The organism is Corallococcus sp. AB018, assembly GCF_003986945.1.
Lineage (GTDB): Bacteria > Myxococcota > Myxococcia > Myxococcales > Myxococcaceae > Corallococcus > Corallococcus exiguus.
In genome coordinates this window covers 1-52,740 of record NZ_RAWR01000037.1, presented here as the reverse complement: position 1 = coordinate 52,740, position 52,740 = coordinate 1, and the positions used below count along the sequence as shown (strand labels likewise).

The window sequence follows — 52,740 nt, the reverse complement described above, 5'->3', positions numbered from 1 at the left end:
GATGCGAGATGCGCCCGCGACCCGCGCCGCCATGATGGCCGCGAGGCCGACGGAGCCCGCCCCGAAGACGGCGAGCTGCTGCCCCCGCTGGAGCCGGAACGCCTCCAGCACCGCCCCCGCCCCCGTCTGGAACCCACAGCCCAGCGGGGCAATCCGCTCGAGCGGCACCGAGGCGTCCACCTTCACCGCGTTGTGCTGATGCGCCAGCACGTGCGTGGCGAACGACGACTGATGGAAGAAGCTCGAGCGGACGGGCTCGCCGCGCCACCGCATGGGGAACGAGCCATCCGGCCGCGAGCCGGAGAAGTTCCCCGCGTAGCCCCGCTCGCAGTACGGGAAGTGTCCGCCCGCGCACGTGCGGCAGCCACGGCACGAGAAGTAGCTGAGCACCACCGCGTCGCCAGGCTGGAAGCCCGTCACGCCCTCCCCCACCGCCTCCACCACGCCCGCGCCCTCGTGGCCCAGCACCGCGGGCAACGGGAAGCGGCCCGCTCCCGCCCGGTACGTGAGGTCGGTGTGGCAGATGCCGCTCGCCGCCACCCGCACGCGCAGCTCGCCCTCCCGAGGCGCATCGAGTTCGACGTCGTCGATGACGAAGGGACCACCCACTTCCCGCAGCAGCGCGGCTCGCACTGGAAGACCCATGGCCGCATACTATTGGCACTTCGCCAATAAAGTCACATCCCCCCGGCCTTTCGGGGCCGCACGTGCCTTTCCGGGTCAGGTCCGGGCTGCTTCCAGCTTGCGCCCGTGCAGGCCGCTGGCCGCGCCCGTGTCCAGCCACAGCTCCACGTCGCGGTGGAGCTGGAGGAACGACGCGGGCCACCGGGGCGTGAGCGGGCCGTGCACCATCGCCGTCACCGCCGCGGCCTTGTTCACACCGAACGCGAGCACCACCACCTTGCGCGCCTGGAGCACCGCCGCCATGCCCAGCGTCAGCGCCGCCATGGGCACCTTGGACGGATCATCCCCGAACGCCATCACGTGAGACAGCCGCGTCTCCCGCGACAGGCGCGCGCGGTGGCTCGTCGCCGTCAGCACCTCGCCGGGCTCGTTGAACGCGATGTGCCCGTTGGGCCCCACGCCCAGCAGCAACAGGTCCAGCCCCCCGGCCGCCGCGAGCGCCGCGTCATAGCGCGCGCATTCCGCCTCCGCGTCCGGCGCGCACCCGTCGAGGAAGTGGATCCGCTCCGTTGACAGATTCACATACCGGAACAGGTGCCGGTCCATGTACGCGCGGAAGCTGCCTGCGTCCTCGGGTGGCAGCCCCAGGAACTCGTCCACGTTGAACGTCGTCGCTCGCGACAGGTCCAGCGCCCCCTGGGCCGCCAGCTCCACCAGGTTCCGGTACACGTTGAGCGGCGAGCGCCCCGTGACGAGCCCCAGCACCAGCTCCGGCGTGTGGCGCACCGCCTCGGCGATCCGCGCCGCGCAGGTGGTGGCCGCCTCCTGCTCCGTCTGGAACACCCGTAGGTCCATGTGTTGGCCAGCATATGCCGGCCTCCCCGCCCCGGTCGCCGGCCCCTCAGCCGCCCGGTGCGTGGCGCCGCGCGGCAAGGCCACACGCTTCCGGGAATGACACATGAGCGCCGCGGACGATTGACAAGCCCGGTCCCCCGCACGCCCGGGGACCGGGGAAGGTTTCCCACGGGCACTCCGTGCAATCCGTCCTCACGCGCGGAGGCCGGGTCGCGCTAGAACCGGATCCATGAAAGTCGCCGTGCTCACCGGCGGGGGTGATTGCCCCGGCCTCAATGCGGTCATCCGCGCCATTGTCCGCCGTGCCAGCGAGCACGGCTTCGAGATGATGGGCCTGCGTGATGGATGGAAGGGCCTGCTGGACGACAACCACTTCCGCCTCACGCGGGAGACCACCTCCGGCATCCTCCACCGGGGTGGCACCATCCTGGGCACCTCGCGCGTCAACCCGTTCAAGGTGGAGAACGGCCTGGAGCGCGTGAAGCGCTCCATGGAGCGCAATGGCATCCACGCCGTCATCGCCATTGGCGGCGAGGGCACCCTGTCCGCCGCCACGCGCATGTCCCAGGAGGGCCTGCGCATCGTCGGCGTGCCAAAAACAATCGACAACGACCTCAACGGCACGGACTTCACGTTCGGCTTCGACACCGCGGTCCACATCGCGACGGAGGCCGTGGACCGGCTGCACTCCACCGCGGAGTCGCACAAGCGCGTCATCGTCTGCGAGGTGATGGGCCGTCACGTCGGGTGGATCGCCACCTACGCGGGCATCGCCGGCGGCGCGGACGTCATCCTCGTCCCGGAGATTCCCGCGGACCTGGAGGCCGTCGCGCAGCACCTCCAGCGCCGTCACGCGGGCGGGCGCACCTTCTCCATCGTGGTGGTGGCGGAAGGCACGCGCATCAAGATGTCCGCGGAGCAGAACGAGCAGCTCGTCACGACCGGCTCCCTGGACGAAGCAGGCCGTCCGCGCCTGGGCGGCGTGGGCAACATCGTCGCGGCGGAGATTGAACGCCGCACCGGCTTCGAGACGCGCGTCTCCGTGCTGGGCCACATCCAGCGCGGCGGCGCCCCCACGGCGCACGACCGGGTGCTCGCCACCCGGTTCGGCGTGCATGCGTGCGACATGGTGGCCCGGGGCGAGTTCGGCAAGATGGCCGCCCTGCGCGGCAACGAAATCGTCAGCGAGCAACTGGCCGAAGCCACCCGCGAGCTCAAGCGCGTGCCCAAGGAGTTCTTCGAAGTCGCGCAGGTTTTCTTCGGCTGACATTGACGTCATGCGCCATGCCTGCCCCCACCGGGAGTGGCAGGCATGACGCCGCGCATCCGGTAGCATCCGGCCCTTCCCCCTCTCCCGAAGGGATGGTGCCGATGCTCACCGGTCGCATGATGGACTTCCCGCTCACCCTGACGCACTTCCTGGAGCGGGCTCGCTCCTATTACGCCGCGCAGGAGATCGTCAGCCGCAGGCCGGACAAGTCCCTGCACCGCTACACGTACGCGGACTTCCACCGGCGTGTCTGCCAATTGGCGAACGCGCTCACGCGGCTGGGAGTGAAGCCTGGGGACCGCGTGGCGTCGCTGAGCTGGAACCACCACCAGCACCTGGAGGTGTACTTCGGGGTGCCGGCGATGGGCGCGGTGATGCACACGCTCAACCTGCGGCTGCACCCCAACGACCTGGGCTACATCGCGCGCCACGCCGAGGACACGGTGGTGGTGGTGGACCGCTCGCTGCTGCCGCTGGTGGAGAAGTTCGAGAAGGCCGCCGGCAGCATCAAGCACGTCATCGTCATCCCGGATGACGGGCCGGTGCCGGAGGGGCGGCTGGACTACGAGAAGCTGCTCGCGGCGGAGTCGCCCACGTTCGAGTTCCCGCGCCTGGATGAGAACAGCGCGGCGATGCTCTGCTACACGTCCGGCACGACGGGCAACCCGAAGGGCGTGCTCTTCAGCCACCGCTCCATCGTGTTGCACTCGCTGGTGTGCTGCATGCCGGAGGTGCTGGGGCTGAGGGAGTCCGACACGGTGCTGGCGGTGGTGCCCATGTTCCACGCGGCGGCGTGGGGCCTGCCGTTCGACGCGCTGCTCACGGGAGCGAAGCAGGTGCTGCCCGGGCCGCACCTCGACCCCCAGTCGCTCCTGGAGCTGATGCAGAACGAGAAGGTCACGGTGGCGGGCGGCGTGCCCACCATCTGGCTGGGCATCCTGGCGCAGCTGGACCGCGAGCCGGGCAAGTGGGACCTGGGCCGGATGCGGCACATGGTGATTGGCGGCTCCGCGGCGCCGCCGGCGCTGATTGACGGGTTCCGCAAGCGCCACGGGCAGAACGTGCTGCACGCGTGGGGCATGACGGAGATGAACCCGGTGGGCACGCTCGCGCGGCTCAAGGGGGACCTGCACACGGCGTCGCCGGAGACGCAGCTGGATGCGTACGCGTCGCAGGGCTACTCGGTGCCGTTCGTGGAGACGCGCCACGTGAGCGACACGGGGGAGATCCTCCCCTGGGACGGCAAGGCCATGGGCGAGCTGGAGGTGCGCGGGCCCATGGTGGCGGCGTCCTACTACGGGGACGAGGGCAAGGACCGGTTCACGAAGGACGGGTGGTTCAAGACGGGCGACGTGGTGACCATCGACCCGGCGGGCTACCTGCACATCACCGACCGCAGCAAGGACGTCATCAAGTCCGGCGGCGAGTGGATCAGCTCCGTGGCGCTGGAGAACGCGCTGATGGCGCATCCGTCCGTGCTGGAGGCGGCGGTGTTCGCGGGGCGGCATCCGAAGTGGGACGAGCGGCCGCTGGCGGCGGTGGTGTTCAAGTCGGGCCAGGAGGCGACGAAGGCGGAGCTGACGGCGCACCTGGAGAAGCAGTTCGCGAAGTGGTGGCTGCCGGATGACATCCTCTTCGTGACCCAGATTCCGCGCACGTCGACGGGGAAGTTCCTGAAGATGAAGTTGCGGGAGGATTACGGCGACCACCTGATGAAGGCGTCTGTCGCGTCCTGAAGTGGTTGGAAGGACCGCCGGGCAGCTGACACTGGGAGTCCGTGGCTCGCGCTAGGGCGGGGCTGGGGGTAACGTGGGGGCGTGATGCCCTCTGTCCAACAGCTCCGCCCGTTCGCCTACGCGCCCGTCCAGGCGTTTCTGCAAGCCTCCGGACCGGTGGTGCTGATCCAACAGCCGCCGGAGCCGGTGTTCCAGCAGGTGGCGTTGCGGTTGGCGGAGGCGCGCACGGTGGGGATGGCGCACCGCTCACGGCTGGTGGACCGGCTGCTGGTGATGCTCCAGGCGTTCGACTCGCTGGAGGTCCACTTCCTGGGGCCGGAGCAGGACGGGCAGGAGCTGCGGGTGGGGCGGATGGAGGGGTGCACGCTGATGGTGCACGACCCCTCCGTGTCGAAGCATCACGCGGTGCTGCGCTGGCACGCGACGCAGGGGACGTGCTCGGTGAAAGACCTGGCGTCCATGAACGGCACCTGGCTGAACGCCGCGGAGCTGGGCGAGGGCGAGGAGCGGATGCTCACGGACGGGGACGCGCTGGCCTTCGGGGATGCGCAGTTCCTGTACCTGCGCGCGGAGACACTGCACTCGCACCTGCGGCTCGCGAGCCCGGGCGGGGGGATGTGACTACTCGGCGGGAAGTTCGCGGTAGTGCACGTCGCTGGGGCCCAGGCGTTGTAGGACTTCGACGAAGCGCTCGCTGACGACGCGAGGGTTGGCCCCTTCGATGCCGAAGACGTCGATCCCTTCCGGAATGGAGGAGCGCAGCAGCCAGCGCTTCGGAGGCAGGGAGAACGACTCGGGCTTGCCGCAGAGCTCACACGCGGGCGTCTTCCATTCACCGATGCAGTCGGGATGCAGCCGGGCGAGGGGCCGGGCTTCCAGCTCGTAGAGCGCGGGCATCGTGCTCCGGCGGGACCGGAGTTCCATCCGGACCGCGATGATGCCCCGCAGGCCTTCGGCCTTGAGCAGGTCCACCGCGTCCTCGCGGAGGAGCAGCCGCCATGCGGGCCAGCAGGTGATCGGACCGAACCTGCCTCTTGCCGTTCCGACCATGGGCCCGAACGAGCCCCCTGCTCTCACGGGAAGCTCGGGAGGAACAAAGGGGCGAATGAGCGCCACCAGCCGGCTGTACTCCGCGACGGACATGGGCCCCTTGGACTCGGCCAGCACCGGTTCCTGCACAGCGGAGAGGTCCACGGATGGAAAGGCATCCATCCATGCCCAGGGGCCGAACCTGGGACAGTCAACGCCGGACAGGTGCCATCGGTGCTCTGCCCGGTACTCACCGCTCCACTGCGGTTCCACACCGTCAGGCGGGCCACGAACTTCGAAATAGCGCATGGCTCAATCCTCGAAGGGCACGGGCAGCAGGTCGACCTGCTGCCAATACGTCATCGGAAGACCAAAGAGTTCATATTTTCGAATCATCCATGCGGCGTGCTCGAAATGATCCGGGATGTCAGCCTCGGCCCCTTGACGTTCGATGAAGGTATTCCAATCTCGATTCCAGGGTCCGCCCAACGCGCCACGATGGATGCGTGCGTGAACTTCCGCATCGATCATCAAGACGTACTTGTGGATCTCAATACCCTTGTCCTCGAAGTGCTTCTTGAACGCCTGCGGGAAGATGTGGTGCCGCTCCTTCGGCCGCTTCGCCCACTCCTGTCGCGCCTTCTCGCGGCGAAGCTGGCTGGGCAGTTTCTCCCGCCGGTGCCAGCGGAACACCATGACGGGCACGGCATCGCCCGGCAGGCCCTGCGCACTTCCCCACGTCCGCTGCGGTCCGCTTCCGGGCGCCACGAAGATGGGCGCCACCGGCATGGCCCCTCGCGTCCGCACGATGCGGTCCGGTGCCAGGTCCTCGCACCGGAACAGCGCGCAGACGTCGTCCTCGCAAACTTGAGTGAGGCACTGGTCCTCGTCGCTGGCTTCGCACTCCCGCGACGACTCTGCCCAGCCCTCTTGGGGCGAGGACACTGGCGCTGATGCGCACCCCGCCAGCAAGACAACCCAAAGCCACAACCACGCGCGCATTCCGCCTCCGCTCCTCGCTCCTCTGCTTCTTGCCCGCTTACTCCACGTTCTTCAGCTGGAAGCCCAGCGGGCCGAGGCGCGGCACTCGCACCTGAGGCTCGCGAGCCCGGGTGGAGGGATGTGACTACTCGGCGGGCAGCTCCTGGTAGCGCACGTCACTGGGGCCCAGGCGCTGCACGGTTTCGACGAAGCGTTCGCTGACGACGCGCGGGTTGGCCCCTTCGATGCCGAAGACATCGATCCCTTCCGGAATGGAGGAGCGCAGCAGCCAGCGCTTCGGAGGCAGGTCGAACGACTCGGGCTTGCCGCAGATGGCGCAGGCGGGCGTCTTCCACTCACCGATGCAGTCGGGATGCAGCTTCGCCAATGGCCGGGCTTCCAGTTCGTAGAGCGCGGGCATCGTGCTCCGGCGGGACTTGAGCTCCATCCGGACCGCGATGACGCCTTTCAGGCCTTCAGCCTTGAGTAACTCGACCGCGTCCTCGCGGAGGACCACCACCCACGAAGGCCAGCAGGTCACAGGGCCGAACTTGCCTTGGGCGGTTCCGACCATGGGCCCGAACGTACAACCCGCGTAGAGGGGAAGCTCGGGGGGAACGAAGGGGCGCACGAGCGCAGTCAATCGTTTGTATTCAGGGAGGGACATGGGTCCCTTCCACTCAGAGAGCGCGGGCTCCGCGACCTCGGACAAATCCACCGAGGGGAAGGCATCCATCCCCGCCCACGGACCGAACCTGGGACACTCGACCCCGGAGATGTGCCATCGGTGGCGAGCCCGGTACGAACCCGTCCAGTGCCCTGCTTCATCGCCCTTCAGGCTCTCGACCGAAAAGTAGCGCATGGCTCAGTCCTCGGCTGGAAGCGGCAGGAGATCCACCTGCTGCCAGTACGTCATCGTCAGTCCAAAGAGTCCGTACTTCTGAATCATCAGGGAGGCATGCTCAAAGTATTCGGGTATCTGGGCTCCGTCGCGCCGCCGCTGGATGAACGCATCCCAATCCCGGTTCCATGGCCCCCCTCGCTCGCCCCGATGGATGCGTGCATGCACTTCCGCATCGATGGCGATGACGTATTGGTGGATGTTGATCCCTTTTTCCTCGAAGTGATCCTTGAACGCCTGCGGGAAGATGTGGTGCCGCTCCTTCGGTCGCTTCGCCCACTCCTGTTGCGCCTTCTCGCGGCGAAGCTCGCTGGGGAGCTTCTCTCGGGGACGCCAGCGGAAGACCATGACGGGCACCGCGTCGCCCGGCAGGCCCTGCGCACTTCCCCATGTTCGCTGCGGCCCGCTTCCGGGCGCCACGAAGATGGGTGCCACCGGCATGGCTCCCCGCGTCCGCACGATGCGCTTTGGTGCCAGGTCCTCGCACCGGAACAGCGCGCAGACGTCGTCCTCGCAGACTTGCGTGAGGCACTGATCCTCGTCGCTGGCCTCGCACTCCCGTGACGACTCGTTCGAGGGTAAGGGCCCGGGTGCGGATGCACACCCCAGCAGCATCACCAGCCACAGCCACCCGACGCGGACGCCGGCCCCGGAGATTCTTCTCATTTTCCTGTTATTCCACGTTCACTCCCGTGGAGCCCAGGAGGCGAGCAACCCGGTCACGGGGCACAGCGCGCTGTCAGGCGAGCCGTTATCCTCGGGGTTCCTCACACCGAGAGCGCGCACACCATGGGAAGGCTGTTGGTCCTGCTGTTCGTCTACCTGGGCGCGTACCTCGTGCTGCGCAGGCTGTTGCCCGTCGTCACCCGAGGCTGGCGCCATGGCGTGCTGTTGGGCCTCTCTGTCTTCGCGTTCGCGGCGTGGACCGTGCCCGCTGTCACGGGCTACGGCCTGCACCACACGCCTCCGGCACTCGTGCCGGTGAAGCTGTTCGCCGTGGTGTGGAGCATCGCCGCGCTGCTGGTGATGCTGATGGGCCCGCCGTTCCTCATCCTCAAGCTGCGCGCCGAACGCCGCCAGCAGGCCGCGCCTCCCGGCGTGAACATGGAGCGCCGCAACCTCCTGGTGAAGGCCGGACAGGCCATGCCCGTCCTCGCCATCGGAGCCAGCGGCGTGGGCGTCGTGGGTGGCAGCCTGGGCTTCACCGTTCGTGAGGTGGAGGTGAAGCTGCGCGGCCTCCCCGCCGCGCTCGACGGCTTCCGCATCGGGCAGATCACCGACGTGCACGTGGGCCCCTTCATCTCCCCCGAGTACCTGCGCGGCGCCGTGGAGGTGATGAACGCCGCGGGCGTGGACCTCCAGGTGATGACCGGTGACCTCATCGACGACGTGAACCAGGTCGACGAGACAATGGCCGCCCTCGCCTCCACGACGGCCCGCCACGGCATGCTCGCGGTGCTCGGCAACCACGAACACTGGCGCGGGCTCGATGAAGTCCTGGGCGGATATGAGCAGTTGGCCCAGCGTGGCGCGCCGGTCCGGCTGCTCGTGGATGAAGCCCACGTGCTGGAGCACGGCGGCCAGCGCGTGCGCGTGGTGGGCGTGGACTTCCCCATGTCCGGCGCCAGCCGCACGGGGAAAGACCGCCGCTGGCAGCGCTCCGCGGAGACGGCCTTCAAAGACGGGAACCCGGACGACGTGGTGCTCTGCCTCTCCCACCACCCGGACTTCTTCCCCTACGCCGCCGAGCGCGGCGCCCGCCTCACGCTCGCGGGCCACACCCACGGCGGACAGGTGGCCTTCCTGGGGATTCCCCTGTTCGGCTTCGCCTTCAAGCACATGCTGGGCCGCTACCGCTTCAAGGACAGCCACCTCTACGTCTCCGGCGGCACGGGGCACTGGCTCCCCTTCCGCATCGGCGTCCCGCCCGAGGTCACACTGCTCACGCTGCGCAGCGCCTGATCCCTCTCTGTCGAGGTAACAAGCGTTACAGCCATTCAGGGCGGTACGACATCCCTCTGAGGAGGGATGCCCAAGGTCCAGGCTTCCTCCTACCCTCCGGTGCTTCATCGCCCGCACTGGGGGGAAGCGACCATGTCGGAAGAGGTCACCCGATTCGGCAAGCTCGAGGAGCTTGCCTGGCAGGTCTACCGGGTCCGCACGGGCTCCAGCAGCTACACGGTCGGCGTCTACGAGTACGAAGGGCGCCGCTTCGCGGTCATGCGTGGCCAATCCAAGAACCTTGGAGGCCATGTCGACCTGAGGGATTCCGACCCGAAGGTGGAGGGGCGTTCGCTCTTCGAGGTTCCCCCTTCGGAGTGGGTGGGAAAGAGCCTGGAGATTGGCACCGCGACCACGTCGCGCGTCGTCGAGGTTCAGCGGGAGCGGGACTCCGACATCCTCACGAACATCACCCGGATCCAGGTGCTGGCACCGGCCGCCCCCGCGCCCACGGTCAAGAAGGCACAGGCCGCTCCCGAGCCCCAATACGAGGAGCCGCCCTATCCGGAGAACTGCGTCCAGGATGTCCGGTTCGCGGCGTACCTTCTGCGCAAGGTCTACAACCAGCAGCGGTTGATCGAGGACCTGGAGCAACGCCCGGAACAGTTCGACCGGTTCAAGGTCGCCCTCGCGGATGCCGCCCTCATGATGAAGGCCATTGGCCAGAAGCTCGGATAGGGACCGCCATGACCATCAAAGCCCATTTCGCCATGACCCGTGCCACGCCCGATGATCAGGATCGGAGCTGGTCCATGTGGAGCGGATGGAAGGCACGTCACTGGCCGACCTTCGTCCTCCGCCCCGGACTTCACTTCTACGGCTACGACAAGAAGCTGAAACGCTTCACCACGCTCCTCAAGGTGACTCGCGGCAGGGCGTTCGAGTACGAGAACAAGCGTCAGTTCACCCACACGGTGAAACGACTGATTGAGGTCGACACCCATGACAATTCTGGATGGTTGAAAGCCATGCAGCCCTCGGGGTTCGGTGTGGCCTTCAATTACGAACTGGTCGCCAGGGTCGACATCGCGTTCCCCGGAAGCCGCTTCCCTCACCTCGGCTGGTACAAGATGCCGACGAAAGCGGCTCATGCGGCATTGCTGGATGACCCAGGTGGCCATGAAGAAGGTGGGAAGCAGTATCGGACACACCTGACCTACGAGCGGAGCGCCCGGCTGCGCGCGGAAGCGAAGTCCCACTGGAGGAACAGGCGGGGCCGGATCACCTGTCACGTGTGCGGGTTCGACTTCGTCGAGCGCTACGGTGCGCTCGGTGAGGACTTCATCGAGATGCACCATGAGGTCCCGGTCTCGGAAGGGAAACGGGTGAACTCCGTGGAGTCACTCATCCCCCTGTGCGCCAACTGCCACCGGATGATTCATCGGAATCCGCAGGAGCTTCTCAGCATCCAAGCGCTTCGGCTCCTGATCCAGAAGCCCGCATCGACGAAACGCTAAAGTCAGGGCCGCGCGGACGCCTCCAGCAGCCGCAGCGGCGTATCCCGTCCCATGGCGATGAAGGGCGCCCAGTAGTGCGGATGGGGCTGCGCCCTTCGCAGCTCCCGCATCGCTTCACGCAGCGCCGTGGCCAGGCCCTCGCCGCCGAGCAGGTGGCGATAGTAGGTCTCCATCAACGTACGCGTCGTCGCGTCGTCCACCTTCCAGAGACTCATCACCACCGTCTCCGCGCCCGCCACCAGGAAGGCCCGGCGCAGGCCGTAGACGCCCTGGCCCCGCCGGACCGCGCCCCGGCCCGTGTCACAGGCGGACAGGACCACCAGCTGCGTGCCCCACAGGTCCAGGCCCGCCAGCTCCAGCGCCGTCACCAGCGCGCTGTCGGAAGCATTCTTCTCCGTCTCCCCCGCGAGCAGCAGGCCGGAGCGCAGCAGCGGATCCGGCGGGCGCGCGGCCTGAGGATCCTCGCCCAGCGCTCCGAAGGTCGCGACGGCTCGCGCGTTCTCCGGCGCGGCGGCGTCCTCCAGGAAGAAGCCGTGGGTCGCCAGGTGGAGGATGCCCGGCGTGCTCAGGTGCAGCAGCCGCTCCTTGGTCGCCTTCGGTCCCAGGAACAGCTGCGCCTGCGGGAACAGGCGCTGGATGGCCTCCGCCTCCTCGCGCGAGCCCGGCAACGGAACCGGTGCCCAGTCCCTCGCCACCAGGTCCTCGCGCCGCAGCGAAGGCGAACGCTCCGCCACCACGGACGCGCCTCCCGCGGGGAGCGGGGACGCCTGGAGCCCCGTGTTGAACGCGGGATCCGCCAGCACCACCACCGAGGACGCCGGCCTCCGCTGCTGGGGCCGGGGCAGCAGATCCTTCCCGGAGGTGACGTAGGTGAAGTCGTAGCTGTCCACCAGGTACCGCCGGCCGTCGTGCAGCGCCGCGAAGGGCACCAGCGCCAGCTGACCATCCGGTGAGAGGAAGAGGCGGCGGGCCTTCCCCAACAGCGGGAGCAGCGGCTGGAACGCGAGCCGGTAGAGCGCGTGGGCGGAGTCCTCGAAGGCCGCGTCCCGGCGGGCCAGCGCGTCACGCAGACTGGAGGCCGCGGCTTCGATGGGCGCCGCGGGCCCCAGGTCCAACGCGCGGATGTTCCCGTCGGGCAGCAGCACCAACGCCAGACAGCGGAGCTGGGCCGTGCCCGTTCCCAGCACGAGGGGACGGTCCTCGTAGGTGATGAACTCCACGAGCGCGCCATCACCCGGCAGGGCTCCCGCGACGCGGTCGACGATGTCATCCGGCGCGGGCAGCGCGGCCAACGCGCGCAGCGGCGCGGAACGGCTGGCGAGCGTCGCCTCCAACGCATCGCCCTGCTCGGTCAGCGCCGTGAGCTGTCGCTGATAGGAGGACGGCGTGAGCGCTCCGGGCCCGTGGAGCGAGAGACTGGCCAGCTGGGTTCGCAGCTTGCGCAGCTGCTCGAAGGTGCCGCGCTCCTCCGCGCCCAGGCTCCGGTAGACCGCTCGGGAGATGTCCGCCGTCTCCTCCACGGAGCGGCCCTTGAGCAGCAGCGCGGCGCTCAATGCCAGACGCCGGACGTTGGCGGAGTCCGGGTGCGCTCGCACGAGCGCGTAGAGCTGCTCCTCGTCCGCGCGCAGGTGCTGGAGGAAGCTGGCCAACCGGGCCTCGGAGAACTCGAGCGCCTCGCGACGCAGGCGCTGCTCGGAGACTCCGAAGGCGCGCGTGAACAAGGGCACCGCGTCGTCCAGGCGGTGCTGCGCCAGACGCAGGAGCGCCAGGTTGTTGAGCGACGCAGCGAGGTCCGGATGATTCCGGCCCAGCACGGCTTCACGAATCGCCAGCGCGCGCTCGTAGAGCGGCTCCGCCTGGCTGTACTTCCCCTGGTCCCGGTAGAGCGTGGCCAGGTTGTTGAGCGACCCCGCGACGTCCGGATGCCTCTTGCCGAGCACCTCCTCCCAGATGGCCAGCGCGCGCGCGTAGAGCGGCTCCGCCTGGCTGTACTTCCCCTGCTTCCGGTACAGCGTGGCCAGGTTGTTGAGCGACGCCGCGACGTGCGGATGGTGCGTTCCGAACGCCTTCTCCCAGAGGGCCAGCGCCCGCGCGTAGAGCGGCTCCGCCTGGCTGTACTTCCCCTGCGCCTGGTAGAGCGTGGCCAGGTTGTTGAGCGCGGCGGCCAGGTCCGAAGGGCTGCCGTCCGTCGCCGCCTCCCGGATGGCCAGCGCCCGCGCGTAGAGCGGCTCCGCCCGGTCGTACAGCCCCTGGTCCTGATAGAGATTGGCCAGGTTGTTGAGCGAGTCCGCGACCAACGGATGCTTCTTGCCCAGCGCCTCCTCCCGGATGGAGAGCGCGCGCAGGCCCAGCGGCTCCGCCCGGCCGTACTGCCCCTGGTCCTGGTAGAGCGTGGCCAGCGTGTCGAGCGAGTCCGCGACCAGCGGATCCTCCTTGCCCAGCGCCGACTCACGCAGGGCGAGCGCCCGCACGTAGAGCGGCTCCGCCCGGCCATACAGCCCCTGCTCCCGGTAGAGCAGCGCCAGGTTGTTGAGCGAGTCCGCGACGGTGAGGTGGTGCTTGCCGAGCACCGTCTCCCGCAAATCCAACGCGCGCGAGTAGAGCGGCTCCGCGCGGCTGTAGAGCCCCTGCTCCTGGTAGAGATTGGCCAGGTTGTTGAGGGACTCGGCGAAGGCGGACTGGTTCTCGCTGAGGGTCACCTCCTGGCTGGCGAACGCCCCCATGCGGCGGCGCTTGTCCAGGCTGAACAGGTTGTTCGTCCGCCGGGACATCGCGTGCCCATGGTCGTAGAAGCCCCCGGCCTGACGGTCCGTCTCCATGGTGGGGGAGGCGGCGAAGCCGAGCAGCCTGGCCACCGTGACGGCCTTCGCCGCGTCGTCGTTCACCACCGCTTCGCGGATGGCCAGCGCTCGCTCGTGGAGGACACCCGCCCGGGCGAAGTCCCCCTGGAGTCGGTACACCTCCCCCAGCAGGCTCAGGCAGTAGGCCACGTCCGGATGCGCGCCCCCGAGCACGGCCTCCCGCAGCGCCAGGGCGTGCTCACCGGGCGCCACGGCCTCCGCGTACCGGCCCGCCTCGTAGAGCGTCGCGGACTGCTCATAGGCCTGGAGCGCGTCCTTCAGCCGCGGATCCGAGGGTTCCCGCCCCACCGGCATGAGCGAGGCACACCCCAGTGCCATCATCACCATGCACCCGAGAACCCACCGCATGCCGACTCCTCCTGGAGACCGAGGCTGACCTGGCCGCCTCCCCCCTGTCCGACTTAGAGGCAGGGACCCCAGGAATCATGCAGGAACATGTGCGCGGAGCGGCGCCTACTGGCCATACCCCCGGAATTGCTGGAACACGCGCTCCATTTCCGCGTCGTCCAGCACCACGGGCTCGCCCAGTTGGAGCGCGCGCCAATACATGGCCGCCAGCGTCTCCACCTCCACCGCCAGCTTCCAGGCCGCTGCCAGGTCCACGCCCACGGCGACCATTCCGTGGTTGGCCAGCAGACACGCCTTGCGGCCCTCCAGGGCCACCATCATGTGCCGCGCCAGCTCCGGCGTGCCGAAGGTGGCGTACTCGGCGCACCGGATGTCCGTGCCGCCCGCCGCGGACACCATGTAGTGGAAGGCGGGGATGCCCCGGCGCAGGCACGCCAGCGTGGTGCTGAACATGCTGTGCGTGTGCAGCACCGCGCCCACCTCCGGCCGCGCCTGGAGGAGGTCCCGGTGCAGCTGCCACTCGGTGGACGGCTTGCGGTGGCCCTCGTGCGAGCCGTCGAAGCGCATGAGGACCAGGTCCTCCGGCGTCATCGTCTCGTAGTTCATCCCGGACGGCGTGAGGAGGAAGCCGCCCTCCACCCGCTGGCTCAGGTTGCCGGACGTGCCCTGGTTCAGCCCGGAGGTGTTCATCCGCCGCGAGGTGGCCACCATCGCCTCGCGCAGTGCCTGGTGGCCCCCCGCCCCGCTCACTTCGCGGGGCTCCGCCGAGCGCGCCGCTCCGGGAAGAGGGACAGCATCCCCTCCTCCGTCGCGGGACACACGCCGCGCTCCGTGACGAGCGCCGTCACCAGCCGCGCGGGCGTCACGTCGAACGCGTAGTTCGCGGCGGGGCTCCCCGGCGGCGTAATCCTCACCGTGGCGATGTCCCCCGAAGGCAGCCGGCCCGTGACGTCGCTGAGCTCCGTGCCGTCACGCTGCTCGATGGGGATCCCCTTCACGCCGTCCTGGAGGGTCCAGTCGATGGTGGGCGACGGCAGCGCCACGTAGAACGGCACGCCGTTGTCCTTCGCGGCCAGCGCCTTCAGGTACGTGCCTATCTTGTTCGCCACGTCCCCGCGCGCCGTCGTGCGGTCCGTGCCGACGATGCACAGGTCCACTTCCCCGTGCTGCATCAGGTGCCCACCGACGTTGTCCGCGATGACCGTGTGCGGGACGCCGTGCTGTCCCAGCTCCCACGCCGTCAGCACCGCGCCCTGGTTGCGCGGGCGCGTCTCATCCACCCAGACATGCAAGGGCAGGCCCGCGTCGTGCGCCAGGTACATGGGCGCCAGCGCCGTGCCCCAGTCCACCGTGGCCAGCCAGCCAGCGTTGCAGTGCGTGAGCACGTTGAGCCGCCCCTTGCGGCCCTTCTTGTCCCACGCCTCCTGGAACAGCCTCAGCGCGTGCTCGCCGATGGCGCGGTTGATAGCCACGTCCTCGTCGCACAGCGCCGCCGCGTGCCGGTACGCTGCCTCCACGCGCTCCGACGGCTTCAGCGGTGCGAGCACCTGGCGCATCCCATCCAGCGCCCAGTGCAGGTTCACCGCCGTGGGCCGCGTGGCCCGGAGCATGGTCAGCGCCTGCTCCAGCGCGCCGTCGGACGCGTCCTGCCGCATGGCCAGACACACGCCGTACGCCGCCGTGGCGCCGATGAGCGGCGCGCCGCGCACCAACATGCTGCGGATGGCGTGGCCCGCTTCGTCCGCCGTGGACAGCTTCACCTTCACGAACGCGTGCGGCAGGCGCGTCTGGTCGATGACGCCGACGCTCCAGCCGTCGGACTCGACCCAGATGGAGCGCATTGGAACGCCTTGGACTTTCATCGCCGTGTCTTCCTTGTCCGGCCGTTCAGCGCTTGAGGACGCGGCCCGCCACCGCGGAGAGCTTCTCCACCATGGCCGGGTCGCGCGCGTCGGGCGACGTCATGATGGCGTGCTCCAGCGCCGTCTGGCAGCCGGCGTGGCACGGGGTGGAGTGCTGGCTCACGAGCGGCGCGATGTTCTTCACCACCCCGCGCGCCTTGCCCGCGTTGCCCAGCAGCACCGCGATCACCTGATCCACCGTCACCGCGTCGTGGTCCGGATGCCAGCAGTCGAAATCCGTGACCATCGACACGCTCGCGTAGCAGATCTCCGCCTCACGGGCGAGCTTGGCCTCCGGCATGTTGGTCATGCCAATCACATCGCAGCCCCACTGCCGGTACATCTTGCTCTCCGCCAGCGTGGAGAACTGCGGGCCCTCCATCACCAGGTACGTGCCACCGCGCACGACCTTGATGTCCAGGCCCTCGCACGCGGCCATCACCGCGTCGCCCAGGCGCGAGCACGTGGGCTTCGCCATGGACACGTGCGCCACCAGCCCCTGCGAGAAGAAGCTCTTCACGCGCGCGAAGGTGCGGTCCACGAACTGGTCCACCACCACGAAGGTGCCCGGCGGCAAATCCTCCCGCAGGCTGCCCACCGCGGAGACGGAGAGGATGTCCGTCACGCCGCTGCGCTTGAGCGCGTCGATGTTCGCGCGGAAGTTCAGCTCCGACGGCGGAATCTTGTGCCCACGCCCGTGGCGCGGCAGGAACACCACCGGCTGGTCGCCGATGCGCCCGAAGCAGAACTCGTCCGACGTCTCACCGAAGGGCGACGACACCCGGCGCCACGAGACATCCGTCAGGCCGTCAATCTGATACAGGCCGCTGCCGCCGATGATGCCCAGCACGGGCTTGTTGGAACTCGACATGGGGGAGGCTCCGCTCCGGGAAGGCTCGGGATGAGGAATCAATTCAGGACACGTGCGCGAACGGGTCGAGCGACGTGAAGTCGTGGAACACCGGGTGCCCGTGGCCCGGCGGCAGGGCCACCTCGCCCCGGTCCAGGGCTGCGGTGCGCAGGCCGGCTTGCTTCGCCGCGTCCAGCTCCGCCGTGTTGTCGGAGAGGAACAGGATGTCGTTGGGCGGCAGCTCCAGCGCCTGGGCAATCTTCGTGTACGACGCCGCCTCCACCTTGGGTCCGGTGGTGGTGTCGAAGTAGCCGGAGAACACCGGCGTCAGATCCCCCTCCACGCTGTAGCCAAAGATGAGCCTCTGCGCGGCGATGCTGCCGGAGGAATAGACATACAGGCGCATCCCCTTCGCGTGCCATTCACGCAGGGCCCGGGCCGCGTCCGCGTGGACGTGGCCCTTGATTTCGCCGCGCGCGTAGCCCTCCTCCCAGATGAGCCCCTGGAGCGTCTTGAGCGGCGTGGCCTTGCGGTCCACGTTCAACCAGCGCTGGAGCAGCGCGACGGTGCCGACCTCGTCCAGGCCGGGCTCACCCGCGAGCGTGCGGGCGTCGGACAGGCACTGGCGCACGGCGGCCTGCTGCCCGTGCGTGGCGATGTACTCCGCCAGGTGCTTCCGGGCGAAGGGGAAGAGGACGTCCTTCACGAAGGCGATGGAGCTGGTGGTGCCTTCGATGTCCGTGACGACTGCCTTGGGAGCACTCACGGCGCGTACTTGGGGAAGCGCTCGGCGATGGTCTCGCCGGTGAAGTGGCCCACCCAGCCGTCCGGGCGGATGAAGAAGCGGATGGCGGCGAACCGGGGCGCGGCGCCCATGTCGAACCAGTGCTTCATGCCTTCCGGCACGCTGATGAGGTCGCCTCGCGTGCACTCCACCTGGAAGACCTTGTCGCCCGCGTGCAGGTAGAAGCAGCCGCTGCCCTCCACCATGATGCGCGACTCGTCCTCCGTGTGGGCGTGCTCGGAGAGGAACTTCGCGCGGGCGGCCTCCACGTTGGGCGCGTCCGGCTTGATGCGCGCCACGTCCACGGTGTTGTAGCCGTGGGCCTTCATCTCCGCGTCCACCACGTGCTTGTAGGCCGCGAGGACGTCCTCCTGGCCCGCGCCGTCCGGCAGGTCCACGGACGCGTCCACGCGCTCGAAGCGCACGCCCGCGGGCTTCAGCTCGCGACGGATGTCCTCGGGTTCGGTGAAGACGCCCAGCGGCGCCTCCGGCTGGTGGTCGTTGTAGACAATCAGCTTGCTCATCGCCGCACCTTCATCTTCTCGAGTTCGTACGTCAGCAGGTGCTCCAGCGCCACGACGTGGCGGCGGGCCTCGGCCATGCTCCGGCCCCAGGTGTAGAGCCCGTGGCCGGCAATGAGATACGCGACCAGGTCCGTGCGTTTCGCGAGCATCGCGGTCACCTTGTCCGCGAGCCGGGGGATGTCCTGGTCGTTGGGGAAGATGGGGATGGACACCGCCGCCTCGTGCGTGCGCGTGTCGCCCAGGGCCTTGAGCAGCTCGAAGTCCTGGAGCACCAGCTCGCCTTCCGGCAGCCGCAGGTTCGACAGGAGCGCGGCCACCACGGAGTGCGTGTGCAGCACGGCCTGCGCCTCCGGCCGGTCCCTGTACAGCTGCAGGTGCAGGGGCGTCTCCGCGGACGAGCCCTTGGGCGGCGGCGCGTGGATGTCCGCGACCAGGATGTCCGCCTCCACCAGCTCGCCCTTGTCCACGCCGGAGCGGGTGACGGCGGTGGTGCGGGCATCCAGCCTGCGGGAGAAGTTGCCGCTGGTGGCGGGCACGAAGTTGCGCACGCTGAGGAAGCGGCCCACTTCGACGATTTCACGGGCCGCTTCGGACAGGGTCGCGGCAGGGGCCGGGTCGATGCTCATCCATCCCTCGGGGGAGCTTGAGGACGCGATGAAACATCGCGTTGATGACACCGAGCATAATCCGGCGCTCACCGGTAGGCGCAAGGGAACGCAACGCAGGACGTCATGCGTCCTGCCGGGCCGCTCAGCTGCCGTCGAGCGCGAACCTGGCCAGCCGCGCGAGATCCTGCTGACCCTCCCGCTCCAGCACGTCGTTGTGGCCCGCGCCTGGCACGGTCACCACGAGGGCGTGCGGGAAGCGCTGGCCCAGCGTGCGGCCCATGTCCACAGGGACCACTTCGTCCTGCTCGCCATGGATGATGAGGACGGGGATGGGGATGTCCTTGGCCTTGTCGAGCGACTGGTAGCGGTCTCGCATCAGCAGCGACACAGGGAGGAAGGGGATGGTGCGCTGGCCCATGGCGACCATGGACGTGTACGGGGACACCAGCACCATGCGTGCACCGTATCCGCGCCGGGCCATCTCCACGGCGACGCCGGTGCCCAGGCTGCGTCCGCTGAGCACGATGTCCTCTGGCTTCACGCCCTGCTCACGGAGGAACTGGAGCGCGGCCTCCGCGGACGCGTACAGGCCCGCCTCGGACGGACTGCCCGGCGACGCGCCGTAGCCGGGGTACTCGACCGCGAGGAAGCCCAACCCCACGTCCCCGAGCGCCTGACCCAGGCCCTGCTGCCACAGGAGCTGCTCGCCGTTGCCGTGGAAGTGCACCACGGTGCGGGCCCCAGGAGGCGCGGGCAGATAGAAGCGGTCCACGTTGAGGCCTGAGGCCAGCGGCACCACGCCGAAGCCCGGCTGGTCGCGCAGGTTCGCGGGCTCCGTGTGGGGCGCGGGGTAGATGAGGGAGCGCTGCGCGGCGAAGAGGACCGCGCACAGCGCGAGATACAGCATGCCGGTGATAAGGATGAAGGCCATGAGGAGGCGGCGGAGGCGTTGCACGCTGGCACTCCATCACACCGCGCGCTCCCAGGGCGACACGGTTCAGATGAACATCCCGAGGGCGCTGTCCTACCGGTAGCCTGGGAACACCTTCGGACGTTGCGGCCGAACTCCGTCACCACCAGCACCGTCACGGTCTCGCGCCCAGGCCCGCCGCGAAAGCGGCCAGCGCGTTGCGTAGCTCGTCGCGGCGCATTGCGAACATGCCCTGGGTGACATCCTGCATGTTCAAGGCCGAGGACAAGATTGCTCAGTACTCCCAGGTGTCGTTCGCCAGCGGGGCCACGTTCAATGTCCGCCGGACCAGCCTCCACCTGGGCAGGTGCCTGTCCATCAGGGCGGTAAAACGGTCGTCATGATGCCGCACGATCAGGTGCACGAGTTCGTGAACGACAAGGTACTCAATGCACTCCGGCGGCTTCTTCACCAACTCCAGGTTCAGCCAGATGCGGCGGGCTTCAGCGTTGCACGAGCCCCACCGGGTCTTCATCTTCTTGATGCCCCACGCGGCGACCTCTACACCAAGCGCCGACTGCCACTTGTCGACGAGGGGCGGGATGATCTCGCGGAGACGCTCACGATACCAGCGGTGCAGCAACTGCTCACGCCGCCGGGTGTCCCATCCGGGCCGCGTGTGCAGCTCAAGAGTTCTCCGGTTGCGGAGGACGATGTGCCCAGGCCCCTGGGACTCCACGACGTCCAGACGGTAGCGCTGCCCGAGGAAGAAGTGGCTCTCGCCGCCGACCATCTCCCTCTTGGATTCGCGGTCCTGGCGCTCGAAGGCTGCCCGCTGCCGCTTGATCCACCGCAGCTTGCTGATGACGGCCACCCGCACGGCCGCGTCGGAAACCACCAGCGGTACCGCAACCCGGACCCGACCATCCGGAGGGTAGATACCGAGATGCAGATTCTTGATGTCCTTCCGGACGACGGCCACGCGCATGCCGCCCACCGTCAAGGTGTGAGCCTCAGTAGTAGTCATTCTGGTTCTTCACCAACTCCAGGATCCGCTCCACACGAGCGTCCTCCGCCTGGAGGACGGTGCTGATAGCCCTGCGGATCCTGCGCGCCTTGATGACGTTACCGCGCCACCCATCCTGCATGTTCTCCCGGACCGCAACATCGACCTTCAGAGCCAGCTCCTCGTCGTTCCCGAGGTTGTCGTAGAGCGCCCGCCTGGCGGCGGAGTCCAGCGACTTCGGATAGCTGCCTACCTTCGGACCACTCTTCGCTTGGCGGGTGAGCTCGACAATCTTCTCCAAATAATCCTGGTACCCAAGGGCATCCTTCTTGCGCTGCGCAATCAGCGCGTCAAGCAACTCAGACATCTTCTCGTAGTACTTAGGGTTGATGGGCGACTCGTCGATGATGAGCTTGCGGACGTTGTTCTCAATCGTCTCGGCGGCGGCCTTCTCCTTCTTGCGGAGAGGCTCGGGCAGTGCATTCACCGCGTCAACGCCTCTCTCGACAATCAACTGCACTAGCGACAGGTCATCGAACGCAGAGACTGTCTCGCTCTCCTCGGCACGGATGTAGGTATCGATGAGGTGACGCATCGCAGGCTCGTACTGCTTGAGGTCGATGGCATCCCCGCTGTGCAGCTTCACCTGATTGCGCAGGTTCTCATAGAATGTCACCTCGTTCTTTATTGCCGCAGCCTCCTGCTGGGAATAGCCGGCCTCCGGCATCTCGCTCGCGACGTTCGCGTAGGCCCTGATGAGCGCCGATGTGAGCTTGTACAGCGCGAGGCGTTGCGGCTCGTTCGCCTTCAACTGAGCGGCGTTGCCGTGCTCCTTCGAGGAGAAGTAGCGGTAGAAGGCCTCATCGTCACGAGGCGCTTCGACGGGCTCGCAGAGCGCGCGTACGGACTCCAGCGCCTCATCGAGTCGTTCCCTCGCCTTGCCGAGGCGGTCTTCGAGCAACCCGGCCACATCCTCCTTGTCGTACCCGTCGAACGCCCCCGACGTGTAGTCCTCAACCGCACCCTCAAGGCGCTTGAACAGGTCCTTGTAGTCGACGATGTACCCGAACTCCTTGTCATCGCCATCGAGCCTGTTCACGCGGCAGATGGCCTGGAAGAGGCCGTGGTCGCGCATCTGCTTGTCAATGTAGAGGAACGTCGCGGGAGGCGCGTCGAAGCCGGTGAGCAGTTTGTCCACGACGATGAGCAGCTTCAGTTGCCCGGGCTCGTCGATGAACTTCTTCTTCACCGCCTTCTCGAACGCCTCGACGTTCTTCACGGCTGCTTCTGGAGGCTCGTTGAACCACTCCGCGAGCATCTGGCGGTAAATGGCGTACTTCTCGAGGGCATCAGTGGCGCCTTCGCCACTCTCCTCCCCTTTGATGTCCGCGGTCCTTGGCGTGTACGAGGTGACGATGGCGCACTTGCCCGCGAGCGGCGTCTTCGAGAATAGCTCGTGGAACTTGCACGCCTCGAAGATGCTCCCCGCGACCAGCATGGCATTGCCACGGCCGCTCTTGAGGCGGTCCCGCGTCTCCATGTCAAACAAGATGTCCGCGACGATCTTCTGCAGCCGTGACTGGCTTGACAGGACCTTCTGTAACGTGCCCCAGCGCGACTTGAGCTGGGCCTTGGCCAGTGTCGTCAAACCCCGGGTCTTGGACTCAAACCACTGGTCTACTTTCTTCGGCGAGGTGAGGCTCTGGTCGATGTCGCGTGCTTCGTAGCGAAGATCGAGGACCACCCCGTCTTTCACCGCCTCGTCGAACTTGTAAGTGTGGATGTAGCGCCCGAAGATTTCGATACTTTTCTTCTTGTCGGCCTTGAGCAGCGGTGTTCCGGTGAATCCAATGAAGACCGCGCCTGGCAAGATAGTCTTCATAGCGTCGTGCAGGTCACCCGACTGTGTGCGGTGACACTCGTCCACGAAGACGAAGAGGTCACCCTTGGGCTTGAAGCCTTTGGGTAGCGCGCTCTTAATCTCGTCCACGAAACCCTGGATGTCACCGACCTCCTCGCCATCCTCCTTGGCGCCGAACTTGTGGATGAGCGAGCAGAGCAGCCACGGGCTGGTGGTGTTCACTTGGTCGAGGAGGTCCGCTCCCGACTTCGTCCGGTAAATGTTTTCGGCGACGCCTTTGAAGACCTTCTCTATCTGCTCGTCGAGTTCAGTGCGGTCGGTGATGATGAGGACACGCGAGTCCTTCACGTTCTCGCGAATCCACTTGGCCAGCCACACCATGGTGAGGCTCTTCCCCGAGCCCTGCGTGTGCCAGATGATGCCGCCCTCACGTCGTTGCACATGGGCGTGGGCGGCCTTCACGCCGAAGTACTGGTTGTGCCGGCAGAGTTTCTTGGTACCCGCATCGAACACGATAAAGTCGTGAACGAGTTCGAGGAAACGTGCCTTGGAGCAGAGCTGGCGCAGAGCCTTGTCGAGCGGGTTGTCTCCCGGGCCGTCTTCCCTCCAGGTAAGGTAATACTTTTCCTGAGTCTGGATGGTGCCGTAGCGAAGGCCCGCAGTATCGCTGCCTGCCATGACGTACTGCAGGGTTGAGAAGAAGGGCTGGATGAATTCCTTCTTCTGATTGTCGAGGTTCTGGCGGATGCCCTCGGCCACTGAGACGGTGGAACGCTTCAGCTCCAGCACGCCGAGCGCGATGCCGTTCACGTAGAGCACAATATCCGGCCGCTTGCCCTGCGCCTTTGGGTCTGCGGGCTTGACCGTGACCTCCTCGGCGATGGCGAAGCGATTGCGCTCGGGATACTTCCAGTCGATGAGCCAGACCGTCTCGGTGAGCGCACCGGCGTCCGCCTTCACCTTGACGCCATAGCGCAGCAGTTCGTAGACGGCCCGGTTGCGGTCGTAGAGGGAGAGGCTCGTGTCACTCGCGATTCTGATGAATTCGGCGATGGCACGACGCATGAAAACGTCGCCGTCTTCGCGCTCTCCATACCCCTGGTACGCAGAGAGAAAGTGCTCGAGTTGCCCCTCGATGATGTTGCGGTTGTTGCCCTCACTCAGGTCGCCGAGGTATTCGTAGCCAAGCTCATCGCAAAAGAGGTTGACGATGCGGCGCTGGGTCTTCTTCTCAGCTTGCCCGATGGCACTCATACCAAGCGCGTCCGTCCAGTCAGGAGTTCCTGCATCATTCCCTGCTTAAGTAGCCGGGTCTTTTCGCGACGCTGATTGAGCACATCGATCTCTGCATCTATGTCGGAGAGGACGGCAGCTATGGCTTTCTGCTCGTCCTGACGAGGAATCGAAACAGTCAGCGACGCCAGATTGCGAGCACTGATATGCACGACCGCATCGCCTTGACCCATACGAGCTTTCTGCACGACTACAGAAGGCTGATTCAATAGGTATCCAAGGAATTGAGGGTCATGCCCGGAAGGGCTCAAGAGAACGGTATCTCCCCCGACATAGGCCTCTTCGTGACCGAGAAAGGCCACGCACTTTCCGATTTCTTCGGCCGTTTCTCCTGACGCAGCGAATATCAAATCACCTGTCCTGAGGCGACGGCTTCTTTTCGCGACTTCGCGCGAAACAAAGGAATAAAAGGACCGAATCACGTCATTGTGCTGAGTATATATTTCCCCATACCGAACACATGGCATTCCCTCAGTGAGGACCTCGTCCTTCCGGATTCCTTTCCCTTTCGAGAAAGACCCAAGACTTCCAAGCTTCATGGTTTCCCACCGCCCACTGAATTCGGGAAGCCGCGTTCGGCCGGTGAGCAACTGCTGCATCGCTGCTTGCTTGAGGTCGCGCTTCTTGGTGATGAGTCGGTCGAGCGAGCCGAGTAGCGCGTCGACATCAGAGATCGCGGCAGCAATGGCTCTTTGCTCTGACAGTGGTGGCACCGGAACTGGAAAAGATTCCAAGATCGCCCGATCAATCTTGACCATTGAGCTACTTGAGCCACGGGCGGACTCGGAGAAATACTTACGCCCCCGGTGCGAAAGAAGATGGAGGAGTAGGTACTCGGAATTAAGAGAAGAGGAGGGGCGGACCCTCATCATCAAGTCTGGGTAGGCACAAGGCTCGGGTTCTCCTCGGTAAAGACCAGCCAGCCCGACACGTTCGGGAGTATTTGATCGGCTCACTACGATGTCGCCTGGAACCAGAAGATTATCAAGAACCCTGTCGTCATTCAAAGGCGCAGGCTTTACGCCTGCCACATTAAATCCATCCTCCGTTACAGCAGAGAGTGACAGCATCCAAACTCCTGTGGATGCAGTGGGGCAAACTGGGCTGTAGCCGTTGCGAATCGGAGTTCGCAGATGATGACCGAGCATTGAGTCAGACCAGTCGCCCGGCGAACGCTTTCCGTATGACTTGAGTGCCGCGTTCAGCTTCATACTACCCCCAGCTTCTTGAGATGCACCTTGACCCGGTCTGCAAGGACTTCCACCTCGCTGGTGAACTGTGGGAGGCTTGTTGCGTAGCGCTCAGCCAACTCGCGGATACGGGCAGTGAGGGTGTGAGACACGCGCTCAAGCTCGCCTTGCACAGCTGCTTTGAGCGCTGCTAGCCACTTGTCATCAACAACCAGCGTCTTGATCTCGTCCTCGGTCAGCTTGCCGTACCTGATAACAACCTTATTGGTAAGCGCCTCTTGGGCGGCCTTTACCTTTGCACTCACGGTCGTCTCCCTCTCGGCGAGGGCGAGATACTCGGCGAGCAGCTTGCGCTCTTCATTCTCCTCCCGGTCGGGCTTGAGTTCCTTGAGTCGCGCCACGACCGCCGCCTTGGTGATCTTGCCCTTATCGTTCTTTACTTCTTCGAAAAGCCCATCCTCGCCGCTGTTCTCCTCTGCCATCTCGTCCAAAGCCTGGGCGATTGACGCAACCTCGGACTCCAGTTCGTCGATGAAGGCTTGTTCAGCGGCGAAGTAGCGTGCGATCAGAAACGAGGGCGGGAGCAAGTCGGCCTTGAACTTTTGCCTGCCAATGATGAAGTCAGGCTTTTCCTTGCTCTTGCCATCGCCCATCAACTGGGGCCTCGCAGCCTCGCGCCAGCCTTCGCTTACGAGCTGGTACACGTCGTCCTGCATCGCCTCGGCCCAGTAGTCCATCAGGTGCTGGTAGACGTCATAAGCATCCAGCAGCGCCGCCTTCTCGAAAGTAGCCAAGAGGTCCTCAGCGAGTTCTTCGATGAGCACCTTGGGCTTGTCGCTCTTCGCGATTCTACGGAGACAAGCGGCGCTTCTTGCCTGCCACTTCGCGAAGAGCTTGGTCACATGGGTGCTCCACGCCGTGAACTCTGCGTGCTCGAAGATGGTGGTTTTGATGTCCGTGGCAGCCACCTTGAGCCGGCTGTAGCCAGAGCGGTCGGCATTCTTGAATAGGGCGGCGCGAATGCTTGGGAAGACCTGCCAGTAACGCGCAAGGGCATCAAGGTCGCGGTTCGGGATACCGCCCCGCAGGTGAGCGTCGATGTCCTGGATATCCTCGGGCTCGCTGCTATCCATGTAGCGAGAGAGGTTGAGGTTGAAGCCATTCTTCGGTTCGCTGATCTCCGCCAGCGGGACCATGCGCGAGAAGCGGGGAATCTCGACTTGGCGGGTGAAGGCGTCGACGATCTTGTGGATGTCCTGCGCTCGCAACCGGTTCTTGTTGCCGTCCTTGATGAAGCCCCTGGAGGCATCCACCATGAAGATGCCCTTGCGCGTGGCGGCATGTTCCTTGTCGAGCACGAGGATGCATGCAGGGATACCCGTTCCATAGAATAGGTTCGGCGGCAGGCCGATGATGCCCTGGATGTAGCCGCGCTTGACGAACTCACGGCGGATGTCTGACTCGGCGTTGCCACGGAACAGCACGCCATGGGGCAGAATCACGGCGCCCTTTCCCGTGCTCTTGAGGCACGCGAGGACGTGCAGCAGGAAGGCGTAGTCACCGTTTTTCTTCGGGGGCACCCCGAATGCGAAGCGGCCGTAGAGGTCGTTGCCCGGATCGAAGCCGTTGCTCCAGGCCTTGGTCGAGAACGGCGGATTAGCGACGACAAAATCGAAGGTCTTGAGCGTCCCGGTCTTCTCATCCTTGAATTGGGGTGACGAAAGCGCGTTGTCCTGCCGGATATCCCCTGTCGGGCAGTCGTGGAGGATCAGGTTCATCCGCGCCAGCGCTGTGGTGGCATTGTCCATCTCCTGGCCGTACAGGGCTAGGTCGACCCCCCTGGCGCTCTTGGCCTCATTGTGAGCCTTGAGGAGCAACGACCCGGAGCCACAAGTAGGGTCGTGGATGGATTGACCGCGGTGCTTTGCTTCGCCGAGCCCGATGACCTTGGCCATGATGCGCGAGACTTCCGCAGGTGTGTAGAACTGACCTTTGCTCTTGCCACTCTCGGTGGCGAAGTGGCGCATCAGGTATTCGTAGGCATCGCCGAGAAGGTCGTCACCCTCTGCACGGTTCCCGCGGAAGTCGAGGGCGGGGTTGTCGAAGATGGCGATGAGATTGGAGAGGCGGTCGACCATCTCCCGCCCCTTGCCGAGCTTGTCCGCATCGTTCCAGTCCGCGACGTTGATGACGCCCTTCAAGTCGTTGGCGCCAGCAAGCTTGGAGATGATCTTGTTCATCTCCTCTCCGATGTCCTTGCTGCCCTTGAGCGCGACCAAGTCGGCGAAGCTGCCCCCCTTGGGAACGATGAGGTCGTAGTCCTTCTGGCTGGCGGCCTTGTCAGAGACGTACTTTACGAACAGCAGCACGAGGACGTAGTCCTTGTACTGCGACGCGTCCATTCCTCCCCGCAGCTCGTCGCAGGACTTCCAAAGAGAAGAGTAGAGCTCGGACTTCTTGATGGGCATGGAAGAAGGGTCCTCGAAGGAGCCGCCATGAGTGGGCGGCCTAGGAAAGGCTTGCCCGGAGCAACACGGATCCTCACGCTGGTGTCAGGGCGCAGGATGGTAGGGCAGGTGATTTCCGGGGACAACGCGCATGGTGATGCAGTTCACGCCTTCCAGCTTGGCTGAATCTGGTCGGCAAGTGCCCAGCACGCACGGTGCGCAGCCTCTCGTACCCAACTTCTCACGGAGTCGCCGCGTACCGTCCTCGTCTCCGGAACGCGGAACTGGAGTGGCGGCTGAGCGCGGCACTCACGCGCATCGCGGAGCAGGATGTCAGCATTCCGGATGGCGTCGCGCGCGTAGGACGTGGCTAGTCACCTCGCCGCGCCCCTCTCCTCGGAGACGTTGCGCGGCACGAGCGCAGAGGAGCGCTCGAAGGCGACGCGCGCCGGGCCACACTCGCGCTTCTCCTCCGGCGGCGACCGGGGGAGTTCTCCACGAGTTGCTCCGTCAACATGCCCGGCGTGGGGAACGCCTAGAGCTTCGTCTCCAAGCAGGACGGCAGCGCGGCACCGGACGCGGACTGAAGCTGGGCGTCCCCCGTCCACGACCAGCCGCTTCACCTTGGCGAAGCCCCTTGCCGAAGGGCCGTATGCCAGCCTTCGCAGCACGCGCACCGCACGCGCTTCGTCGAAGGGCTCAGGCGCCTGGGGTGCCATGATCTACGACCGCGCAGGCACACGGCCACCAGGGGCCAGACAGGGAGGGCGCGCATGGTGATGCATTCAACCCCGGACGCGCCCGGAAGTTACGAGCCTGCCTTGAAACTCAGTGCAGCATCGCTCCGAAGAGCGACATGCCCAGGTTCACCGCCGACGCGATGACCAGGCCCGCGCCCACCAGACCCGCCGCCGTCAGGGCCATGGGGTTGCGGTCCGCGGCGCGCAGGCCCTTGTGCAGGGTCTTCTTCAGCATCGTGCGCTGGCAGTGCACGTGGATGCGGCCCTCCAGCGCGGCCTGCAGCTGCACCACCATGTCGTCCACGGACTCGAAGCGCTCCTTGGGGTCCTTGCTCATCCCCTTCTTCACGAACCACATCAGCTCCGCGGGCACCGGGCCCTGCGCGCTGTTCTTGTGCATGGACCCCATGTCCAGCGTGCGCTTCTGCACCGCCGTCATGATGTCCGGCACCGACTGGATGCCGTCCAGGTAGTGCGACAGCGACAAGAGCTCGTGGAAGAGGACCGACAGGCTGTAGACGTCGCTGCGCGCGTCCATCGTGTCGTGCTCGCCGCGCGCCTGCTCCGGGGACATGTAGAGCGGCGTGCCCACCACGGAGCCCAGCTCCGTGTGCAGCGGCCGGGCCGAGTGCAGGTCCGTCGGCGTGCCAGCCGGCAGGGCCCTGTCGGAGGCCGCACCCACGCGGCGCGCGAGGCCCCAGTCCAGCACCGTCACCTCGCCGAAGGGGCCCACCATGATGTTCGCGGGCTTGATGTCGCGGTGGATGAAGCCCTTGCCGTGCGCGTACGACACCGCGTGCAGCACGCCCAGGAAGATCTGCACCCGCACCTGGAACGGATAGCGCACCAGCGCGTCCAGCTCCGAGTGGCGCAGCCGGGCGATGATGGACTCCAGCGTCTCGCCCTTCAGGTGCTTCATCAGGAAGTAGTACCGGCCCTGCTCATCCACGCCCACGTCGTGCACGGGCGCGATGTTCGGGTGGTCCAGCATGCCCACCGTGCGGATCTCCTCCACGAAGCGCAGCACGCGGTCCAGGTCCGCGCCCGGAGGCAGCCGCTTGAGCGCGACCTCCCGCTCGATGTCGTGGTCGCGGATGAGCACCACCTCGCCCATGCCGCCCTGCCCCAGCGGGCGCACTTCTTCAAAGCGCTCGCGCTGCAGTGGCACCACGCTGGGCTGCTGGCCCTTCCACTCCACGCGCGGCAGCACCGTGTTGCGCCGTTGGGTCGTGGACCCACCGGGCGCCAGCGTGGGCGCCAGCGCGGCGGCTCCCGAGTTCGGAGAGATGAGCGTGTTTTCCAGGCCGACCGCGAGCGTTTGACTCATGGGACGCCAGGAATAGCAGGCACTCCCCGCGCGCGCCCACATACGCGCAGTCCATGATGCAAACGCGCGAAACTACAAGGCCAGCAGGCGGCCAGGCGTCACCCCGCGGGGGTGAAAGGCACGTCCAGCACCGGCAATTTCGTAGCGCCGGGCAGGTCGTAATGCCACCACTCCATCCGGTTGCGCTGGAAGCCGGCGCCCTCCATGGCCTTGCGCAGCACCTCGCGGTGTTCGCGTGAGGCGGGGGTGCCACCGGTGTAGCCGTGGTGCGCCGCGGGGGTGAAGTCGTCGAAGGGGGTGGGCATCTCCACCTCCGCCCCGTCCTTCGTCACCAGGGTCAGGTCCACCGCCCCACCCCGGTTGTGGTTGGAGCCCTTGCGCGGGTCCGCCACGTAGCCGGGCTTCGGCAAAATCTTCCACATCTCGTACTGCACCGCGCGCGGCCGGTAGCAGTCGAACACCTTCAGCCGGTAGCCCAGGGGGCGCAGCGCGTCCGCGGCCTGCGTCAGGCGCTTCACCGAGTCCGGCAACAACAGACACCGCGCGCCATCCGGATACACCTGCCGCTTGAGGAAGTTGTCCTTCGTCGCGTAGCGCAGGTCCAGCACCAGGTCCGGGATGACGGTGGTCGCGTCCACCAGCTCCACCTTCGGCGCGGCGGGCTTCGGCTTCGCGGCCTTCGCATCCTCTGCGAGAACAGGGGAGCTTCCGAGCAGCGCCAGGGACAGCGTGAGGCCCGCCGCGGCGCGCATCAGCGCACCCCGTCCGTGTACACGGTGGGGTCCGGCACTCCCGCTTCCTGGAAGCCCTTGGCGCGCAGGAGGCAGCTGTCGCAGCGGCCACACGCGCGCCCCTGGGCGTCCGGGTCGTAGCAGGAGTGCGTCATCCCGTAGTCCACGCCCAGCTTCACGCCGGCCTGGATGATCTGCGCCTTGGTGAGGCCGGAGAGCGGCGCGTGCACCTTGAAGGTCGCGCCCTCCACGCCCGCCTTGGTGGCCAGCTGGGCCATGGTCTCGAAGGAGCGGATGAACTCCGGGCGGCAGTCCGGATAGCCGCTGTAGTCCACCGCGTTGACGCCGATGTAGAGGTCCGTGGCGCCCACCACCTCCGCCAGGCCCAGCGCCATGGAGAGGAACAGCGCGTTGCGAGCGGGCACATAGGTGACGGGCACGTCGTGGGACATGTCGTCCTCCGAGCGGTCCTTGGGCACCGGGATGTCGTCCGTGAGGGCGGAGCCGCCCACCTGCCGCAGGTCCACCGTCACCACGCGTACGTCGCGCACGCCCATGATGGCCGCGACCTTCTTCGCCCGCTCCAGCTCCACCGAGTGGCGCTGTCCGTAGGCGATGGACAGGCACACCGGCTCGAAGCCGTCCGCCTTCGCCATCGCCAGGCACGTCGTTGAGTCCAGGCCTCCGGACAGGAGCACCACCGCACGCTTCGCCATTCCATCCTCCACTTCGGGGCGGCGCACGTTACACGACGGGGACAGGCCCCGGGTGTTTCAGTCGATGCGGTCGCCGCTCACCGTGTACACGGTGGTGCAGGTGACCGGGTTGCATTTGCAGCTCGCTCCCTTGCCCGGCAGGAAGATGTCCGTGAGCGAGCCGCACGCGAGCGACACGTCGTAGCCGTTCTCCGTGGGCGCGGGGAGGTCGCCCTCCGGCACGCCGCCGTCCAGGCGCTTGCAGTCGCGGGCCACGTTGCGCGCCTGGCTGTCGCTCAGGAGCATGACGTTCATGGCCTCCTCGATTTCGGAGTCCTCGCAGCCGGTGCCGCACGAGTCGCGGCGCGCGACGGCGCGGTGGGTGGAGGACACGCTCTGGCCGGTGTAGCCCGCGTCGCGCGAGAACCCCTGCACGGTGAAGAAGCCCGTGCCCGCGTCCGTGTCGCGGGAGAAGGTGCCCTCGAAGTAGAAGCTGCCCGCGTCGTCCAGCTGCGCGAAGTCTCGCGCGCCCGCGTCACACGTGGTGCGCGCCGCGTCCAGCTTCGCCTGGAAGCGGAACGTCCCCATCACCTGGTTTCCCGGGTAGACGGGGTCGGAGAAACAGCCCACCGCCACGGCCAGGGCCGCCGCGGGGAAGAGCGCCACTGCCAGTCGCTTCAGGTGCATGAGGCGCTCCAGGTTAGGCGTCCAGCGACGCCAGGGCCAATTGGCGGAAGGCTTCGCTGCGGGACAGCACCGCACCCACATCCACGCTGGCCGGGTCACCGCCGCGCACGTCCGAGTCCAGCCGCGCCAGCACGCGCCCCGCCGCCAGCGTCGCGGGCATCGCGCGCCAGGCCGCCACCGCCGCGTCCTCCCACGTCAGCACCGCGCCGGGACGGGTGAGCTCCACGCCCTCCGAGCCCAGCGCCAGCGCCAGCGCGCACAGCCAGCCCAGCTCCACCGCGCCGAAGCAACCCAGCGCACCCGCGCCCAGCACCAGCGCGTCCGGCGACGTGAGGTACGCCTCCACGCCGCCGCGAGGGTCCACGGACACGCGGACGGCTTCCGCGCCCAGCGACTCGAGCACCGGCTTCAGCGCGACGTGCAGCCGCGCGAGGCTCGACTCCGTCACCGGCACCAGGCCGTCCGGCTCCGGGTGCTGGAAGTCCTGCGCGGGACGCTCCAGCCGGGACACGGGCGCGCGCGGCGCGGGGGCGTCGCTGCCCACGAGCGCGGCGCCGATGCCGTCCGTGCGCTCCGCCTCCGGACGTCCCAGGGCGTGCAGCGCTTCCGCGTACAACGTCCAGCCGTCCACGTCCGGCCACTTCTCACGCAGGAGCGCGGGCCAGAAGCGCACCGCGAGCACCGCGCCGTCCGGGGACGGAGAGAAGCGCTCGGTCACCCAGCGCGTCAGCGCGGGCGTGAGCTGATTCGCGTCCGCGAGCCGCTCCGCCAGGCGCACCGCCGGGCCCACGAGCTGCGCGTCCAGGTAGCCACGGAGGATGACCTCCAGCTCCGCGGGGTCCTGCGTGAGGCGCTCGCGCAGCCGCAGCGCTTCGCCCACCAGGCCGCGCGCTTCCGCGAACTTCACGCGGCGGGCCAGCCGCTCGTCCGTGTCCGGGAGCTGCTCCAGCTGCGAGGCCGCTTCGGCCCAGCGCTGCTGCGCTTCGTAGGCGTCCGCCAGGCGCTCGCGGTACGGCGTCCACGCGTCGGAGCCCGCGAGCTTCGCGAGGGTGTCCGCCAGCGTGAGGAACACCGTGGACTCGCGCGCCTCGTCCACCAGCGCGAGCAGCGACTGCACGGCGGCGAGGCTGTCCGCGTCGTCGGTGAGGGCGGCCTCGAAGGCCTCGCGCGCCTCGGCGGGCTGGGCCAGCGGGCCTTGCAGCAGCTCACCGCGCTCCAGGTGCAGCAGCGCGCGCGACTTCGCGTCCTTCGTGTCCTGGGCGATGAGCGCCAGCGTGCGCTCCGCGGACTCCAGGCGGCCCAGCTCGCGCTCCAGGGTGTAGCGCTCGCGCAGCAGCTCCTCGCGGCGCGCGGGCCAGCCGTCCGCGGCGAAGGCCAGGGACTCCAGCCTCGCGGACTCCGGCAGCGCGCGCACGCGGGCGAGCACCGCTTCGGCCAGGGCTTCCGGCTCCAGGCCCAGCTCCGGCAGCAGGAGCATCAGGCGCGCGCCGAGTCCGGGCTCTCCGCCCAGTTCCTCCAGGGCGCGCAGGCGCGCGAACACCGGGGCCGGACGGGCGCGCAGTACTTCGTCCCGCAGCGCCACGGCGAAGGCGGCGTCACGTTCGTAGGACAGGGCCGCCAGCTCCAGCAGGCCTTCCCACTCCGCGTCCTCGCGCAGTCCGTCCGCCAGCGCGGAGGCGTGAGCGGGGTCCGCGTCCGGCGTCGCGACCAGGGCCCAGAGGGCCACGCGCGTGCGGGGCACGTCGCCCGCCTGCGCGGCCATGGCCAGCGCGTCGGTGTACTCGCCCGCGGCCATGGCGGGCGCGAAGCCCACGTCCAGGGCGCGCGCGAAGGCGCCCAGGCGTGCGAAGCGCTCGGCCAGCTCCGTCGCGGACAGCATGTCCGGCGCGTCGGTGGCGATGCGCTCGACGACCTCCAGCGCCTCGCCCATCTCGCCCGCCTTCTCCCAGAGGCCGGCGGCCTCCAGCAGCAGCGGGGGACGCTCCTCCGGGGCGGCGAGCCGGGCCGCCTGCAACAGCGCGCGGGCCGCCCGGGGTGCGTCTCCGGAGGCGCGGTGCAGGTGCGCGACGAGCAGCGCGGCGCGCAGGTCCGGCTCCGTGGCGACGGCGGCCTTCGCGGCCTTCAACGCGTCTTCCAGCAGCCCCGCCTTCTCGAAGGCACGAGCGGCGGCCACCAGCAGCGACACGCGCTGCTCGCCCGACGAGAGCTCCGCGCGGGCCACGCGCACCTCGGCGCGGCGCGCGTGCGCGTCACCGAGCAGCGGCTCCAGGGCCTCCAGCGCGTCGGCGTAGCCGGCACCGGAAGCGCCCCGAGCCACCACGACCTCCAGCGCGTCGCGAGCGGCCTCCTCGCGGGTCGCGTCCTTCGCCAGCCCCGCGAACTCCAGCCGGAGCACCGCGGACTCGTCCGCGTCGTCCGTGAGCGGAATCAGCCGCTCCAGCGCGGCGAGCAGCTCCGTGGACTCCTTGCGCGCACGCAGGCCGTCCACCAGCGCGCGCAGGGCGGCCGGGTTCTCCGGATCCGCCTCCGCCGCGCGGCGCGTGAGGGCCCAGGCCGTGTCCGCGTCCGACAGCGACTCGTTCGCCACGGACGCGGCGGCGAGCAACAGCTCCGCGGCGCGCGAGCCTCCCGCGGCCTCCGCACCCGCTTCGTAGATGCCCAGCAGGTCGCCGTGGCGGCCCAGGGCACGCAGGCCCTCCACCGCACGGTCGATGACGCCCGCGTCCGCCGGACGCAGCCGGGCCAGGGGCACCAGCGCGTCGATGGCCTCGCGCGGGTCGTCGAAGAGGTCGGCCGCGCGGCGCAGCAGCACCTCTTCCGTCGCCGCGTCCTGGGCCCTGCGCGCCAGTTGCAGCGACGCCCGGTACAGCCCGGGGCCGTTGCCCGTGCGCGAGTGCACCTCCGCGAGCAGCGACAGCGCCTCACCGCCGCGCGCGCCCTCCGGCTCTAGAGACACCACCGCTTCGAAGGCATCCGCCGCGTCGTGGAACGCGCCCGACGCGAGCGACGCATGGCCCAGGCGCAGCCACGTGCGCACGCGCACCGGCACCGGCAGCGAGTCTCCGCCCAGCGCCAGCACCCGGCGGTCATACGGCTGCGCGGCGGCGGGGCCTCCACCCTGGGCGGCCAGCTCGGCGCGCGCGCAGAGGGCGTCCACGTCACCGCCCGCGCGGCCCAGGTAATCGTCGAAGGCCTCCGCGGCCTTGAGCGCTTCGCCCGCGTCCAGCAGGCGCTGGGCCCGCTCACGCAACAGGGGCAGCGCGTCCTCGGGGGTCACGGCCTCCGCGCGCTGGCCCAGCAGGTCCGCCAGCCGGCGCACGTCTCCGGCGGCGCGCTCGCGCACGTGCTGGAAGGCCTCCGCGTTGGCGGGATCCAGCTCGAAGGCGCGGTCCTCGCAGAGGATGGCGCGCTCGCGGGCACCTTCTTCGCGGAAGGCGCTCGCGGCGGCGAGGTAGCTCGCGGCGGCCTCGGCGGGCGTCTGGCGCTCGGCGCGGCGGAGCATCAGCTCGGCCAGGGCCTGACGCTCGCCGCTCTCTTCCAGGAAGGCGCGGTGGCGCGTGAAGACGGGCTCGCGGAACGGATCCGCCTCCAGGAGGATGGCGTCGAACTCGGCGGCGTCCGCGGGGCGGCGCACCTGGTGCAGCAGCTCCGCGGCCTGCGCGGTCAGGTTCAGGTCGTCCGGCTTCGCGGCGCGCGCGGCGATGAGCGCGGCGGCGGCGGCCTCCGGCTTGTTCGCGCGGTCGCGGTAGAGGACCGCGGCCTGGTACAGCAGCGCCGCGTGACGGTCGGCGTCGAGCTCCGACTCCGCGCACTCCTCGTACCAGGCGGCCAGCTCCGCGAGCCGGCCGTCGCGCTCCAGCAGCTCCGCGAGCAGACCTTCGGCTTCCGTGAGCCAGCGGTCCTGGCGCAGGGCCTGGCGCAGGAAGCCCTCCGCCTTCGGCGTGTCCGAGAGCTCGCCCAGGTTCAGGCGGGCCAGGCGCAGCAGCACCGCCGCGCCCTCGCGCGTGCCCGTCATCCGGGGCAGCCCGCGCTCCCACCAGCGCGCCTCGGCGGCCGCGTCGTCGCGGCGCTCGGCCAGGGCCGCGCCCATGCGCGCGGTGTCCAGCTCCGCGGCCAGACCGAAGGCACGCTCCAGCGAGGCCTCCGCCGCGTTCAGGTCCAGCTTCACGTCGCGCAGCAACTCCGCGCGGCGGCGCTCGCAGGCGGCGGCTTCGGCGTTGCGTTCACCCGCGGCGAGCAGGTCACGGGCGTTGGCGAGCGAGCGCAGCGCTTCGTCCGCGCGGCCCATCGACTCCGCGAGCCGGGCCTCCTCGTCGTAGGCCGCGAGCGCGGCGTCCACGTCCCCCGCCTGGAGGCTGAGCGCGGCCACCGGCTGGAGCTCCGCGAGGAGCTCCGACGTGCGGCCCGTCTCGCGGTAGAGGGCGACGAGCCGGCGGCGCAGCGGCAGCGGCTCCTTCGCCATCCGCGCCGCGTGGGACAGCAGCGATGCGGCGATGCCCGCGTCCGCCAGCGCCTCGCGCGCCCGCTCCGCCAGCGACACCAGCCGCGCGACGGTGTCCTCGGACGGCGCCAGCACGCGCGCGTGGGCGACGCGCACATCGAAGGCACCGCGCGGGTCGTCGCGCTCCAGCAGCGCGGAGAGCCGCTCCACGGCGCGCTCGCACAGCGGACGCTCCGTGAGCAGGTACCGGTACGCGGTCACCGCGCGCTTCACATCGCCGGACTGCTCGGCCAGGTCGCCCAGGCGCAGGCTCGTGGCCTCCGCCGCCTCCGGGGCCGCGCGGAAGTCCGCCGCCTGGACCAGGGCCTCCTGCAACGGCAGGGCTTCGCGCACCGCGCCGCGCAGGTAGAGCAGGTCCGCCAGCGTGGCCAGGTCCTCGCCCTTCGCGGGCACCCGCGCATGCGCGCGACGCGCCAGGGCCAGCGCCCGATCCAACTCCTGGGCCTGCCTCGCGTAGGTGACGCCTTCGCGCAGCAGCGCCGCGGCCTCGGCGGCGTCGGCGTCCTCCGCCGCGGCCTCCAGCAGGCCCGCGGCCTCCAGCAGTTCTCCGCGACCGGCCACCAGCGACACCAGCCGGCGGCGCACCGCCGCGTCCGCCGGGGTCAGCCGCAGCGCCTGGCGCAGCGCGGCCTCGGCGGGCGCGCCCTGCCCCAACCGGTCGAGGTAGAGGCTCGCGAGCTCCGAGTACAGGGACGCGGCGGCGGCGGGCGGAGCATGGGGCGCCTCGGCGGCGAGCAACTCCGCGAGCCGGGCCCAGTCCTCCAGGTCGCGCAGCACGCGCTGCAACGCGAGCGTGGCCTCCTCGTGGCGCGGCGCCAGGCCGAGCGCGGCTTCCAGGTCGCGCGCGGAGGCCTCGCGGTCTCCCTGGCCTTCGAGCAGCGCGGCGCGCATCAGGAGCGCTTCCACGCGGCGGGCGATGGGCCCCTGGCGCGCGGCCTCGGCCAGCGCGGCGGCTTCGTCCGAGGGATTGCCGTCGCGGCGTGCCAGCTCGGCGAGCTGGAAGAAGGCATCGCACCGCGCGTCAGCGGGCGGCTCCAGCGAGATGGCGGCACGGAGCGCGTCTCCAGCGGAGGCGCGCTCGTCCTTCTCCAGCAGCACCGTGGCCAGGGCCAGCAGCCGCTCCCGGGCACGGGCGCCCAGGGTGGCATCGGCGGCCACGGCGCGGCGCCACGCATCCAGCTCGGCGGGCGCGTCCGACGCTTCGCGCGCCAGCTCCGCCAGCATCAGCAGCAGCGGCGCGGGCCGGCGCGACAGCTTCGCGGCCTGGGCGCAGTCATCGCGCGCGGGACCCGTGCGGCCGGCGCTCCGGTGCAGCATGGCCCGGCGCGCGAGCAGTTCGGCGCGGGCTTCACCCGACGCCGCGGACACCAGCGTGCCCAGCAGCTCCAGCCGCTCGGACTCTTCTTCCAGCGTGCCCGTGCCGGGCGGAGGCAGCAGCTCCAGCAGCGCCTGCGCCGCCCACGCGTCCTGCGGCTCCTCCGCCAGCAGGCTGCGCAGCGAATCCGCCGAGGCGCTCGCGCGGCCCAGGGCGAGGCACAGCTCGGCCAGCTCGCGGCGGGCCTGACGTCGGGCGTCTCCGGAGAGGCGCGGCCACAGCTCCACCAGCAGGTCCGCCAGGGCCTCGCGGGCGCCGGCCTTGCGGTGCAGCGCGGCCAGCTCCAGCCGCGCGTCCAGGTCCTCCGGCGTGCGCGCGCAGAACTCCGCGAGCAGGCGCCTCGCCGCGTCCGTGCGGTTCGCGCGCACGGCGGCGGTGGCGGCCTTGCGCGTGAGGGCCACGCGCTCCGCTTCGCGCGGGGCATCCACGTCCGCGGGAGGCAGCGCCAGCACCGCCTCGAAGTCCTCCAGCGAGGCGCGGGCATCCGTGGCCAGCCGCAGCTCGCCCCGGCGGATGCGCGCGGGCGCGAACGTCGCGTCGCGCTCCAGCGCCTCGGCGAGGAAGGCCTCTTCGCGGCTCGTGCCGGCGGCCAGCAGCGACGCGCGGAAGAGCAGCTTCGAACCCGCCCGGGCATCCGGCACCAGCGTGGCCCGCCGCGCGTACAGCCGCGCCGCCTCCAGCTTCTCGCCGCGCTCCAGCTCCAGCTCGGCCAGGGCCTCCAGCACCTCCGCGGCGAGCGGTCCCTCGGGGCTCGCCTCCAGCGCGGAGGCCAGGCGCATCAGCGCGGCGGCCTTCTCTCCGCGCTCCAGCAGGGCGCGAGCGCTCTGGAGGAACAGCGGCGCCGCCTCCTCCGCACGGTCCGCGCCGGACAGCGCCTGCGCGCGCGTGGCCCACAGCTCGGCCAGCGCCTGCGTCTCACCGGCCTCCGTGTAGAGGGCCTCCAGCCGAGTGGCGAGCACGTCGTCCAGCCGCCGCAGCGGGAACGCCTGCGCGTACGCGGCGATGGCGCCTTCTCGGTCACCCAGCAGCTCGCACGCGCGGCCCAGCCGGGCGCGCACGTCCGCCAGCTTCTCCGGCGCCGCGGTGCGCGGCAGCGTGGCCAGCAGCGACTCCAGCGCGCGCCGGGCGTGCTCGGGCCGCTCGCAGCGCAGGCTCAGGTCCGCCAGGTCCAGCAGCACCGCCGCGTCCGGAGCCAGCCGCGCTGCCTTCTCCAGCGCCACCAGCGCGTCGCCCACGCGACCCAGCCGCGCCTCCAGCACGCCAGCCAGTTCGCGCAGCGCCGCCGCCGCCAGCCGCTTGTCGCCCTGCGCTTCCGCCACCCGCGCGCGGTCCTCCAGTGCGGTGGCGAGCCCCGCCAGGTCGGAGCGCTTGCGCTGCAACGCGCACAGCTCGCCCAGCGCCGGCAGGTCGTCCGGCTCCGCGCGCAGCACCTCCTGCAACGCGTGCACGGCGAGATCCAGATCGAACGCCAGGTCGCGCGCGGCCACCGCGAGGCGTCGGTACTTCTGCGCCCGCTCCTTCGGCTCCGTCGTCAGCCGCGCCAGCGCCGCGAGGCAGCGGGTGAGCTGCGCGCCGTCTCGGCGGGCCTCGGCCAGCGCGAGCAGCGACTCCAGCGCGGGCCGGTGGTCGCCGTCCGCCTCCAGCGCGAGCGTGAGCAGCCTGTCGGCCTTGTCCGCCAGCTGGAGCTTGCCCCGGTACAGCTCGCCCGCTTCGGCCCACAGCGCGGCGCGGGCCTTCGGTTCTTCCTTCAGCGCGGCGGCCTTCTCCAGCGCCTCGGCCAGCTCCTGCGAGCGGCCGGTGACGCGGAAGTACGGAATCAGCTCATCCAGGGCCACCGCGTCGCGCGGATCCAACGCGAGCGCCGCTTCCAGGTGCTCACGCGCCCGCGCAGGGTCGCCCAGCTTCGTGCGCGACAGCCGAGCCAGCGCGTGGTGACTCTCGTGCGCTGCGTGACGGACGCTCTCCGAACGAGGCGCCGGCCCCGCCAGCTCCAGCGCCTGCTGGTAGCCGCTCAGGGCCTCCTGCAACCGGCCCAGTCCTTCGGCCACGCGCGCGGAGGCGAACAGCGGCTCCGGCTCACCGGGCAGCAGCGACACGGCCTCGCGGTAGCGCAGCAGCGCGTTCTCCGGCTGCTTCAGGCCCTCTTCCCACACCCGGCCCGCGAGCAGGTCCGCCTGTCCCACGCGGTCCAGCTCATGGCGCGCCATGGACACTTCGCGCAGCCGGTCCAGCGCCTTCAGCGCGCGCAGGTGCTCACCGCCACGGTGGCAAAGCTCGCCCAACAGCAGCAGCGCGTCCGGCTGGTCCGGCGACAGACGCAGCGCGGCCTCGCAGTGCAGCCGGGCCCCCGCGATGTCGTCCTCCGTCTGAGCGCACAGCCGCGCCAGATGCACGTGCGCGTCCGCGGCCTCCAACGGATCGCGAGCCAGGGCCGCGAGCCGCCGGTACGCCCGCACCGCGCCAGCCCGGTCGCGCGCCTGATCCGACGCGCGAGCCAGCGCCTTCAACGACGGCAGGTGGTCCGGCTTGAGGCCCAGCAACTCATGCAGTGCCTTCACCGCCACCTGCGGCGCGGTGTCGCGCGAGGAGCGCGCGGCGGCCTCGGCGGCGAAGAACGCAGCGGCCTCTTCCGAGGTCCGTCGAGCCAGCGCGCACAGCGCCAGGTAGCGCTCCGCCGCGCGGGCACCCTCGCCCCGGCGCTCGCGCACCACGGCCTCGCCCCACAGCGCAGCGGGGCTGCGGTCGCGTCGGCGAGACAGCGTGGCCGCCACGTCCAGGGCCAGGTCATGCGCCTGCGGATCCGCGACGAGCAGCGCGAGCAACCGCTCCGCCGCGAACGGGTGCGCGTCCTGCGCGTCCCCGGCCTGGAGGTACGCCTGCCGAGCCTCCGCGAGCCGCCCCTGCGCGACCAGGCCCTCCGCGTCCGCGAAGGCCCGAGCACCCTCCAGCGCCAGCATCAACTCCTCGTCCGGCGCGGCGGGCGGCGGCAGCCCTCCGGCGGCGAAGCGCAGGCGCAGACCGGTGCTGGAGACCTCCGCCGCGGACAGGCGCGCGGTGTCCAGCGTGGGCACCTTGTAGCCCCGGCTCAGCGAGGCCAGCTCGCACAGCGCGGGCAGCACGCGGGTGGAGAAGCCGGTGGCGCCGCGCACCTCCACGTCCGGCAGCAGACCCAGCGCGCCCACGGCCTCCGACAACAAGCCCGGCAGCTGCACCGACGGCGTGGCGGAAAAGCCATACAGCCGCACGTCGTAGACGTAGACGGCCAGCCGGTCCCCGTCCGCGTCGAAGGCGATCTTGAACGTGAACGGCGTGCGCTCCGGCGCCGGCAGCCGGCCCTGGCCCTCCAGGTAGCCGGGGCGGAAGTGCAGCCGCAGCTCCTCGATGCCCACGAGCCGCCCGGCCAGCTCCGCCACCTTGCGCGTGACGAGGTCCGCGTCGACCGTCAGCTCCAGGAAGCCGAAGAGCAGCTTCTTGCGCTGGTAGCGCGTGGCGCCCGCGCTGACGTTGAACGGGAAGCTGACGTCCGGAATCTGGAGCGCGAAGTCGGCGATGCGCAGCCCGGGCTGGACCTCCAATGCCGGAAAGCCCACGAACGCACGCCGATCCAACAGGCGAAGCTCGGGGGCGGCGCCTGAAGCAGGCGCGACGGGCTTGGGGGACTCGCTATCGGTGGCCATCGGAGGAGGCTGGGGAGGCTACCATGACCCCTAAGCCCTGGAATTTTTAGGCAAACCCTCGGTAGGGCGGCAGGCGGCGGGGCATGGCGTACCCAGGCGTTTCCCAGGTGATTCCGTCCAGGAGGAACGTCATGCGCCCAAAGCGGAAGCCGTGCAATATGCCGCGCCGTGCTGGCCCCCGACGCACTGGTCCTCGACGGTCGATTCCGGGTTCTCAAGCCCCTGGGCTCCGGTGGCATGGGTGAGGTGTACCTGGGTGAGCAGGTCTCCCTGGGCCGCAAGGTCGCCATCAAGGTCCTGCACCACGACTTGCACGCCCAGGCCGGCATGGCCGAGCGCTTCAAGCGCGAAGCACGCCTGCTCTCCGCGGTGGAGCACCCGGCGGTGGTGCGCATCGTGGACTTCGGCCAGTCCGGCGACGCCGCGTGCCTCGTCATGGAGTTCGTGGAGGGGCAGAGCCTCTACGACGCGCTCCAGGGCGGCCCGCTGCTCGCCCCCCGCGGGCTGGCGCTGCTCCAGCAGCTGGCGGAAGGGCTGGCCGCCATCCACGACAAGGGCATCATCCACCGCGACCTGAAGCCGGAGAACGTCCTCATCTCCCCGTCCGCGCGCGGGGAACAGGCGCGGCTGCTGGACTTCGGCATCGCTCGGCTGGTGGAGCCCGAGGCGGGCAGCGCGCTCAGCCAGGTGGGCGTGGTGCTGGGCACGCCGGAGTACCTGTCTCCGGAGCAGGCCATGGGCGCGAAGGTGGACACGCGCAGCGACCTGTACTCCTTCGGGGTGCTGGCCTACCGCGTGCTGTCCGGGCGGCTGCCGTTCGACGGGCCTTCGCCGCGCCACTTCCTGTCGCAGCACGCCTCGCACGCGCCGCTGCCGCTGGACCGCGCGGCGCCGCAGCTGTCGCGCTACGTGGGGCTGCTGTCGCTGGTGATGCGGCTGTTGGACAAGGACCCGGCGAAGCGCCCGCAGACGGCGAACGAGCTGGCGGAAGCGCTGGGCCTGGCGCACGCGGCGCTGATGGCGTTCACCCCCAGCCAGGGCACGCCCATCGTCCACGCGAACGCGACGCCCTCCGCCGGCACGTCCGCCTTCGGATTGAACCCGGCGGCACCGGCCGGCCCGAGTTCGGGCACGGCGGCGTTCGGCGTGAATCCCGCGCCCGCGGGCCCGGGCTCCGGCACGTCGGCGTTCGGCGTGGCGCAGGCTGCGCCTCCGGTCACGGCGCCCCCGGTGCAGACCGCGCCGCGCACGGGCACGGCGGCGTTCGGCATGACGGGCCGGCTGACGGGCCCGCTGGGAGCGGTGACGGGCGGCGCGGTGGTGACGAAGGCGCAGAACGTGACGGTGATGCTCACCGACATCCAGGGCTTCACCGACCGGATGAGCCGGCAGACGCACGAGGAGAACGCGCGGATGCTGGACACGCACGACCGGCTGCTGACGCCGCTGGTGCGCGAGCACGACGGAAAGCTGGTGCAGAAGCGCGGAGACGCACTGGTCGCGATCTTCCGGGCCCCCAGCGCCTCCATCCGCTGCGGCATGGCGATGCAGCAGGCGCTGTGGCGCTACAACCAGACGGTGCCGCAAGAGCACCAGCTCCACGTCCGCGTGTGCCTGCACGCGGGCGAGGTGCTGGTGACGAACGACTCGGTGCTCGGCGAGCCGATGGAGGTCGTGAAGGCGGTGGAGCACGTGGCCGCCGCGGACGAGGTGACCTTCACCGAAGCCGTGAACATGGTGCGAAACCGCGCCGAGGCCGCCGCCGAGCCCTGCGGCACCATTCCCCTGCCCGGACGCGATGAGAAGGTGCAGCTGTACCGGGTGACGCGCGCGACGGAGGGCTCGCCGTTCGGCGTGGCGCTGGGCATCCCCGGCTCCGGGGCGAAAGTGTCACCACTGGCTGGGCTGGTCTCGAAGGCACGCGAGGGTGCGGCCCTCTTGCGGCAACGTCCGCTCGTGCAAGCTGGCGTCGCGGGAGCGCTGGTGCTGGTCCTGGCGGGTGCGGCCTGGACGGTGCACGCGAATGATCCGCTGGTGCAGGCGCGTGGGTTGCTGAAGGACGGCAAGCCCAAGGAAGCACTCCAGCGTCTGGACGCGCCAGGCGTGCCAAAGGACGCGGCGACGGCGCGGCTGCGCGCGTTGGCTAAGCACGCGGTGGGCGCGCACAACGAGGAGCACGCCCTCATCCTGGGCCTGGACAAGGCAGGCCGGGAGGCTCCGGAGATGCAGCTCCTGGACGGACTGGCCGAGGACTTCGGGGACAACGAGAAGGACCTCTCCGCGCGCAGGGCCCTGGAGGCGTTGCCCGCCACGACGGTGCGTTCCCAGCTCGAGTCCCTGGCCAAAGGGACTCCCTCGACGAAGCAGTGGGGAGCGCTGCGCTATCTGGACTCGAAGGACAACTCGGGCCTGGACCTGGTGGGGCTCTACTCCACGTCGTTGGAGTCCAGCGACTGCGGCGTGCGCACGAAAGCAGCGTTGCGACTGGCGAGCCTGGGCAACGCGGCCGCCCTGCCCGCCCTCACGCGCGCGGCGGGAAACCCTCCCGGCGGCAAGGCCTGCAACCCGCAGACGTTCAATCGGGCCATTGAAGACCTGAAGAAGAAGTCCGCGCCCTGAGCCCGGCGTGGCTCCGCGGACGCGCGTGTGGCACGCGGGCCACGCGATCCCCGCGAATCCGCTGTGCATCCATCTTGCACTCGCGGCGGGCCTCCCATGCGTTCCCCTTTCTGGAGCCTCATGAATCCACTGCGCTGCGGCCCTCTCCTGCTCCTCCTCACGGCCTGTGCCTCCACGCCCTCCGTGCCTCCTCCCCATTCCCAGGAGGAGTTCGTGCTCGCGAAGGACGTGCGTGTGCGGCGCATGGCGCCTGGCGTGTGGATGCATGTCACGGAAGCGAGCGGGGACTGGGCGGGTGTGACCGCGAACGGGCTCCTCGTGGAGGACGGTGACGCGTCCATCCTCGTCGACACCGGCTGGACGCCCGAGCACTCACAAGCGCTGCTCACCTGGGCCCGCGACACGCTCCACCATCCGGTGCGCGCCGCGGTGGTGACGCACTTCCACCTCGACCGGACTGGCGGCATCCCCACGCTCGACGCGCAGGGCATCCCCGTCCACGCTCGCGAGGACACCGCGCTCCGTGCGGGCAAGCAGGGCAACCCCGTTCCCTCGCGGCGGCTGGCGGATGCGCAGGACTTCGGACCGCTGTCGGTGTTCTTCCCCGGCGCGGGCCACTCGCCCGACAACCTCGTCGTCATGCACCCGGCGTCAGGCATCCTCTATGGCGGCTGCTTCATCAAGGACGCCCACGCCAAGAGCCTGGGCAACCTGGAGGACGCGGACGTCGCCGCGTGGCCGTCGAGTCTCCAGCGCGAGCGTGAGCACTTCCCCAACGCTCGCGTCATCATCCCCGGCCATGAGCAGCCCGGCGGACCGGAGCTGCTCGACCACACCGAAGCCCTGCTGAAGCGCTGAAACACGCGGTGCTTCAGTCGTCCCGGTGCGCGTGGCCCTTCTTCTTGCCACGCCCCGGGCCGTCCCAGTCGTCATCCCAATCGCGGCCCTTGCCCTTCACCTTGTCGTTCACCTTGATGAGGTTGCGCGAGTACGCGTCGTAGTCCAGGTGCAGGTGGCCCTTCTCGCCCCGGCCATCCACGCGGAACTTCACCTTCCACACGTTGTTGCCGGTGAGGTGCGCCTCCTGCAGGTCGCAGCGGTAGCCGCGCGAGCGGCACTGGTCGAACCCGCGCCGCACGGCTTCGTCGTAGTTCATCGCCACGGGGCGTGAGGGCGGTGGCGGCCTCGGATGCGGACGCGAAGGACGCGTCTCCGCCACGATGCAGCCGGACGACAGCAACAGGCTTCCCAGGAGCAGGGGCAGTCTCATGCGAGGGATGACGCCACACCCGCGCATCAATTCAAACGTGCGCGCCGTGCGTCCCCTGCGACTGCCGTGAGACTACAAACCTCCAGGTGAAGCGAACGCGACGAACAGCTCACCCGCGAGGTACGCGCGCATCCCCTTGCTCGCCGGTCGGATGAAGTCGTTAAGCAGCGCACCGGAGTTCAGCTTGTGCACCGTGGGGCGCGCCAGGTTCATGTGGCTGCGCGCCACGCCCTTGCCCCCGCGGTGGATGAACGTCACGGTGCCGTCCGGCGCCACGCTCTCCACGACCGCGATGTGCGTCATGCCGTCGTTGCGCTTGCCGTCGCGGTTGCGGTCGTACGTCTCCTTGAAGAACGCCAGGTCGCCCGGACGCGGGTTCAGCCGGTGCACCGCGCCCGCCGCCTGCGCGCGACGGAAGATGCCCGTCACCGCGTTCTCGCCCGCGAGGAAGCCGTGCGCCACCAGGTCGATGCCGGCCTGCAGGTACGCCAACCGCACCAGCCCCGAACAATCATTGGGCACCGAGCGGTCCAACCGCCGCGCGCCCACCAGCTGCGCCGCGCGCGCCACGATGCCGCGCGCCAGCTTCGACGGCGGCGGCAGCAACTCGTCCCAGAAGCCGCCCGGCCCCTGCGTGGGACCGGTGAAGAGCGCCGCGGCCTCCAGCGCCGCCGCGATGACGCCCGCCTCCTCCGGCACCGGGTGCGGATCCGCCTCCAGCAGCGCAGCCAGTCCCGCGCTGCCCTCCGGCGTCACGAAGGCCAGCGGCGGAGGCGCTTCGGCCTTCACGCCCAGTGCGCCCTCCGCGCCCACCGCTGTACCCCTTGGCGCTTCAACTACGGGGGAGCGGGTGACGGCCGAGACCGGAAGTTCCACCGCCATGCGAGGCGCGGCGTCCGGGACGTGCGCACAACCCACCAGGCAGCCCAGCGACATCAGGATGACGAGCGACGAACGGCGCAGCAGCAACAAGTCCTCCGGGGGTGAAAGCGGGCGCATTCAACCCCGGAATCGTTTTACGTCAAACAGCGATCATCCCTCCCAGGTCGCGAGCAGGTCGCGCACCCGCCCGTACTTCTGGAGCAGGGTGGCGCGGTGGGCGCTGAGCACCACCATGAAACCCACCACGAGCAGGCCCAGCATCGACAGGAACAGGGCGCCGATGCGGTGGTCGCGCATGCCGAAGCGCACCAGGTTGGCGGCCACCGCTGTCACCAGGAACGCCGAGCCCAGGTACACGTAGGAGCGGATCCGCAGCGCGATGCCCGCCCCCACGCCCACCAGGCAGAGGAACACGCACAGGAGCATCGCCCCGCCGTCGTTGAAGAGCAGCGGCTTCCACGCGCCGGCCACGTAGATGCCCGTCACTGCCATGGCGCGCAGCTGCGCGTAGGCGTCCCGCGACAGGCTCTTGCGGAAGACGCGCAGGAGCAGGAGCAGGGAGAGGCCCGCGGGGATGACGTAGTACTGCGGCTCGCCGGAACCGGTGCCCAGCCACACGAGGTACAGCGCCGTGTTGAAGGCGGCGACGGACATCGTCGACGCGAGGCCCCTCTGCTTCGTGAACGCCCCGAGCGCCGCGAAGTGCGCCGCGTAGCCCACGAGCAGCGCCACCGCGATGAACGGCTGGCTCCACGGCACCGTCAACAGGCCCGCCAGCGGGAAGAGCCACGCGCCCGCCACTGCGGGACGGCGGAAGGCCTTGAGGCCCGAGCCCTCGCGCCGCACGAAGAGGTACAGGCCGATGAAGGCCGCGCCGCCCATGATGGACACCAGGCTGTCCGCGGCGTCGGGGCGCGCGTTCAGGCCGATGAAGCGCACGCAGAAGTAGCCCATCGCCACCGCCGCCTGCGCGAGCCACGCCGCGCCTTCGTCCTCCTCGCGCGCCGCGTGGCGCACCAGGGCGAACAGCAGGAACACCAGCCCGCCGCACGCCACCCACGCCTCGCGCGCCGCGCCGCCCGGCAGGCGCACCGCCAGCACCGCGAACAGCACCTCCGTGAGCGCGATGATGGAGAACGCCCGTCCCATGCGCCCGCGCACCGCCTTGCCCGCCACGGACAGCACCAGCGTGGCGAGCAGCGACGTCGCCGCGCCGAAGTACGGGAGGAGGAACTGCGCGCCCCGGCCAGTGGAGTGCGTCGCGCCGTAGTTCAGGAGGAAGGCGTGCACGGCGAAGAGGGACGCCAGCCACCCCACCCACTCGCGGTCGCGGCGGCGCAGCACCACCACCCACGCCGTGGCCCACGCGAAGAACACGCACAGCGGCATGCCCGGGTGCGTAAGCGAACGCAGGCCCGCGAGTGACAGCAGCGCCAGCACCGCGCCACCGTTGTGCAGCGCCGCGCCCACCGCCACGCCGCGCTTGTCCAGCGCGAAGCCGACGACGGCCAGCAGCAGGCCCGTGCCCGCCACCACCGCGGGCGCCCACAGCGGCGGCACGGCGGCGACCAGCACCAGGCCCAGCAGCGCCGTGGCGGCGTTCATCATCAGCCGCTCGCGCGTCACCATCAGCGTCAGCGACGCGACGCCCGCGACCAGCGCCACGGACAGGGGCAGCTCGCCCGGACCAGCGTCCAGCAGCCGCAGGCCCACGAGCAGCGCCACGGTGCCGGCGCCGCCGGCCCACAGCGGCTCGCTCCAGGTGCCCTCGATTCCGGGGGTCAGGCGCGCGGTGACGTTCGTCAGCGTGCGCTGCACGGCGCCGGACTGGCACAGCGCGGACAGCAGCGCGGAGGCCAGACCCACGGCCGCGACGAGCAGGCCGCCTTCCGGACGCCACTGGCCCAGCGAGAAGACGTCCGTCTGGCCCAGCGGCGCGAGCGCGAACACCGCCACCGCCGCCGTGAGCAACCAGCGCTGCGACAGCAGGAACGCGGACAGCAGCACCACCGCCCCCAGCACCGACAGAGAGCCAGGGGTCGGCGACACCAGCGTGGACATCGCCGCGATCGCCAGGGCCGAGCCCGTGGCGGAAGCACGCAGCGCCGTGTCACGCGGGACGCGGAAGAAGGAGACCAGGGCCTGGGGCGCGTGGTGGTCCGCCAGCGCCAGGGCCAACAGCAGGCCCGTGGCCCAGGGCCGCGCCTCCGGAATGAACATCAGCAGCAGGGACGCGGCGATGACGCGGACAGAAGGCAGCGGGCCCGTCATGGGCACCAGCGCGATGGCGCAGAAGAGGGCCGTGCGCTGGCTCATTTCCTGTTCCGGAACCAGCAGCGCCAGTCCGCCCAGGCACGCGAGCGCCACCTGCATGCACATCGACAGCTCGTGGCGCGGGCCCTCTTCCCGCGAGCGCAGGAGCAGCGAGGAGACGGCCGGCACGTGCTCCACGACGCGCACCACCAGCAGCGGGAACAGCGGCAGCAGCGCGGTCCACGCGAAGGGAGGGTGCCAGGCCATCAGGGTCACCACACCGTAGGGCACCATCAGCGCCGCGGCGAAGGGCCGGTGCAGCGAGCGCGTCCACAACAGCGGCAGCAGCGCCGGACCCATGAGCGCGAGCTGCGTGGCGCCGCGCATCTGCGACAGCGCGTGCCCGTCCCACGACAAGGAGGCGTCCGCCAGCACCACCATCGCGCCCAGTGTGGCGACGATGCGGAAGGACTCGCCACCCGCGGCGATGCGCCGCACCGCGGGCACGTCCTCCAGGAGGGCCAGGACGCTGAGGAAAGTGGCGAGCCCCAACAGGGCCAGCGGGCCGGACGAGTGCAGCGCGAAGACGGCCTCGATGGAGGCCAGCATCAGCCCCAACGTCACGGGCAGCGTGCGGGCGGTGAAGAGCGCCGCCAGCGCAGCGCCCATCAGGAACAGGGACTGATCACTGGAGCGGCCCAGGGCCACCGGCAACAGCGGCAGGATGAGCGCGAGGATGCCCGCGGTGGTGGTGCTCGCGCTCTTGCCCTTGCGCGCGGCGACGATGGAGCCCACGAGCGATCCGGTGACGAGCAGCACCAGCGAGAGCCCCGGCGACAGCCCCCACGCGGTGTAGGCGTGCGGCACGTCCGGCAGGAGCGCGAAGCCCACGAGCACGACCGCGAACGGACGGACGCCGGGGAAGGAGCGGGAGGCCACCGCCACCGTCGCGGCGGCGGTGAGGAGCACGGGGCCCATGAAGACCTGCTCGGTCAGGCCCCACACCACCGCGAGCCCCGCGTACAGGAGGCCCGGCACGCCGAACCGCTTGAGCAGGCCGCCGCGCTCGCCCAGGAGCGCCAGCACCAGCGCGCCGCCCACCATCGCGGCGACCAGCGCCTGCGTGGAGTGGGCCGCGGCCAGCTTCGGCAGGATGGCGCCCGCGAGGAAGGCGCCGTAGGCCAGGAAGTTCTCGTCGCGCAGCCGGTACGCGGCCAGCAGGACGCCCGCGGCCCCCAGCGTCATGCCCACGACGGGCGCGGCGACGGGAGTGATGCCCAGCGCGATGGCGAACCCGCACGTCGCGATGACACCGGCCACGGCGGAGATGAAGCGCCGCGTGCGCTCGTCCGTGAGCCGCCACGTGAGGCCCGCGAGGCCCAGGGCGAGGACGCCGGACACGACGGCCGCGGGGGCCGCGCCGTAGACGCGGAAGGCGCTGAAGGGCAGCAGGCCGAAGAGCACCGCGCCCACGGCGGTCAGCGGGAAGCGCTTGAACAGCAGGCCCGCGCCCAGGGACATCGCGGCCAGGGCGAGCGTGGCGAAGAAGGAGGGCCGCGAGTCGGGACCCAGGTGGGAGTAGATGACGAACGCGGGCGCGGCCCAGGTGGTGCAGCGCAGGAGCACGTCCGCGAGTCCCAGGGAGCGAGCGTCACCGGTGCGCTCGCCGCGCCTCTGGGCGAAGAACGCGAGCACCAGGCCCGCGAGCACGAAGGGCACGGCCGTCAGCGCGCCATATTGGATGGGCAGCGGCGCCGCGGGCGGGTAGCCCATGCGCGTCTTGATGGCATTGATGAGGAGCGTGAGCGCGTGCGGGATCAACTGCGCGCTGGACGCATAGCTGAAGTAGGCGCCCGCGTACGCCGGGTAGAGCCACGGCAGGCGGTTCAGGGGGCCGCGCGACAGCGACACGAGCGTGCCGGTGAAGATGGCCGCGGTGAAGAAGAAGGCGGGCTTGGTGCCGACGATGGCACCCGCGAGGCACGCCACCTGGAGCGCGATGGTGACGACCGCGAGCGGATCCGCGGCGCGCTTCTCATCGAGCGTGCGGAAGCGCAGGCAGGTGGCGAGCAGGAACGCCGCGAAGGGCGCGTAGGTGCCAGGAGGAACAGAGGTTCCGGCGACGCCCAGGGCCAGGTGCAACCGGATGGCGAACATCGCGGTGAGGAACAGGGGCGCGGCGAGCGCGAAGGTGAGCGCACCACCCTTGCGAGGGGTCTCGGTGGCCTTGCTCGACAGCAGGAAGAAGAGGATGCACGGCAGGGTGTTGAGCCACACCGCCGGGACGCCCACGCGCGCGGCCACGGGGGCCAGCCCCATGATGAGCGTGGCGCCCACGAGGCCCAGTTGGATGAACGGGCGCGAGGGAGCGTCGAAGGACTCGATGGGCTTGCGGGCGAGCCACGCGGCGACGCCGGACCAGGCGAAGAGGAGCGGCACGAGCAGCAAGGGGCGCACGCCGTCGAGGTGGAGCGCTTCACCGAAGCCCAGGGGCCCCAGCGCGACGCCACCCAGCGGAGCCACGGCGGAGCCGATGAGGCCGAGGATGCGGCCCGGCTTGCGCAGGGACTCGCGGCGGGCGAGGTAGCCGCCCCACACGGAGAAGCCGACGGAGTAGCCCACGGTCATGAGGAAGACGGTGAGCGAGCGGGTGACGGACGTCATCCCGTCCCAGGACTCGAAGACGAAGTAGAGCGTGCCGGAGAGGATGAGGAACGCGCCGATGAACCACGCGATGCTCTCGTAGAGGAACGGCCGCCACACGCGGCTCCACGTCGAGGTCTCCTCGACGATGCGGGCGGTGCGGCTGTTCGGAGCGGGCGGATCCACGAAGGGTTCGCCCGGGTTCGGAGGCAACTGGCGAGCAGTCCGCTGTTCGTTGACGGCCCGCGCGCGGGACTCGGCGGAGGTACGGCCCGAGTTCAACCGGCGAGCCGCGGAGGCATCCGACAGGGAGGCGATGCCCAGGCACGCGATGAGGTCGAGCGAGTTGAAGTGGAACGAAGCGCCCGTGGAACCCGGAGTCGCGGAGGCATCGGGGACAGCGTCAGAAGCAGTGGCGGTGTCAGAGACAGCGGCATCAGAAGCAGCAACGTGAGCGACGGAGGCATCGACGACAGCAGCGTGAGCAGCGGAAGCGTCCTCGACGACGTTCGCGCCGACCTGCGCGACAGAAGCGACGTCTACGTCGGAGGCCACGGCCTGCGCGACGGGGGTCTCCTCGACGGCCGCATCCACGGGGGGAAGCGTCACGGGACCGAGGGCGACAGCGCCCTCTCCCATCGTCGGAGGCGTCACGGCCTCGTTGCGAAGCTCGACGGGCGCGGACGTCAGCGCGTCGATGGGCGTCTCGGTGAGGACTGAGAGGAGGACGCGGGCCTGGCGCTCGTAGCGCTCGGTGAGGCGGCGGCCGACCATGGGCGGCACGTCGTGGACATCCCAGCGGCGCACCTCGTCCAGGAGGAAGTGGACATGCGCGAGCTCGGCCTCGATGGCGGAGCGAGCGCGGGCGGCGAGACGATTGCCACAGACGACGCACTGGGACGCGATTCCCAGGCGTTCTTGTCGGCAGGCAGGACAGTACATGGAACTTCCCCCTCTACAACGACCGTGCCACGGAGAATGCCCTGGAAAGGCGCAGGATTGAAATCCACCGGGGTGCGTCGGGCGCGTGGCGGTTGTGCAGGGCGCTGCACAGGTGCACACCCGACGCCGCTGGCCGGCGGTCGTGACTCATGGGACCGTGGAGGTCATGAGCACGGAACTGACGTTGAGGCCCATCGAGGCCCGGGACGACACGGCAGTGGCGGCGGTCATCCGAGCGGTGATGCCCGAGTTCGGAGCGGACGGCCCGGGGTTCGCGATCCACGACCCGGAAGTGGACGCGATGACCGCGGCCTACAGCCGTCCCCGGCACGTGTATTTCGTGGTGGAGCATGGGGGCCAGGTGGTGGGAGGCGCGGGCATCGCGCCGCTGGACGGAGGAGCGCCGGACGTCTGCGAGCTGCGCAAGATGTACTTCCTGCCCAAGGCCCGGGGCCACGGAGTAGGCGAGCGCTTGTTGAGACACTGTCTGGACTTCGCGAGAAGCGCCGGCTTCCGGCAGTGCTACCTGGAGACGCTGGCGGGCATGGAGCAAGCACAGAAGCTCTACCGCAAGGTCGGCTTCGAACCGCTCTGCGCCCCCATGGGCCGCACCGGCCACTTCGGCTGTGACCGTTGGTACGCGATGAACCTCACCCCGCCAGCCTGAGCACTACGGCATGACGGCGCGTCGCCCAAGGACCTTGCCCTCGGGCGACACCGCGTACAGTTCGAACCAGTCGAACTCCAGCTGACTGCCCACGGGCCATCCACAACGGTCGAGCCGCCGGTCGACCCGGACGAAGTAGACGCCTCCCTCCAGGCCCACCACTAGGTCCAATGCCGGTCAGTTAGGGCGAGGGCGCTTCACCCACTTCTTGTCGTAGTTGCTCATCTTGATTTTTACGACTCGTGGGAAGCGCCTCTCGCTCCTTCGTTCCGGTAACAGCAGCAACCCCAGGTG

36 protein-coding genes are annotated in these 52,740 nt (G+C 69.4%); 9 read left to right on the top strand and 27 right to left on the bottom strand.

Annotated features, from left to right (window positions below; all coding sequences use genetic code 11):
- On the bottom strand, window positions 1–645 hold a 645-nt coding region (locus D7Y11_RS10725; RefSeq protein WP_158641917.1), incomplete at its 3' end, for an alcohol dehydrogenase catalytic domain-containing protein.
- A gap of 75 nt (window positions 646–720) precedes the next feature.
- Window positions 721–1,479, bottom strand: coding sequence for a glucosamine-6-phosphate deaminase (locus tag D7Y11_RS10720; protein WP_126933621.1), 759 nt, complete (start codon window positions 1,477–1,479; stop codon window positions 721–723).
- Window positions 1,480–1,708: 229 nt separating this feature from the next.
- Between D7Y11_RS10720 and D7Y11_RS10715 the strand changes: the two genes are divergently transcribed.
- The 3 genes from D7Y11_RS10715 to D7Y11_RS10705 all read left to right on the top strand — a co-directional run bounded on the left by D7Y11_RS10715 (window position 1,709) and on the right by D7Y11_RS10705 (window position 5,106).
- Entirely contained in the window at window positions 1,709–2,746 is a 1,038-nt protein-coding gene (locus D7Y11_RS10715) for a 6-phosphofructokinase (protein ID WP_120574557.1), read from the top strand.
- Between the two features lie 104 nt (window positions 2,747–2,850).
- Window positions 2,851–4,485 carry a long-chain fatty acid--CoA ligase gene (locus D7Y11_RS10710; protein ID WP_126933620.1) on the top strand — a complete coding sequence of 545 codons (1,635 nt, stop codon included), beginning with the start codon at window positions 2,851–2,853 and terminating at the stop codon, window positions 4,483–4,485.
- An 84-nt stretch (window positions 4,486–4,569) separates the two neighbouring features.
- A complete protein-coding gene (locus D7Y11_RS10705; protein WP_120561334.1) occupies window positions 4,570–5,106 on the top strand; it encodes an FHA domain-containing protein in 537 nt (178 codons plus the stop codon).
- Here the strand turns inward: D7Y11_RS10705 and D7Y11_RS10700 are convergent, their stop codons facing one another.
- The 4 genes from D7Y11_RS10700 to D7Y11_RS10685 all read right to left on the bottom strand — a co-directional run bounded on the left by D7Y11_RS10700 (window position 5,107) and on the right by D7Y11_RS10685 (window position 8,062).
- Window positions 5,107–5,823 (bottom strand): double-CXXCG motif protein, encoded by a 717-nt coding sequence (locus tag D7Y11_RS10700; protein ID WP_126933619.1) that lies wholly within the window; start codon window positions 5,821–5,823, stop codon window positions 5,107–5,109.
- A gap of 3 nt (window positions 5,824–5,826) precedes the next feature.
- On the bottom strand, window positions 5,827–6,516 hold the full coding sequence (locus tag D7Y11_RS10695) for a TIGR02269 family lipoprotein (RefSeq protein WP_121752968.1): 690 nt from the start codon (window positions 6,514–6,516) through the stop codon (window positions 5,827–5,829).
- Window positions 6,517–6,640: 124 nt separating this feature from the next.
- Window positions 6,641–7,357, bottom strand: a complete 717-nt coding sequence (locus tag D7Y11_RS10690) for a double-CXXCG motif protein (protein WP_121752969.1) — start codon at window positions 7,355–7,357, stop codon at window positions 6,641–6,643.
- Window positions 7,358–7,360: 3 nt separating this feature from the next.
- Complete coding sequence (locus D7Y11_RS10685; RefSeq protein WP_121752970.1) at window positions 7,361–8,062, bottom strand: TIGR02269 family lipoprotein; 702 nt, start codon at window positions 8,060–8,062, stop codon at window positions 7,361–7,363.
- A gap of 123 nt (window positions 8,063–8,185) precedes the next feature.
- Between D7Y11_RS10685 and D7Y11_RS10680 the strand changes: the two genes are divergently transcribed.
- The 3 genes from D7Y11_RS10680 to D7Y11_RS10670 all read left to right on the top strand — a co-directional run bounded on the left by D7Y11_RS10680 (window position 8,186) and on the right by D7Y11_RS10670 (window position 10,854).
- On the top strand, window positions 8,186–9,358 hold the full coding sequence (locus tag D7Y11_RS10680; protein WP_126933618.1) for a metallophosphoesterase: 1,173 nt from the start codon (window positions 8,186–8,188) through the stop codon (window positions 9,356–9,358).
- 132 nt (window positions 9,359–9,490) lie between these two features.
- Window positions 9,491–10,075 (top strand): hypothetical protein, encoded by a 585-nt coding sequence (locus D7Y11_RS10675; protein ID WP_126933617.1) that lies wholly within the window; start codon window positions 9,491–9,493, stop codon window positions 10,073–10,075.
- Window positions 10,076–10,083: 8 nt separating this feature from the next.
- A complete protein-coding gene (locus D7Y11_RS10670; RefSeq protein WP_126933616.1) occupies window positions 10,084–10,854 on the top strand; it encodes an HNH endonuclease in 771 nt (256 codons plus the stop codon).
- A 2-nt stretch (window positions 10,855–10,856) separates the two neighbouring features.
- Here the strand turns inward: D7Y11_RS10670 and D7Y11_RS10665 are convergent, their stop codons facing one another.
- The 17 genes from D7Y11_RS10665 to D7Y11_RS10585 form a co-directional block, all read right to left on the bottom strand.
- Window positions 10,857–14,063, bottom strand: a complete 3,207-nt coding sequence (locus D7Y11_RS10665; protein WP_126933615.1) for a tetratricopeptide repeat protein — start codon at window positions 14,061–14,063, stop codon at window positions 10,857–10,859.
- A 105-nt stretch (window positions 14,064–14,168) separates the two neighbouring features.
- Complete coding sequence (locus tag D7Y11_RS10660) at window positions 14,169–14,813, bottom strand: class II aldolase/adducin family protein (protein ID WP_120593589.1); 645 nt, start codon at window positions 14,811–14,813, stop codon at window positions 14,169–14,171.
- The gene (mtnA, locus tag D7Y11_RS10655; protein WP_126933614.1) at window positions 14,810–15,925 is read right to left on the bottom strand and encodes an S-methyl-5-thioribose-1-phosphate isomerase; all 1,116 of its coding nucleotides are present in this window, start codon (window positions 15,923–15,925) and stop codon (window positions 14,810–14,812) included. Before mtnA ends, D7Y11_RS10660 begins: the two co-directional genes overlap by 4 nt.
- 25 nt (window positions 15,926–15,950) lie before the next feature.
- Window positions 15,951–16,835 carry an S-methyl-5'-thioadenosine phosphorylase gene (locus D7Y11_RS10650; RefSeq protein WP_120574544.1) on the bottom strand — a complete coding sequence of 295 codons (885 nt, stop codon included), beginning with the start codon at window positions 16,833–16,835 and terminating at the stop codon, window positions 15,951–15,953.
- Window positions 16,836–16,878: 43 nt separating this feature from the next.
- Window positions 16,879–17,580, bottom strand: a complete 702-nt coding sequence (gene mtnC / locus D7Y11_RS10645; protein ID WP_126933613.1) for an acireductone synthase — start codon at window positions 17,578–17,580, stop codon at window positions 16,879–16,881.
- Window positions 17,577–18,122 (bottom strand): acireductone dioxygenase, encoded by a 546-nt coding sequence (locus tag D7Y11_RS10640; RefSeq protein ID WP_126933612.1) that lies wholly within the window; start codon window positions 18,120–18,122, stop codon window positions 17,577–17,579. Before D7Y11_RS10640 ends, mtnC begins: the two co-directional genes overlap by 4 nt.
- Window positions 18,119–18,748, bottom strand: coding sequence for a methylthioribulose 1-phosphate dehydratase (locus D7Y11_RS10635; protein WP_126933611.1), 630 nt, complete (start codon window positions 18,746–18,748; stop codon window positions 18,119–18,121). The genes D7Y11_RS10640 and D7Y11_RS10635 overlap by 4 nt, the downstream gene beginning before the upstream one ends.
- A gap of 124 nt (window positions 18,749–18,872) precedes the next feature.
- Entirely contained in the window at window positions 18,873–19,685 is an 813-nt protein-coding gene (locus D7Y11_RS10630; RefSeq protein WP_126933610.1) for an alpha/beta hydrolase, read from the bottom strand.
- 250 nt (window positions 19,686–19,935) lie between these two features.
- Window positions 19,936–20,628, bottom strand: coding sequence for a M48 family metallopeptidase (locus D7Y11_RS10625; RefSeq protein WP_199753711.1), 693 nt, complete (start codon window positions 20,626–20,628; stop codon window positions 19,936–19,938).
- A gap of 25 nt (window positions 20,629–20,653) precedes the next feature.
- Window positions 20,654–23,761: a type I restriction endonuclease subunit R gene (locus D7Y11_RS10620; protein ID WP_126933608.1), complete on the bottom strand. Its 3,108-nt coding sequence runs from the start codon at window positions 23,759–23,761 to the stop codon at window positions 20,654–20,656.
- The gene (locus tag D7Y11_RS10615) at window positions 23,758–25,011 is read right to left on the bottom strand and encodes a restriction endonuclease subunit S (protein WP_126933607.1); all 1,254 of its coding nucleotides are present in this window, start codon (window positions 25,009–25,011) and stop codon (window positions 23,758–23,760) included. Before D7Y11_RS10615 ends, D7Y11_RS10620 begins: the two co-directional genes overlap by 4 nt.
- Window positions 25,008–27,458 (bottom strand): class I SAM-dependent DNA methyltransferase, encoded by a 2,451-nt coding sequence (locus D7Y11_RS10610; RefSeq protein WP_126933606.1) that lies wholly within the window; start codon window positions 27,456–27,458, stop codon window positions 25,008–25,010. The genes D7Y11_RS10615 and D7Y11_RS10610 overlap by 4 nt, the downstream gene beginning before the upstream one ends.
- An 807-nt stretch (window positions 27,459–28,265) precedes the next feature.
- A complete protein-coding gene (locus tag D7Y11_RS10605; protein WP_126933605.1) occupies window positions 28,266–29,504 on the bottom strand; it encodes a serine/threonine-protein kinase in 1,239 nt (412 codons plus the stop codon).
- Between the two features lie 98 nt (window positions 29,505–29,602).
- Window positions 29,603–30,256 carry a D-alanyl-D-alanine dipeptidase gene (ddpX, locus tag D7Y11_RS10600; protein ID WP_120574539.1) on the bottom strand — a complete coding sequence of 218 codons (654 nt, stop codon included), beginning with the start codon at window positions 30,254–30,256 and terminating at the stop codon, window positions 29,603–29,605.
- Window positions 30,256–30,951, bottom strand: coding sequence for a 7-cyano-7-deazaguanine synthase QueC (gene queC / locus D7Y11_RS10595; protein WP_120574538.1), 696 nt, complete (start codon window positions 30,949–30,951; stop codon window positions 30,256–30,258). The genes ddpX and queC overlap by 1 nt, the downstream gene beginning before the upstream one ends.
- 57 nt (window positions 30,952–31,008) lie before the next feature.
- Window positions 31,009–31,617, bottom strand: coding sequence for a hypothetical protein (locus D7Y11_RS10590; RefSeq protein ID WP_120593600.1), 609 nt, complete (start codon window positions 31,615–31,617; stop codon window positions 31,009–31,011).
- A gap of 13 nt (window positions 31,618–31,630) precedes the next feature.
- Window positions 31,631–41,170, bottom strand: coding sequence for a flagellar hook-length control protein FliK (locus D7Y11_RS10585; RefSeq protein ID WP_126933604.1), 9,540 nt, complete (start codon window positions 41,168–41,170; stop codon window positions 31,631–31,633).
- Window positions 41,171–41,338: 168 nt separating this feature from the next.
- Here D7Y11_RS10585 and D7Y11_RS10580 point away from each other — a divergent pair, with 168 nt between their 5' ends.
- Both D7Y11_RS10580 and bla read left to right on the top strand, forming a co-directional pair.
- Window positions 41,339–43,789: a protein kinase gene (locus D7Y11_RS10580; protein ID WP_172812507.1), complete on the top strand. Its 2,451-nt coding sequence runs from the start codon at window positions 41,339–41,341 to the stop codon at window positions 43,787–43,789.
- Between the two features lie 120 nt (window positions 43,790–43,909).
- Window positions 43,910–44,647 (top strand): subclass B1 metallo-beta-lactamase, encoded by a 738-nt coding sequence (gene bla / locus D7Y11_RS10575; RefSeq protein WP_233596593.1) that lies wholly within the window; start codon window positions 43,910–43,912, stop codon window positions 44,645–44,647.
- 13 nt (window positions 44,648–44,660) lie between these two features.
- On the opposite strand, the gene D7Y11_RS10570 is transcribed toward bla, so the two are convergent.
- The 3 genes from D7Y11_RS10570 to D7Y11_RS10560 form a co-directional block, all read right to left on the bottom strand.
- Window positions 44,661–45,059, bottom strand: coding sequence for a hypothetical protein (locus tag D7Y11_RS10570; RefSeq protein ID WP_233596591.1), 399 nt, complete (start codon window positions 45,057–45,059; stop codon window positions 44,661–44,663).
- Window positions 45,060–45,131: 72 nt separating this feature from the next.
- On the bottom strand, window positions 45,132–46,058 hold the full coding sequence (locus tag D7Y11_RS10565) for a CHAP domain-containing protein (RefSeq protein ID WP_233596590.1): 927 nt from the start codon (window positions 46,056–46,058) through the stop codon (window positions 45,132–45,134).
- Between the two features lie 33 nt (window positions 46,059–46,091).
- Entirely contained in the window at window positions 46,092–51,779 is a 5,688-nt protein-coding gene (locus D7Y11_RS10560; protein ID WP_126933603.1) for a hypothetical protein, read from the bottom strand.
- 166 nt (window positions 51,780–51,945) lie between these two features.
- Here D7Y11_RS10560 and D7Y11_RS10555 point away from each other — a divergent pair, with 166 nt between their 5' ends.
- A complete protein-coding gene (locus D7Y11_RS10555) occupies window positions 51,946–52,446 on the top strand; it encodes a GNAT family N-acetyltransferase (protein WP_126933602.1) in 501 nt (166 codons plus the stop codon).
- Window positions 52,447–52,449: 3 nt separating this feature from the next.
- Here the strand turns inward: D7Y11_RS10555 and D7Y11_RS43235 are convergent, their stop codons facing one another.
- Window positions 52,450–52,605 (bottom strand): hypothetical protein, encoded by a 156-nt coding sequence (locus tag D7Y11_RS43235; protein ID WP_158641916.1) that lies wholly within the window; start codon window positions 52,603–52,605, stop codon window positions 52,450–52,452.
- Window positions 52,606–52,740: the final 135 nt, after the last annotated feature.

Bases quoted from the DNA above. Each gene is read 5' to 3' on its own strand.
- D7Y11_RS10720 (WP_126933621.1), bottom strand. From the start codon at position 1,479: ATGGACCTACGGGTGTTCCAGACGGAGCAGGAGGCGGCCACCACCTGC.
- D7Y11_RS10715 (WP_120574557.1), top strand. From the start codon at position 1,709: ATGAAAGTCGCCGTGCTCACCGGCGGGGGTGATTGCCCCGGCCTCAAT.
- D7Y11_RS10710 (WP_126933620.1), top strand. From the start codon at position 2,851: ATGCTCACCGGTCGCATGATGGACTTCCCGCTCACCCTGACGCACTTC.
- D7Y11_RS10705 (WP_120561334.1), top strand. From the start codon at position 4,570: ATGCCCTCTGTCCAACAGCTCCGCCCGTTCGCCTACGCGCCCGTCCAG.
- D7Y11_RS10700 (WP_126933619.1), bottom strand. From the start codon at position 5,823: ATGCGCTATTTCGAAGTTCGTGGCCCGCCTGACGGTGTGGAACCGCAG.
- D7Y11_RS10695 (WP_121752968.1), bottom strand. From the start codon at position 6,516: ATGCGCGCGTGGTTGTGGCTTTGGGTTGTCTTGCTGGCGGGGTGCGCA.
- D7Y11_RS10690 (WP_121752969.1), bottom strand. From the start codon at position 7,357: ATGCGCTACTTTTCGGTCGAGAGCCTGAAGGGCGATGAAGCAGGGCAC.
- D7Y11_RS10685 (WP_121752970.1), bottom strand. From the start codon at position 8,062: ATGAGAAGAATCTCCGGGGCCGGCGTCCGCGTCGGGTGGCTGTGGCTG.
- D7Y11_RS10680 (WP_126933618.1), top strand. From the start codon at position 8,186: ATGGGAAGGCTGTTGGTCCTGCTGTTCGTCTACCTGGGCGCGTACCTC.
- D7Y11_RS10675 (WP_126933617.1), top strand. From the start codon at position 9,491: ATGTCGGAAGAGGTCACCCGATTCGGCAAGCTCGAGGAGCTTGCCTGG.
- D7Y11_RS10670 (WP_126933616.1), top strand. From the start codon at position 10,084: ATGACCATCAAAGCCCATTTCGCCATGACCCGTGCCACGCCCGATGAT.
- D7Y11_RS10665 (WP_126933615.1), bottom strand. From the start codon at position 14,063: ATGCGGTGGGTTCTCGGGTGCATGGTGATGATGGCACTGGGGTGTGCC.
- mtnA (WP_126933614.1), bottom strand. From the start codon at position 15,925: ATGAAAGTCCAAGGCGTTCCAATGCGCTCCATCTGGGTCGAGTCCGAC.
- D7Y11_RS10650 (WP_120574544.1), bottom strand. From the start codon at position 16,835: ATGTCGAGTTCCAACAAGCCCGTGCTGGGCATCATCGGCGGCAGCGGC.
- D7Y11_RS10640 (WP_126933612.1), bottom strand. From the start codon at position 18,122: ATGAGCAAGCTGATTGTCTACAACGACCACCAGCCGGAGGCGCCGCTG.
- D7Y11_RS10635 (WP_126933611.1), bottom strand. From the start codon at position 18,748: ATGAGCATCGACCCGGCCCCTGCCGCGACCCTGTCCGAAGCGGCCCGT.
- D7Y11_RS10625 (WP_199753711.1), bottom strand. From the start codon at position 20,628: ATGCGCGTGGCCGTCGTCCGGAAGGACATCAAGAATCTGCATCTCGGT.
- D7Y11_RS10620 (WP_126933608.1), bottom strand. From the start codon at position 23,761: ATGAGTGCCATCGGGCAAGCTGAGAAGAAGACCCAGCGCCGCATCGTC.
- D7Y11_RS10615 (WP_126933607.1), bottom strand. From the start codon at position 25,011: ATGAAGCTGAACGCGGCACTCAAGTCATACGGAAAGCGTTCGCCGGGC.
- D7Y11_RS10610 (WP_126933606.1), bottom strand. From the start codon at position 27,458: ATGCCCATCAAGAAGTCCGAGCTCTACTCTTCTCTTTGGAAGTCCTGC.
- D7Y11_RS10605 (WP_126933605.1), bottom strand. From the start codon at position 29,504: ATGAGTCAAACGCTCGCGGTCGGCCTGGAAAACACGCTCATCTCTCCG.
- ddpX (WP_120574539.1), bottom strand. From the start codon at position 30,256: ATGCGCGCCGCGGCGGGCCTCACGCTGTCCCTGGCGCTGCTCGGAAGC.
- queC (WP_120574538.1), bottom strand. From the start codon at position 30,951: ATGGCGAAGCGTGCGGTGGTGCTCCTGTCCGGAGGCCTGGACTCAACG.
- D7Y11_RS10590 (WP_120593600.1), bottom strand. From the start codon at position 31,617: ATGCACCTGAAGCGACTGGCAGTGGCGCTCTTCCCCGCGGCGGCCCTG.
- D7Y11_RS10585 (WP_126933604.1), bottom strand. From the start codon at position 41,170: ATGGCCACCGATAGCGAGTCCCCCAAGCCCGTCGCGCCTGCTTCAGGC.
- bla (WP_233596593.1), top strand. From the start codon at position 43,910: ATGAATCCACTGCGCTGCGGCCCTCTCCTGCTCCTCCTCACGGCCTGT.
- D7Y11_RS10570 (WP_233596591.1), bottom strand. From the start codon at position 45,059: ATGAGACTGCCCCTGCTCCTGGGAAGCCTGTTGCTGTCGTCCGGCTGC.
- D7Y11_RS10565 (WP_233596590.1), bottom strand. From the start codon at position 46,058: ATGCGCCCGCTTTCACCCCCGGAGGACTTGTTGCTGCTGCGCCGTTCG.
- D7Y11_RS10560 (WP_126933603.1), bottom strand. From the start codon at position 51,779: ATGTACTGTCCTGCCTGCCGACAAGAACGCCTGGGAATCGCGTCCCAG.
- D7Y11_RS10555 (WP_126933602.1), top strand. From the start codon at position 51,946: ATGAGCACGGAACTGACGTTGAGGCCCATCGAGGCCCGGGACGACACG.